Source organism: Thiohalocapsa halophila (genome assembly GCF_016583825.1).
GTDB lineage: Bacteria > Pseudomonadota > Gammaproteobacteria > Chromatiales > Chromatiaceae > Thiohalocapsa > Thiohalocapsa halophila.
Window position 1 is genome coordinate 1 of the sequence record NZ_NRRV01000062.1, and the last position, 57,671, is coordinate 57,671.

Genomic DNA, 57,671 nt, shown 5'->3' on the forward strand with positions numbered 1-57,671 from the left:
CCGCGTCGCCCATCGCGTAACGCTGGTTGTTGCCGCCCTTGCGCGCGTCCGGCAGCTCGTCCAGCGCTCGGCGGATCCTCGTCACCACCGTTGCCGCCGTGAACCGCTGCGTAGTGGGCTCGGGCTTGGACTCCGGCTTGGGCTCGGGCTTGGGCCTCAGGACCATCGGACTCTCCAGTAACTTGTGAAGAGTCCTTCATAACATCATGCTTTTAAATTTGGAACTGCTGGCGAGCCAGGCCAGCCGCGCCTGGTAGCGGCGCATCACCAGGAGATGTCCGACGGCCTGGGTGACGATGTAGACATACCAGGGCAGGGCGGGCGCATAGTCGTGAATCGCGGTCATGGTGTAGCGCCCATCCAGCAGGGTCTGGAACTCGAAGCGCGGGCGTCCGGGGGACTGGAGCTTGGCGAGCAGGCCGCCGCTGATGGCGTAGATCTGGCGCTCCGCGGTGCTGGCAGTGGGCTGGTGGCTGAGCACCAGCAGCTTGACGGGCAGGATGCGGGTCCAGACCTCGACGTTGTGCCGGGCGTCCACGCGGCTTCGCACCAGCGGCCAGCAGCATTCACCCAGCCAGCGGAAGTAGTTGCCCGCGACCCAGGCGGCATCCTGCCCGGGCGGCAGCAGCACGCGCTGGATGGAGCGCACCAGGGATTGCTCGCGCATGACGCTGGTGTCGGCCTCGCGGATGCGCGCACGGGGGTTGGGCTTGAGGCGCTTCGTGCACGGGTCGATGGAAGCGGCGAGCGCGTCGGCGAAGCCCATGGCCTCCGGCTGAATGACCTGCTGGAGCGGATTGTCGCGCATGACCGTGTCCTGGGGCAGGCTCTCGACGATGGCGCCCACCATCTGTGGCGGTGCCCCGCTCACCAGCCGCGCCGTGGCCGATGCGAGCGCGTTCGGCATAAAAGGCAGGCGCAGGAACGCCCGCTTGAGGCCCAGCACCCGGGCGGTGTCGCGCAGCATTTGCTCGTAGCTCAGGGCTTGCGCGCCACCGATGTCGAAAGGGCCGATGTAGCTCTCGGGGTGGTCCAGGCAGTGCAGGATGGCCCGCACCAGGTCCGCCAGCGCAATGGGCCGGGTCAGCGAGCGCGCGGAGGGGGGTAGCGCCAGGACCGGCAGCCGACGCACCAGGTCCAGTAGCAATCCCGGGCCGGTGCCGCCAGGACCGACCACCAGGCTCGCACGCAGCGCCGTCAGCGGTGTGCCGCGGGAGCCGAGCACCATCTCCACCTCGCGGCGGCTCCACAGCAGCGGCGAGAAGCGGAAGCTCCGCGGCATCACGCCGCTGACGAAGACGATCTGCTTCAGACCGTTGGCCGCCGCGGCTCGGGCGAAGTTGTCCGCGAGCACCAGATCCATGTCCCGCGGGCGGGCCTGGGTGAGCCTGGACGACGGCGCCAGCGAGTGCACCAAATAGACGGCGGCGTCGACGCCCGCCAGCGCCGCCTCGATGTCCGGTGACGAGAACAGATCACAGTGGCGCCAGCTGACCCCCGCCGTGGACGCTGGCGTCGCCGCCCGCGCCGGGGAGCGGGTGAGTGCTAGGACCGCCTGTTGCTCAGCGAGCCGCGGCAAGAGCGCCGTGCCGATGAAGCCGCTGGCGCCGGCGACGGCGACCCGCTGACGACGGCCGGCTTGCAGGGCGTCACTGTTCATCGGCGTCGGCACCATCGGGTGCACGAGATGCGACGGGCTTCGAAACGGGGCAAGGCTTCCGATGTCTCGCAGCGCCCACTGAGCCCGTCGCTTCGAGCAGGGACTCGGTCGCGAGCACGGCGTGTGACGCTGCTCGCTGGTGGCGCTGAGCGGTTTTTCGGGATAGACGCCGGGTTGAAAACCGTCATCATATCGTCAACCTGTAAGAGTTTGCCGGTGCACTGGCTATTTGCACGCGACGCCGGTCCAGCGGCCCGCACACCCCGCCGAAGTACCCAGCCCAGGAGCTGCCGCTATGATTTCCGACGCCATGCGTACGCGGATGAACGAACAGATCAACCGCGAGCTGTATTCTGCCTATCTCTACCTGGCGCTGTCCGCACATTCCGAGCGCGCCAACCTCAAAGGCACCGCTGCCTGGTTCATGGCCAAGCACTCCGAGGAGATGTCCCACGCCCTCAAGATGTACCGCTATTTGTTGGACCAGGATGCCAAGGTGGAGCTGGCGGCCGTATCCGCACCCCCAGTGGCGCCCGACGGTGTGCTCGCCATGTTCGAAGAGACCCTGGCGCACGAGCGCGAGGTTACCACCGCCATCAACGATCTGGTCGACCAGGCCCTATCCGAGAAGGACCATGCCACCAACATCTTCCTGCAGTGGTTCGTCACCGAGCAGATCGAAGAGGAGGCGACGGTGAGCGACATCATCGGTCGGCTTCAGCTGTTCGGCGACAAAGGGCAGGGCCTGCTCATGATCGACAACGAGCTTGGAGCCGCCGCTAAGACCATGGGTCAGGCGGACACCACCGACGCCGGCGCCTGAGCGCCACAGACAGTCAACGAACAGCGCCCGCAGGCCACACAATGGGCAAAAAGAAGGACAAGTGCTGCGAGAAGTACAAGAAAGACAAGCGTTGCAAAAGCTGTCCAAAGAAAAAGGGCCGCTGACCATCGCTCCATGCGAGGCAACAGCGCCGGGGCACCGCGAGGCTTCGCCCCAGCCAGTGCGACAAGGTCACCTGAGCACGCGCCTGTGTCGGCCCCGTGTCGTCCCTGTGTCGCCCTAACGACCAGTGGGCGCCGCCGTAGCCATCTTCGACTCCAAAACAGGGGGAGCCATGGTCCAGCGAGATGCATCCTCGTCCCTGCCGCCCGCGGCAGTATCCTTGTTGTGCCTGCTGCTGTTGAGTATTGCCCCGCAGGGCATCGCAGGCACCGACGACGACTGGCCCGATTGGGCCGAGCAGCCCGATCTGATGGAGCAGGTAGCCGCTGTCAGCGACGGCGAGCTGCGCTTTCTGCCCGCCGCCGACACGGACGGCGAGCACGCGCACCTGAATCGGATCTCGATCACGGAGGACAGCCTGGACGGCGGCTGGGTGGCACTGGAGCAATGCCACGAGAACATCGACGCGGTGCCGGCGGCACAGATCATGTTCCGCGCCGGCGGCATCCGTGACCTCACCATCGAGTCCAGCCGCAACATCGGCCGCGCCTGGGTCGAGGGCCACAGCGTGCAGCTGAAGGACGTGGGCCGCGATGCCGTGCTCTGCATTCGCGCTGAGAGCCAGGCGCTGCGCGACATGGGTGACGGCCGTTACCGGCTGCGCAACGGCCCCTACATGCGTCGCTTCCTGGATGGCTACTATCCGATGCGTGTGACCCTGGACATCCAGTATCCTGCCGAAGTCATCCAGGTGATGGGGCAGTCGCCGTCCATACAGCCCGGGTTCGACGTAACCGACGGCGGCTCCGATCTGAGTGTCGACGCCACCTTCGAGGGGCGTCTGGTCACCTGCTTCGACTTCTGTCGCCACAGCGGCGACTGCTCCGGGCCCTTGCCGGCCTGCGACGAGCGTTGATCCGTCCAGCGCCGGTGTGCCCCCGGCGCGGAATACGCCGGGGGGCGGAGCGCCACCCGCCACGAGAGCGCGTATGACAGCACCTGAAGTCATCGTCGCCGACATCACCGCCCTCGATGTCGACGCCATCGTCAATGCCGCCAACAGCTCGCTGCTCGGCGGAGGTGGCGTGGATGGGGCCATTCACCGCGCCGCCGGCCCCGAGCTGCTGGCGGCATGCCGTCAGCTCGACGGCTGTCCGACGGGGGAGGCCCGGATCACGCCCGGCTTCCAGCTGCCGGCGCGGTGGGTCATCCACGCGGTCGGGCCGGTCTGGCACGGCGGCGGCGCCGGTGAGCCGGAGCTGCTGCGCAATGCCTATCGGCAGAGCTTTGCGCTGGCGCGTGAGCACGGTGTTGCGAGCATCGCCTTCCCCGCCATCAGCACCGGCGTCTATGCCTTTCCGAAGGACGGCGCCGCCGCCATCGCCGTGGCGGAGATGCGCGCCCACGCAGACGCCTTCGAGCGGATCATCGCCTGCTGCTTCAGTGAGGCCGATGCCGAGCCCTACCGGCGCCTGCTCACGCCCGGCTGAGGCGCCCACCTCCGGCCATTCCCGTCAGGGTCGGTAGGCCGATCACGCCGAGCCGGCCTCGGCTGCCCCTCTCCAGGCCCGCCGGCAAGCCGTATACCTACCAACGCCTCGCGCTCGTCGTCGGGCCTCTGGCGTGTTGTCTTGGGCTATCCTTGGCAAAACAGAACGGCCGCATGTGCCTATGCCGGATTTGGGCGGGCGTTGCAGAGCTGTCGGCAGCGGGCTCGACGCATAACGGGGTGATGCATGTTCCACGGGTACCGAACCCGGGGGTTCACTTTGGTGGAGCTGATGATCGCCGTGGCGATCATCGGTGTTTTGGCCGCGATCAGCATTCCTGCTTACCAGACCTACGTTCGCCGCGCGGCGTCCGTTGACGGTTATCTGCAGTTCGCAGCGGTGAAGACCAAGATCGTGGATTTCTACGTCTCCAAGGGCGTGCTGCCGGCGAATTTCGAGGATATAGGCCTGCCGCCGCCGACGGGCGTCGCTCATGGCGGCGACTCGGGCAGCTACGCGCACGTGTTCGGCGTCGAGAGCAAGGTTTGGGGGAGTGTCGAGTACCAGCCGAAGCAGCCGAACGGCTATGTTTTCGTTCTGCGCGCCATCGAGGCGCCGGACATCGGTCTGCACTTCCAAATCAAAGCCGAGAACGGCGGCGTGCGCATTCGCTGCACCATCAATCAGGTGGCCGAGCGCGCCCCCTATGTGCCCGCCCAATGCCGCGACGGCAGCGTTGACGATTGGAGCTGGTAGCGTCGCCCTCGCCCGGCACGCATGCCAAGGCGTGCCGGCGCTTAGGACGCTCCGGGGCTGGTGCAGTCGGCCGCTTGACCCGCTGGGTCGCTTGACTCAAAACGGGGCCCGGCCGCTGCCTGACGAGCCGCGCCCGGACTTGCCGGTCACACCATCACACCGGGCGAGAAGCTGTAGCTGTCGATGATGTTGACGTAGTTGGCGCGCTCGAACTCCGCCGGGTTCGGGACGGCCAGCGCGCTGACGCGTCCGCGGACGTCCTCGACGGACTCGAAGCCCTGGTCCTCCATCCATTGCTCAATGCCCTTGAGGATGACATCCGTCTGGCCGGCGCCGTTCTTGAGCAGGGTGCTGCACAGGTGCACCACGTCGGCGCCGGCCAGCAGCAGCTTGACGGCGTCGTCGGCGGTGTGGATGCCGCCGGTGGCGCCGAGGGAGAGGTTGTCGATGCGCCCGTACAGGATCGCGATCCAGCGCATGGCGAGCAGCGCCTCGGCGGACGTGGACGGATGCAGGCTCGGCTGCAGGCGCAGGCTGTCGGTGTTGATGTCCGGCTGGTAGAAGCGGTTGAACAGCGCCACGCCGTCGGCGCCGGCGGCCGCCATGCGCTGCACCATGTTGCCGACGGAGCTGAAGCTCGGCGAGAGCTTCATGTTGATGGGGATGGAAATGCTGTTCTTCAGCGTGCGCAGGATCTCCAGGTAGCGCTCTTCCACCACGTTGCCCGGCTGGTCGATGTCGGCGGCTACATAGTAGACGTTGAGCTCCAGGGCGTCGGCGCCGGCTTCTTGCAGCTCACGGCCGTGCTCCACCCAGCCCGAGGGGCTGACACCGTTGAGGCTCGCGATGACGGGGATATCCAGGGCCTCTTTCAACGCCCGCAGGTTCTCCAGGTACGGCTCGGTGCCGGTGCTGAAGTCCTGCCAGTCCGGCAGGATGCTCTCGCCGATCTCCGCGAAGCCCGTGTCCTGGTGGTGCAGGAACCGGTTCATGGTCTCGGTATCGGCGGTGATGGCCTCCTCGAACAGCGAGTACATGATGATGGCCGCGGCGCCGGCATCCTCCAGCTGCTTGCTCTGGTCGACGCTCTTCGACAGTGGTGAGGCCGAGGGGACGATGGGGTTCTTGAGGTCGAGGCCGAGGTATTTGGTGGTCAGGTCCATGGGCGGCTCCGGGGTCGTGCAATGCGGGCGTTGATCGAAGGGCTTGCAGGGACTACGAAGTACGAAGTCCGCAGTACGGGGGGCGCCCACGTACTTCGTACTCCGTACGCCGTACTTCCGATCGGCTAGTCTGCCTTCTCCACCGGCTTCTCCGACTTCTGCCAAGCCAGGTGCGCGAGCTGCTCGTAGAGGGAGTACTTGCTCTCTACGTGCTTCTGCGCCAGCTTCAGGAAGCGCTCGGCGTCGTCCGGGTGGGTGCGGTTCAGCACGCTGAAGCGGGTCTCGCTGGCCAGATAGTCCCGGTAGGGGATGCTGGGCCGCTTGCTGTCGATGTGCAGCGGGTTGTCGCCGGCGTCGATCTTGCGCGGGTCATAGCGGAACAGCGGCCAGTGTCCGGAGTTGACGGCCATGTCCTGCTGGCGCAGGTTGTTCGACATGTCCACGCCGTGGGCGATGCAGGGAGAGTAGCAGATGAGCACGGACGGCCCCGGGTAGGACTCCGCCTCCAGGAAGGCGCGCACGGTCTGCACGTCCTTGGCGCCGAAGGCCACCTGGGCGACGTAGACGTTCTCGTAGGCCATGGCCATCATGGCCAGGTCCTTCTTGAACGTGGGCTTGCCGCCGGCGGCGAACTTGGCCACCGCGCCCATGGGGGTCGCCTTGGACTTCTGCCCGCCGGTATTGGAATAGACCTCGGTGTCCAGCACCAGCAGGTTCACGTCGCGCCCGGTGGACAGCACATGGTCGACACCGCCGTAGCCGATGTCGTAGGCCCAGCCGTCGCCGCCGACGATCCAGACGCTGCGCTTCACCAGGTGCTCGCAGACGCTGGCCAGGATGCCGGCCTCCGGCGCCTTGACGGACTTGAGCTTCTCCTTGAGTGCCGCGACCCGCTGGCGCTGCTCATGGATGCCCGCCTCGGTGGATTGGTCCGCATTGAGCAGGCCGTCGACCAGGTCGGTGCCGATCTTGTCCGCGAGCACGATCAGCATTTCTCGCGCCTGCTGATTCTGGGCGTCAACGGCGAGCCGCAGGCCCAGACCGAACTCGGCGGTATCCTCGAACAGGGAGTTGTTCCAGGTGGGGCCGCGGCCTTCGGGGTCCGTGGTGTAGGGGGTGGTGGGCAGGTTGCCGCCGTAGATGCTGGAGCAGCCGGTGGCATTGCCCATGAGCATGCGGTCGCCGAACAGCTGCGTGGCGAGCTTCACATAGGGCGTCTCGCCGCAGCCGACGCAGGCGCCCGAGAACTCGAACAGCGGCTGCATCATCATGGCGTGCTTGATCTTGTGGCCGTCGAGCTTGGTACGGTCGTACTCGGGCAGACCCAGGAAGAAGTCCCAGTTCGGCTGCTCGATGTCGTGGCGCTCCTCGGCGGGCAGCATGTTGAGCGCCTTGCGCTTGGGGTCCTTGCGGTCCCGGATAGGGCAGACCTCCACGCAGAGCCCGCAGCCGGTGCAGTCGTCCGGGGCGATCTGATACGTGACGCGATAGTCCTCCGGGAAATCCTTGCCCTTGACCTTGGCGTGGAGGAAGTCGCCGGGGGCGCTATCGGCCAGCTCGGCCGGGAACACCTTGGCGCGGATGGCCGCATGCGGGCACACCAGCGGGCACTTGCCGCACTGGGTGCAGAGATCCTCTTCCCACTTCGGCAGCTCCAGCGCGATATTGCGCTTCTCGTACTGCGTGGTGCCGGTGGGCCAGGTGCCGTCCGGCGGCATCAGGCTCACGGGCAGCTCGTTGCCGCGCCCGGCGATGAGGGTGGACGTCACGCGCTGCAAGAAGTCCGGGGCATCGGCGGGCACCACCGGCGGGCGCTCGAAGTCGCTGGTGGTCTGTCCGGGCACCTGCACCTGATGCAGGCCGGCGAGGGTCGCGTCGATGGCGGCAAAGTTACGGTCGAGGAGCTTCTGGCCCTTCTTCCCGTAGGTCTTCTCCACCGCTTTCTTGATCTGGGCGATGGCCTCGTCCTTGGGCAGGATGCCGGAGATGGCGAAGAAGCAGGTCTGCATGATGGTGTTGATGCGCCTGCCCATGCCGGTCTTCTCGGCGATGTCGTAGGCGTCGATGACGTAGACCTTGATGCCCTTGTCGAGGATCTGCTGCTGCATGGACTTGGGGAAGTCGTCCCAGACCTTCTCCGGCGGCGTCGGCGAGTTGAGCAGGAAGGTTGCTCCCTGCTTCGCCTTGTCCAGCATCTCGTAGCGGGTGAGGAAGGTCGGCTGATGGCAGGCGACGAAGCTCGCCTCGTTTTCGCCGATCAGATAGGTGCTGTTGATGGGCTCGGGGCCGAAGCGCAGGTGGGACACCGTCACGGCGCCGGCCTTCTTGGAGTCGTACTCGAAATAGCCCTGGCCGAAGTTCGGCGTCTCCTCGGCGATGATCTTGATGCTGTTCTTGTTGGCGGACACGGTGCCGTCGGAGCCCAGGCCGTAGAACACGCACTCGGTGACGCCCTTGGCGGCGGGCTTGAAGCTCGGGTCCCAGTCCAGGCTGGTGTGGCTCACGTCGTCGATGATGCCGACGGTGAACTTGTTCTTGGGCTTGTCCTTGGCGACCTCGTCGAGTACGGCCTTGACCATGGCCGGTGTGAACTCCTTGGACGAGAGCCCGTAGCGCCCGCCGATGACCCGCGGCATGGTCGCCATGTTGCCCTCGGTCACGGACTCGGAGAGGGCCGTGACCACGTCCAGATACATGGGCTCGCCGTTGGCGCCGGGCTCCTTGCAGCGGTCCAGCACGGCGATCTTCTGGGTTGTGACGGGCAGGGCGGCCAGCAGGTGCTGCGGGCTGAAGGGCCGGAACAGCCGGACCTTGATGAGACCCACCTTCTCGCCCTGGTCGGCGAGTTGCTGCACGGCCTCTTCGGCGGCGCCGATGCCGGAGCCCATGAGCATGACCACGCGCTCGGCGTCCGGGGCGCCGACGTACTCGAAGAGCTTGTACTGGCGGCCGGTGAGCTTCGCGAGCTTGTCCATCTGCGCCTGCAAAATGCCCGGCAGAGCGGCATAGAAGGGGTTGACCGTCTCGCGGCCCTGGAAGTAGACATCCGGGTTCTGCGAGGTGCCGCGGATGATGGGATGGTCCGGGTTCATGGCCCGCTCGCGATGGGCCGTGACCAGTGACTCGTCGATCATCGCGCGGATGGTGTCGACCGGCAGCTTGTCGATCTTGTTGACCTCGTGCGAGGAGCGGAAGCCGTCGAAGAAGTGCAGGAAGGGCACCCGGCTCTCCAGCGTCGCCGCCTGGGCGATGAGCGAGAAGTCCATGATCTCCTGGATGTTCGCGGAGCAGAACATGGCGTAGCCGGTGGCGCGGCAGGCCATGACGTCGGAGTGGTCGCCGAAGATGGACAGTGCCTGGGCCGCCAGCGAGCGCGCCGATACATGCAGCACCGTCGGCGTCAGCTCGCCGGCGACCTTGTACATGGTCGGGATCATCAGCAGCAGGCCCTGCGACGCCGTGAAGGTCGTCGACAGGGAGCCGCCCTGCAGCGCGCCGTGAAGAGAGGCGACGGCACCGGCCTCGCTTTGCATCTCGATGACGTCGGGCGAGGTGCCCCAGAGGTTCTTGATACCGAGCGACGACCACTCGTCCGACCACTCGCCCATGGGCGAGGCCGGCGTAATGGGGTAGATAGCGATGACCTCGTTGGTCATGTGCGCGACATAGGCGGCGGCTTCGTTGCCGTCGAGGGTGACCATTTGCTGCTGCGACATGGAGACTTCCCGCGATTGTGGGTGGCTGCAAAGGTTGCTGCGTCAGGGCGACGGGCTGGGTGCGACCAAGGACGATCGCGGCGGACGCGACGGCGGTGCTTGGCCGGGCCATTGGCTTCGACTATATCCGTAACGGCCGCAGCGGCCACTGATCCAAGTCCAAGGCGTGGCGATAATCGCGGCAGCGGCTGATCCGGGTCAGCCAAGCTCGAAATGGCTGCATGCTCAGCATTGACGCGCCGGCGTGGAGGGCGGGCGCGCGCTGGCCTAACCCCGCCCGGCACTGACGTGGGACGAGCCCCTCCGGGTGCGGCAGGCGGATCAGCCGGCTCTGGCCCTTTTGCTTTTCTTGCGCGAGATCGGTAAGACACCGGCATGGTCGCCGTGTCCACAGACATGTCCGTTGCGCTGCGCGCCATGCGCGATGAGGACCTTCCGGCCGTGCTGGCCTGCGAGCAGGCTGGCTATACCTCGCCGTGGTCGGAGGGGATCTTCCGCGACTGCCTGCGGGTGCGCTACTGCTGCCTGGTGGCGGAGACTCGGGAGATGGTGGTGGGCCACGCCGTCATGTCCGTCGCCGCCGGCGAGTGCCACTTGCTGAACCTGTGCATCCATCCGCTCTTTCAGCGCCTCGGCATCGGGCGGCGGCTGCTGCGGCGGCTGCTGGCCTTGGCGCGTCGCCAGCAGGCGGATTCAGCGTTCCTGGAGGTGCGGCTGTCGAACACCGGCGCCATCGCGCTCTATCGCGGCGAGGGCTTCGATGAGATCGGTGTACGCAAGGGCTATTATCCGAGCGCCGGCGGCGACTCGTCGCGGCGCGAGGATGCGCTGATGATGGCGCGCTCGCTATAGCTCAGGCATTTCTGCCGCGCCCTTTTTTGGCGGCTGTGGCGGGGGGAGCTGTATGCCCCGGCGGAGCTGTGTCAGGGGGCTCTGTGTCTTGAGTGCCGGCGTCCGCTGGCTGCTCGGTTTGTGCTTGTGGCGCAGCGTCAGCCTCGCCGCTGCGCAAACGGCGCTCCCACATGGCGATACGCTGCTGCCAGTCGGCTTCCTGGGCCGCGGTATCGCGTTGGTGCAGCGCGGTTCGCCGTTTTTCGGCGCGCCGGCGTCGGAAGAGGTGCGCTGCCAGACCCACTACGCCCGCCAGTGCCAGCACCGATGTCGCCGGTGCCGAGACGAAAGCCGGGGCGAGCCAGCGGTGGCCGCCTGCGGCGCGCTCCCCGGCATTGCTGCCCGCCTCGGCGGCGCTGGCCAGCGGCGTGCACAGGGCGAGCCAGAGCAGGAGGCAAGCCCACCGGACAGGGGCCGGCGCGTCGGCTGCGGGCACGTGCTGTAGACAGGGGGCATTGCGCATGACTTCGATCACCCTTGGTCTTGGTCAGCTGGACGACATCCTCGTAGGTCCATGCCGGTAGCCGGTCGCAGGCGGCGCAACGCCGGCCGAGGCCGCCTAATGGGCCACCTTCCACGATAGATGACCCACTGGCTGCATGGTAGCAGGGTGGCCCCATGGCTGATGCGGCTGCGCGTCAATGCGCTGAAAGGCGGTTCCGGCTCCAGCGTGCTATGTGCTGACAAGACACCGGGTCGTCGGCCTTGCCTTCCCAGCCATTCAATCGGTGTTTCCCTGACCCAGGGCGCCCACCGGCAAGGGCATCCTGCAACGAGATCAGCCATGCAAGCGAGCGGCTAGCGCCGAGCTGCGTGTCCCGCAATAGGCGCCGGCACTGCCGGGGCATGCCGGAATGCGCGGCAACGATTGCACAATGTGACCAAAGGCGCCTTTGACGCTTGTCATTGACGGCGCCTCGGCGCATGATCTTGCCCGCTGTGGCTCGCTGCACCGCGGAGGACGCACCCATGTCCAACCTCGCCGGCAAGGCTTACGGGATGAACGTCATCACACCGATGCACCCGTCCCGGACCTGGATCAATCGGCTCATCTTCATGGTCGCACAGCTGAAGCCGCGGGTGCTGTCGGGGCTGCTCGGACTCTCGCTCATCCACTTCGCACGCTGGTTCATGATCAAGCGCGACCAGTGGCCGGACTTGGGGCAAGGGCCGGAGCAACTGCGGCACGACTACATGCTCTTCTGTAGCAATTTCAACGGGACCTGGGACCAGTACATCGACGCCTTCGCCGATGGTATCCCGAGCGGCCTGGATCTGTTCTGGTATTCCAGCGTCAAGTATCCCCAGTCGATCCCGCTGACCCCTTTCAAGTCCTACATCGTCCACAACCAGCTGGACACCCAGTATTACTACAACGCCACACCCGGCAGCGCCCAACGCGACATCAAAGCGGCGCTGCGGGTGATGCCTGCGCTGCGTGAGCTCGCGGCTCAGCATCCGGACATGACGCCGACCGAGTTCGCGGCCGCCTACCGTGCGGCGCTCCGCAAGGTCCAGACCAGTCTCGGCGCCCCGGGGCTCGCCCCGGTGGCGAGCAATGCCACCTTCGAGGCCGAGCGCAATCTTGAGCCGCTGCTCCAGGCCCGCTGGGGCTGAGCCCGAAGACGGCCTACCCATCCACCGCCCGTAGGAGCGCTCTGCGATGCCCAACTTCGACGGCGGCCATTATTTCCTGTCCGTGTTGGTCCCCATTCGCACCGACGCGGAGCAGAACGCTGAGGGGGCTTGGCGCGCCCATGTCGACCTGTTGCGCGAGGAGTTGGCGCTGCTGCCCACGGCGCAGCAGAGCCGCGTGTCACGGAATGCCCCCCGACAGAGCCCCTTCGCCCGGAATACGCTCAACCACTTGGCGCGCTTCGTCGTCATCGACGATGTGGTCTTCAACGGACGTGTCGGCGGTAACGCCCTGTGGGAGCGTCTGCGCGGCCGCAATCCGCTGACGCCGCAGCCGGTGGACCGGCTCAAATGCGCTTACCTGTTTTTCGGTGCGGACATCGATGCGAGCGCCGGCGGCGACGCGGGGCTGCGCCCCTACACCGACGCCTTGTGGGACACCATGCGGGATGAGCTCAAGGCCGTCTTCCGGCATTGCCTGGGCTTCCAGGAGCGCGTTCGGGATGCCGAGGGCTTCTTCCGCTATATCCAGGACTGTCAAATCGAGACCACCATGCCCTTCAACGACTACTGGGCGGATGGCCTGCCGGCGGCGCAGGTGGACACCAATCTGCTGCCGGTCCTGGTGGTGCCCGCGCTGACCGCAGCCGTGGCCGTTCTCGGCTTCGTGCTGCATCTGTTCGGCCTCGGCGACGGCGGCTGGATCTGGACCAGTCTCATCGCACTGGCCCTCACCGGTGCCCTGGGTGTCGGCCTCTATCACTACATCGTGGCCAAGGCGCAGGCGCCGCTGCCAACGGCGCCGGACTCGGATCTGCCGTCGGTGCTGAAGGCGCTTTATCTCCAGCAGCGCTTTACGGATTTCGCCATCGCCCAGCAGGGTGCGGACGACGCGGCGTTGTACGCCGCTTTCAAGGAGTTCATGGACACCCACAAGCCGACCGACGTCAACGGCCCGACCCAGCCGCCGGGCGTCATTGCGACGGGTTGACGGAGACACCGCCGTGAGCACCACCCATTTGAATCTCGCCGACATCCAGGGCAACGTGGTCCGCGCCTACGGGCGCTTCGGCTTCCCCTGCGCGCGCTATTACTTCCTGCGTGTGGACCCGCAGCAGAGCGCCGACGGCCGTGCCTTGGTGGACCGAGTGCGTCGGCGCATCACCACCGCCGTGCGCTGGCGCGAGGGGCCGAACGAGACCGCCCCGGGCGCCGTCGAGCCGCCGGACAGCACGCTCAACATCGCCTTCACCTTCTACGGCCTGCTGGCGCTGGGGCTGCCCACCAGTGTGCTGGCACGCATGCCGCCGGAATTCATCGAAGGCATGCCCGGGCGGACCTACATCCTCGGCGACGAGGGCGACAACGCCCCCGAGCATTGGGACCCCATCTGGCGCACCAACGCGGAGAAGCGCATTGGCAGCGGCCAGACGGCCGCCGACGGCGAGCTCGGGCATGTGCACATCTGGCTGTCCATCAACGCCCGCAGCATGGAGCAGATGGAAGCCGCACACGAGACACTGATGGCGGACATCGCCGCCCATCCGGGCCTGCGCCTGCTGCCGGGCCATGGTGCCGACGGCGCCGACTACCAGGCGGCGTCGGCCATCTTCGCGCCGGGGCCCGACGACACCTTGGTGCCCACCGGCAAGGAGCATTTCGGCTTCACCGACGGCATCGGCGACCCGGTGTTCGACGGCCGCTACGAGCCGGACGTTCAGGCGCGCCGGGTCAAGGGCCGCGGGCGGCTCACGCCCGCAACGGAGCAGCAACCGGATCAGCAGTGGGTGCCGCTCGCCACCGGCGAATTTCTTCTCGGCCATGCCGACGAGTCCCAGGAGCTGCCGCCGACGGCGCCGCCGTGGGAATTCACCCGCAACGGCACCTTCATGGTGTTCCGCAAGCTGCACCAGAACGTCAAGACCTTCCACGACTACACGGCCGAGCAGGCCGCGCTGTTCGGGCGACTCTGGGGGCTCGAGGCCGAGGCGGCCCTGGCAACGCTCAAGGCCAAGCTCGTCGGCCGCTGGAGCGACGGCATTCCGCTCATCGCCGCGCCCACCTATGACGACTGGCGCCGCTTGCAGAGCCAGTGGCGGGACGTACCGGCCATTGGGCTCAAGCCGCGCACCGAGCGGACCCCCGCCGAGCAGGCGCGCAAGGACGCCTTTGATGATCTGCTCGCCAACTTCACCTTCGGCGACGACAAGGACGGCATCAAGTGCCCCTATGGTGCGCACCTAAGGCGCGTCAATACCCGCGATATGCTGGACCCGGAGCTGCACGGCGACAACCCGGAAGCGCGCACCGGCTCGTCGCTCAACAAGCGCCGCCGCATCCTCCGCCGCGGGCTGCCCTACGGCCACGCGGATCCGGACAATCCCTCAGACGACGGCGAGCATGGCGTCATCTTCATCGCCCTCTGTGCCAGCCTGAGCCGGCAGTTCGAGTTCCTTCAGCAGCAGTGGATCCAGTACGGGCTGGACTTCAACACCGGCAACGACACCTGCCCGCTGGTGGGCAATCATCGACTGGACGATCGGCGCCCTGCCACCAAGCACGTCATCGCAGCAGACCCGGCGGGCGACGCACCGCCCTTCATCGCCGCCAATCTGCCGAATTTCGTCACCACCCGCGGCGGGGATTATTTCTTTCTGCCCGGCATCAATGCGCTGCGCATGATCGCCCAAGGCAGCGTGGACCCGACCTGAGCGGGGCAGGGCGATGACCTTCCTGAGCAACCTGCTGCGGCTGCCGGTGCGCTGGCTCGCCATCCTCGGCGGCGGCATCGCGGATCTTGTGGCCCTGCTCAAGCTCCTGGCCCGGGCCTTCCCGGGCGACAAGGCCGGGCGGCAGCAACGCCTGCTCGGCGTGCTCGCCACCACCGCCGGGCAGCGCGCGCTGTTCGGCGTGCTGCGGGTGTTCTGGGCCAACTTGGTGCTCCGCCGCAAGCTGGTGGCCGCCTACGACAACACCGGCACCGCCATCGTCACCCGCGATGTGGACGTGCGCGAGGTGCTCGCGCGCGATGCGGACTTCCTGGTGGTCTACGAGCTGCGCATGCGCCGGATCACCGCCGGGGAGAACTTCTTTCTTGGCATGCAGGACTCGCCTGCCTACCAGCGCAACGTCTCTGCGATGCGGCTCGCGGCGCGCTGGGAGGACGTGAGCGCGATCATCCGCCCGACGGTGGACGAGCATGCCGGCACCATCGTGGCGGGCGCCGAGGGCAAGCTCGACGTCCCCGCGCAACTAACGCTGCCGGTGGTCGCCGACATGGTCGCGCGCTATTTCGGCACGCCCGTCGGTGGCGACGGGCAGCCGAGCCGGGACGACCTGATCGCCTGGACCAGCGTCATGTTCTGGTACCTGTTCATCGACCTGGGCGCGGACCCGGACGTGGACCGCGGGGCCACGGAGGCCGCCGCTGCCGCTCGGGACTGGCTGGACCAGTGCATCGCGGACCGCAAGGCGAATCCGACCGAGACCGACGACGTGCTGAGCCGCTGCCTGGGTCTCCAGCGCGCGGACATCCTCGGCTTCGACGACCTCGCCATCCGCAACAACCTGATCGGGCTCATCATCGGCGCCGTGCCGACGCTCTCCCGCGCCGCAGTACAGGCGCTGGACCAGCTTCTGGACCGCCCGGGGCCGCTCGCCGACGCCTGCGCCGCCGCCCGCGCCGACCACGATTCGAAGCTCGCGGCCATCGTCTTCGAAGCCCTGCGCTTCAACCCGGTGAACCCGTTCATCTACCGCCGCGCCCTGGCGGACACCACCATCGCCCAGGGCACGCTGCGCGCGCGGCGGATTCCGAAGGGCACGCTGGTGCTGGCCTCCAATCTGAGCGCCATGTTCGATCCCGCCCGGCTGGATGTGCCGGAGCGCTTCGACTCCACCCGTCCCCCGGACGACTACATCCTCTGGGGCTACGGCCTGCACACCTGCTTCGGCCGCCACATCAACAGCGCCGTGGTGCCGGCACTGCTGAAGCCCCTGCTCGCCGCCGGCACACCGCGCCGAGCCGCGGGCGATGCGGGCAAGCTCGACACCGCCGGCACGCCCTTCCCGGCGCATCTGGTGGTGGAGCTGATACCCGTGCGGGTCGATCCCGGCCATCGGGCCGGTATGGCGGCTGACAAACCGTAATCGCTGCGGCGAAGCAGCGACTTTGCGTTGGCTCGGCGACGGCAAGCAGAGCTTGCAAAGCGACGTCGCGAAGCGGAGCTTCGCGACGAGTGGCTGTCGGCACACCCCACGCTGACACCAGGGCGCCAGAGACGAGAGATGGGCGCCGTCAGCCGCCCTCCCGGAACCCGGGATACAGCGTCATCCCGCCGTCCACATACAGCGTCGTCCCGGTTATGTAGTCCGAGGCGTCCGACGCCAGCCAGACCGCGGCGCGGCCGATGTCCATGGGCTCGCCGATACGCCCGTACGGGATCAGCGTCAGCAGGTCCGCTTCCGCCTCGGCGCTCTCCCAGGCCGAGCGGTTGATGGGTGTGCGGATGGCCCCCGGCGAGATGCCGTTCACGCGAATGCGATGCTCGGCGACTTCCTGGGCCAGGCTCTTCAGGAACATCAGCACGCCGCCCTTGGAGGTGGCGTAGTTCACGTGTCCGGCCCAAGGCACGATGTCGTGCACCGAGGACATGCAGATGATCTTGCCGGCGGCGCAGGAGCGCTGCGGGTCGATACCCTGGCGCAGGAACGCCCGGACCGCCTCGCGCGCGCACAGGAACTGCCCGGTCAGGTTCACATCCAGCACCTTGTTCCACTGGTCCAAGGTCATGTCATGGAACGGGGCGTCGCGCTGCAGACCCGCGTTGGCCACCAGGATGTCGACGCCGCCCCAGGCGTCGACCATGTCCCGGAACATGCGCTGCACCTGGCCCTCGTCACTGACATCGGCCTCGAGCGCCATGGCCTCGCCGCCGTCGACGCGGATCTCTTGGACCAGCTGCTCGGCGGCCTCTGGATTCACAACATAGTTGATGACCACGCGCGCGCCGGCCTGCGCCAGTGCACGGGCGACGGCGGCACCGATACCGGAGTTTGCGCCGGTGACCAGGGCGCGCTGGCCACGAAGGGTATCGGGATGAATAGCGGGCATGGGCGGGCTCCTGCGTGGTGACGGCCGATCGGGACCCGGGCCTGGCACCGCTCTAGAGGCGGGTCGATTTGGCCTGGGCGCAAGCTCCCGGCACGACACGTCAGTCCCAAAGATTGCCGAGCTCGAGTACCAGTGCGTCGAAGGGTGGCACAGCGATGCTAGCGGTATCGGCTGCCTGCGCGAGCAGGCGCCAGTGTCCGTCCTCCCGGCCATAGGCCTCCAGGGTGTGGCGGTGAGGGTCGACGAGCCAGGTATAGGCCACGCCGTGGTACCCGTAGAGAGGGAGTTTGATTTCTCGGTCCTTGCTGGCGGTGGTGGGGGAGAGAATCTCGCAGACCCAGTCAGGGACAATCTCGAAGCGATGACCCTCGGGGACCTTGGGCATACGCTCCTTGCGCCAGCCGGCGAGATCGGGAACGGCGACCTCGCGATCGGTGACGAAGTGGATTTCCGGCTCAATGAGGATCCACCAGCCGCCGGGGCCGCCGCGGCCCCGGCCATAGGCGCCGCCGATGTCGATGCTGAGCTCGGTCTCTGCCCGTGCGTGCGGACCCGACGGACGCGGCTGGGTGTGGAGCTGGCCGTTGAGAATCTCCCCGGTCAGGCTCTCGGGCAGGGCTTCCAGCTGGTCGTAAAGCCCGGGCTTGTAGGCATGCTGCATGGCTTCGGCCCGCCGGCAATGGTGGCTTGGCTGAGTCTTGAGGATACCGCGAAGGATACGCGCGGTGGGATACGAGCGGTGGCGTCCTGCCCACGAGCGAGATGCCGATTACTCGGCGTTTCCCTGGCTTGAGCAGATCAGGGCAGCCCGGCGCCGGGCACCGCGACCTCCGCGGTCTCGATGCGCCCGCTCCTGAGCTGGGCGGCCTGTTGCGGGTCGCAGGTCTCGGCGGTGCAGACGTGCAGGGTGCGCCGCTGCGGGCCGCCGAGCATGCAGGCGTAGGGGGTGCCGGCGGTCACGCAGCGGCCCAGGATCTCACCGCCGCGGGCGACGCGCAGGGTCTCGTGCGTGCCGGGCGAGCTGATCCACAGCGCCCCGTCGGCGTCCAGGCAAATACCGTCCGGCGTGGCTTCGCCCAGCGCCGCCCAGATGCCGCGGTCCGTGCTGTGCCCGTCAGGGCCGAGCTGAAACCAGCTCACGCGGTTCGCGAAGGTCTCGCCGACCAGCAGGGTGCCGCCATCGCGTGTGATGGCAGAGCCGTTCGGAAAGACGAGGCCGTCGGCGAACGGCTCGATGCCGCCGTCCGTGTCCACCAGCAGGAGCTCCGTCGGCGTCCTGGGCGCACCGCCGTCCACGTCGTAGCCGAAGTTGCCGGCATAGATCCGGCCTGCCGCGTCCACCACCATATCGTTGCAGTGCCAAGGGGCATGCTGGGAGAGGTCGGCGTAGGGCAGCAGCGCGCCGTCGACGACACGGACGATGCGACGCGTGGTCATCAGCACGCAGAGCAGGTCGCCATTGGGCAGCCAGCCGAGCCCGCCGGGGCGGTCCTCGGTGGTGGCAATGGTCGTCAGGCTGCCGTCGGCCGCCATGGCCAGCACCTGGTGGGCGTGCTGGTCCGTGAGCCAGAAGCGTCCGTCGTGCCAGCGCGGGCCTTCCGGGAAGGCGAGGCCGTCGGCGACGACTCGGGCTTGGTAGGTCTGCATGCTGATGTCCTCAGGGGGCCGGGCGCGGTTCGGCGAAGCGTCCCAAGGAAGCCGGGCCGATGCAACGCCGATGCAACTAAGCCTCCATGCGACGGCGGCGGCACGTTTCAGGCATCGGGCGCGTGGTCTTGCGCTGCGAGTGCCTCGCGCACCAATGCCACCTGCCCCGATGTCGCCAGGCCGATGGGCACCTCGATGGCGTCATCCGGCACGCTCAGGGTCGCGATCTGGCTGTCCAGCAGCACCGGCGGCATGAAGTGGTCTCGGCGGGCGGCGAGCCGCTCGCGCAGCTCCGCCGGCGCGCCCACCAGCAGCACGTAGCGGATATCCCGCAGACCCGCCGTAAGCCGGGTGCGGTAGCTGTCTTTGAGCGCGGAGCAGGCCAGCACCGCGTCCTTGCCGGCGGCGTCCTGCTCGCGCAGCAGCGCATGCAGCCGGTCCAGCCAGGGCCCGCGGTCGGCGTCGTCAAGCGGCTCGCCGCGGCGCATCTTGGCGATGTTCTCCGGCGGGTGATGGTCGTCGGCGTCGACGAAGCCGCAGCCGAGCGCCGCCGCCAGCGCCTCTCCGAGGGTGCTCTTGCCGGCGCCGCTGACGCCCATGACGATGACGATCATCCGAACACGATGGTCTTGTTGCCGTGGACCAGCACCCGGTCCTCCAGATGGAAACGCAGGCCGCGGGCGAGCACCTGCTTCTCTACGTCTTTGCCCAGGCGAATCATGTCCTCCACGGTGTTGTGATGGCCCACGCGCACCACGTCCTGCTCGATGATAGGGCCGGCGTCCAGCTCCGTGGTCACATAGTGGCAGGTGGCGCCGATGAGCTTCACCCCGCGGTCGGCAGCCTGATGATAGGGCCGGGCGCCGACGAAGCTCGGCAGGAAGCTGTGGTGGATGTTGATAATGCGCGCCGGATACTGGGCGCAGATCTGCTCCGGCAAGATCTGCATATAGCGCGCCAGTACGATGACATCCGGCCGCGCCTCGGCCAGCGCCTGCTCCACCGCCGCGAAATGGATCGACTTGTCCGCCGCCTCCACCGGGAAGTGGCGATAGTCGAGCCCATGCCATTCCACGTAGCTGCGCAGCTCGTCGTGGTTGGAGATCACGCAGGGGATGTCGAAGGCCATCTCGCCGCTGCGCCAGCGATACAGCAGGTCCGACAGGCAATGCGCCTGCTTGCTGGCGAGCAGCACCACGCGCTTGTTGATGCCGGTGTCGTAGACGCACCACTGCATCCGAAAGCGCTCGGCCACCGGCGTGAAGTGGGATTTCAGTCCTTCCAGACCGAAGGGCAGGGACGACGCCCGCACCACGTAGCGCATGAAGAACCACTGGCTGTCCGGGTCCGTGTAGTGGTGGGCCTCGGTGATCCAGCCGCCGTGCACGGCGATGAAATCGCTGACGGCGGCGACGATGCCCACCCGGTCCGGGCAGGAGATGATGAGGCGGTAGGCGCGCTCCATGGGCTCGGCTCGCGGTGGCCAGTGCGGGGGTTGGCAGGCTTGCGTCAGCTGGCCCGCAGGTCAAAAGGGCAAGGTAACCCGATCCGGGAAGTCTGGCACCAGCGCGCTTCGCGCAAGCACCGCATGGTTGTTGTGGAAGGTCATGGCCCCTTCCGTGTCGCAGAGCCAGAACTCCTTGGCACCGCGGGCGAAGTAGAACTCCTTCTTCTCGTCCATCTCGGCGCGTGAGTTGGACTCCGACAGCACCTCGACGACGATCTCCGGCGACTCCGGGTAGGGGTTTGCAGCGCCGTGGCGGGCCAGAAACTCACGGCTCGCCCAGGCGACGTCCGCGACCTTGACGCCGGCGGTGGTCTCGATGCTGCATTCCGGGAAGGCGGTGCCACCGGGCGCGTGGCGGCGCAGCAGCGTCTGGATCTCGCCCTGCAACAGGGAGTGTCGATTGGACGCCGGACTCATCACGATATGCCCCCAGCGGTTGGTCTCCAGCTTGAAGGGGAGATCCTTGAGTGCCGGGTGCGCGCAGATCTCCTGCCAGTTCATTGCCTGTGCTCCGAAATCGTGCTGCCGATGTCACATCATAGCGAGCGCGGCGGCGCTCGGCATCCCGCGGTGGGCGCCCCCTGCGTGCCATGAGATCGCGCAACTGGGAGATCGCGTAACTGGCGTGCCTATGGCGGATAAGCGCAGCTCATCCGCTGCTCGGCGGGTCGTAACGCCTGAATCTGGCGCGACCCGCCGTGGAGTGATTGAGCCGCCCGTCTGTGGTAGCACTCCGAGGGCTGTCGCCAATCCCGACGCTGCGCTCAGCGAACGTTTTCTTTGAACGAGGGTATTCTGGCGTTGCGGGCCTTGGAGAAATTGGCGAAGGTGATGCTGGTCGACACCAGTGAGACGTCCGTGAAGTCCGCATCGGTCACGTCGGCGTGACGCAGCACGGCGCCCATCAGCTGGGCGCCCGCGAGGTTCGCCCCGGTCAGATTCGCGCCGTGGAGATTGACGTCCCGCAGTAATACACCGCGCAGATCCGCGCCGATCAGGGTCGCCTCGCGCATGTTGGCGAGGTTGAGCACGGACGGGATGCGGCTGCCGACACCGCCGATGCGGGCGCCGTCGAGGTTCGCCCTGAGCAGCTTGACGCCGTTCAGATGGGTGTTCTGGATGTCGGCGTCTGCCAGATTGCAGCCGCTCATCAACGCCTCGATCAGCAGGGAGTCCTTGATGCGGGCGCGCAACAATCGGCAATCCCGCAAACAGGCGTCCGAAAGGTCGCTGCGCTCGATGACGGCATCGGATAGGTCTGCGCCGTGAAAATCCACGTAGCGCAGATCGCATGCCAGCAGACGCGCACCGCGCAGATCGCTGTTGGTGAGGACCGCGCCGCTGCCGGGGGAGCCGTCGCTGAACTTCGCTTGCTCGAACAGTGCGCCGGAGAGATTGGCCCCATCGAGCTGGCTGCGAAACATGACGGCGCCCGTGAGTCTGGCGCCGGTCAGATCGGCCCCGACGAGGTCGGTCTCATGCAGCCAGGCCCCGCTGAGATCCGCATCCCGCAGGTCCGCGCCATCGAGGATATCCTCCCGCAGATCCGCGTCCACCAGGCTCTGCGCATCCACGGTTCGCAGGACCTCTCCCGTGTCCTTGTGTCTGATCTCGATCATGACTGTGCTGGAATCATGCTCAGCAGCACGAAGATATCCGCCGAGATCCAGATGCGCTTCAGCGTTTGCATGGTGCGCCTCCCAGGGTAATGATCCCAACCACAGTGTAGACCGACACACCCATTCGCAGCGGCAAACGCGGCCCTCTCTTGCTCGCGCCACCGCATGCCGCCGGCATCAACGGAACCGCGTCTTAGGGCAACGCCGATTGATCGGGGTTGCCCGTGCGGAGCAGGTGGCCCCGCGATGCTCATCGAGCTAAACCGCTGAAACTGAAGGCGTTCGCAAGCCGTGTCTTCGAGCGCCGTGCCGACTCTGGCCTAGGGCGACCAATAATCGGCTTCTCTTCAACAGCTGCGCGGAGCCCCTTCACGCCACCTGGTCCCCGGCGACCATGGCGCAGATCCAAGGTGGGTCTATGTAAAAAAGCAGTGCTCTCCCTATTGCACGATCAGCGTTTCCCCCGGCTCCCATGCATCCGTGCCCGTCGCCGGCGCCTGCTCGGCGAGCGCCGGGAGCAAGTCGCGCCAGCGCAGCAACAGCCGCTGCCAATTCAACCTATGGCTCACCCCCAGCGGCACACAGGCTCAGCCTTTGAGTCACCGGCCGCGCTAGACTCTCGGCCCGTCGCAGGATCAGACATCGACCAGACCCCACGTGTACGCTGCATGCTGACCGTCATCCGCTCCAATCGCGTCGAGCAACTGCTGGCCGAGCTGGCCCGGCGGCTGGTGACAGCGCCGCCCGCATCCGTGCTCACGCCGGCCACCGTGGTGGCCGCGAGCCCCGCCATGGCGCGCTGGGTCAACCTGAGGCTCGCCGAGGTCTGCGGCGTGGCCGCGAATCTGGACTACCCGCTGCCGGCCACCTTCGTCTGGCGCCTGGCGCGCGGGCTGCTGGACGATCTGCCTGACGCGGACCCGCTGTCGCTGGACGCCATGGCCTGGCAGGTCTTCGCCGAGCTGCCGGCGCTGCTGGCGGAGCCGGCCTTCGCACCGCTGCAGCGCTACCTGCGCGACGACGCCGACGGGCGCAAGCGCTGGCAGCTCGCCACCCGCATCGCCGATGTCTTCGACCGCTGCCAGCTCTACCGCCCGGCGCTGATCCGCGCCTGGACCGACGGCCTGGAGGTCGATGACCTCGAGGCAGCGGCCGCCGAGCCCTGGCAGGGTCCGCTCTGGCGGCGGCTGGTGGCCGGCCGGGAGCAGCAGCACCGCGTCGCCGTGCTGGACCGGCTGCTGGCGGCGCTCGGGCAGCCGGCGGCGGGCGCCTTGCCCGAGCCTGTCGCGGTGTTCGCCGTCTCCAGCCTGCCGCCGGTGTTGGTGGAGGTGCTCCAGGCCCTGTCGCGCCACATCGACGTGGCTCTCTACCTGCACACACCCACGGCGGAGTTTTGGTCCGACCTGGTCTCCCAGAAGACCCTCGCCCGCAAGCGGCTGGCGCAGCCGGACGACGCCGACCTCTGGGAGACCGGCAATCCGCTGCTCGGCTCCTGGGGCCGGCAGGGCCAGGCCTTGCAGGACCTGCTGCTGCATGGGGAAACCCCGTTGGCGGAGGAGGACGCCTATGCCGCGGACTGGCCGAAGACCCTGCTGGGGCGGCTGCAACAGGACCTGTTCGCGCTGACCCCGGTGCCGGCGCCGGACGAGCGCATCCCGATGCCCGCCGACGACTCGGTGCAGGTCCACCTCTGCCACAGCCCGGCGCGGGAATGCCAGGTGCTGCACGACAGCCTGCTGGCCCTGTTCGAGGCCGAGCCGGACCTGCGCCCGGAAGACGTGCTGGTGTTGGTGCCGGACATCGCAGCCTATGCCGCGGACATCGCCGCCGTCTTCGACCGCCACCGGCCGGACCCGACAGGGCCGGCGGCGGCCGAGCGGCGCTCGGGCGCACCCTTCATTCCCTGGAATCTCTCGGACATCGCCGTCGCCGACGAGCATCCGCTGGTGCGCGTCTTCCTGCGCCTGCTGGCGCTGCCCGAGAGCCGCTTCACCCAGTCCGAGGTGCTGTCCTACCTGGACGTGCCGGAGCTGGCGGAGCATTTCGGCCTGGATGCCGACGCCGTGACCCGGGTCCGGGACTGGCTGGCGGCCGCCAACCTGCGCTGGGGCCTGGACGGCGCCCACAAGGCCGGCCTTGCGCTGCCGGCGACGGAGCAGAACACCTGGGCGCAGGCCGGGGCGCGGCTCTTCGCCGGCTATGCGCTCGGTGGGGCGCCGGGCGGCGATGCGGGCTTCGCCGGCATCGCACCGGTGGCCGGTGTCGAAGGCGCCGGCGCCGCGGCCTTGGGCCGATTCTGGCGGCTCTTCGACCGGCTGCGGGACACGGCTCGCCGCCTCGCCGAGCCGCGCACCGCCGCGGACTGGCAGCGGGCCCTGGGCCGGCTCATCGCGGACTTCTTCGGCGAGCGCGACGACCCGGACGGCCACCTCCAGCGCATCCGCGACGCCGTCGCGGAGCTGGCCGAGCAGGCCGCCGCCGTCGACGAGCCCCTGAGCCCGGCCCTGGTGCGCACCTGGCTCGAAGCGCGCGTCGGCGGCACCGGCACCGGCACCGAGCGCCGCGGCGGCCGATGGTTCAGCGGCGGCGTGACCTTCTGCGGCATGCGGCCCCTGCGCAGCCTGCCGTTCCAGGTCATCTGCGTGCTCGGCCTGGACGACGACGCCTTCCCGCGCCGCGACCGGCCCGTGGAATTCGACCCCATGCGCCGCAGCTGGCGCCCCGGCGACCCGCGCAAGGCGGACGAGGACCGCTACCTCTTCCTGGAGACCCTGCTCGGCGCCCGCCGCCGGCTCTATCTGAGCTGCGTCGGCCGCGACATCCGCAGCAACGAACCGCGCCAGCCCTCGGTGCTGCTGCGGGAGCTGCTGGATCACATGGACCAGTATTTCGTCGCCGCCGAGGGCGGCGGGCCGCTGAGCAAGGCCGTCACCCGCGTCCACGCCCTCCAGCCCTTCAGCCCGGCCCGGTTCGACCCGCAAGACCCGAGCTTCGATCAGGACTGGTGCCGCGTCGCCGGGCAGGTGCAGGCCGCCGCGGGGGGGCAGGCGACGGCCGCACCCGTGGACTGGCCCACCGATCCGCTGCCGGAGCCCCCCGAGCCCATGCGGGACGTCACGCTCACGCAGCTGGAGCGCTTCCTGGTGCACCCGGTGCGCTGTTTCGCCCAGATCCGCCTCGGCGTCTACCTGCTCGAGCGCGAGCCGGAGGCGGACGACGAGCCCTTCGCGCTGGACGGCCTCGCCGGCTGGCAGCTCAAGACCCGGCTCATGGCAGACCGGCTCGCCGGCCGGCCCGCCACGGCTGATCGACTGGCTGCCGAGGGCGTCCTGCCCCATGGCGCCTTCGGCGGACTGACGCTGGAGCGCGAGGCGCAGGGCCTGGCCGGGCTGGCGCAAGACCTGGCGCCCTACTGCGGGCAGAGCCGCGCCCGGCTGGATCTGGACCTGACCTGCGCCGACCACCCCGGCAGTCCCTGGCGGCTCACGGGACAGGTGGATGGGCTCTATCCTGGGCTCGGCCTGCTGCGCTGGCGGGCCGGCAAGCTGCGGGGCGAGGATCGCCTGCGGCTCTGGCTCGCGCACCTGGCGCGCTGGGCGGTGGCGGATGCGGATCTGGTGACGGCGCCGGAGCCCTCCCGGCTCTTCGGCGAGGAAGACAGCTTCGTGCTCGCCGAGCCCGTGGCGCAGGCCGAGGCCCGCGTCCGGCTCTGCGAGCTGGTGTCCCTGTATTGGCAGGGCGTACAGCGCCCGCTGCCCATCTTCCGCAGGGCCAGCTTCGCCTTGGCCGAGCGCTGGGACGACGGCGACGACGTCTCGCAGGAGCGCGCCCGCAACGCCGCCGCGCGGGCGTGGGACGGCAACGCCTTCAACCAGATCTCGGGCGACGCGGACGACGACTACGTTCGCCTGGTGCTGCGGGACGTCACCGGCGACCCCCTGGCCCATCCGGACTTCGAGCGCCTGGCGCTTTTGCTCTACGGCCCGCTGCTGGCGGCGGGGGCGGACGCATGAGCGCCAAGACCCTGGACAACGCGGCCATGCTGAGCTTCCCGCTGGAGGGTGCGCACCTCATCGAGGCCAGCGCCGGCACCGGCAAGACCTACAGCATCGCCAACCTCTACCTGCGCCAGATCCTGAACGGCCGCGACGTGGGCGAGGTACTGGTGGTCACCTTCACCAACGCCGCCACCGACGAGCTGCGCGGGCGCCTGCGGGCACGGCTGTTCGAGGCATTGTCGCTGCTGGAGCAGGGCCGGGCGAGCGACGACGAATTCCTGCAGATGCTGGCCGCGCAGCTGCGCACCGGCCCCCAGCTTGAGACCGCCCGGGACACCGCCATCCGCCGGCTGCGCCTCGCCGTGCGCGCCATGGACGAGGCCGCCGTGCTCAGCATCCACGGCTTCTGCCAGCGGGCCCTGGCGGAGTTCGCCTTCAACAGCGGCCAGGGCTTCGGGCTGGAGGTGCTCACCGACGACAGCCCCCTGTGGCGCGCCGCGGTGCAGGACTGGTGGCGGCGCACGGCCTATCCGCTGGATGCCGCCACGGCCGAGCTGCTCGCGGCTGCGGTGGGGGACCTGGACGACTTTCGCCGGCGTTTGCGCCCGCTGCTGGGCAACCCGCAGCCCGAGCTGCTGCCGGCGGCGACCGACCTGGCCGAGGTGCTGGCGCGCTTCGATGCGCTGCTGCCGACCTTGGCCGGGATCGCCAAAGACTGGCGGCAGGCGCGCGAGCGCCTCGCGGCGGCACTCATCGACAGCAAGGCCCTGAAGCGCGCCCAGACAACGCCCTTCCATCCGGACGTGCTGGCGGCGAGCCTCACGGAGCTGGATGACTACCTGGCCGATGACCCGACGGGACCGCCACCGGCCTGCTTCGAGGCCCTCGACGCCGCGGTGATCCAGCATCAGCTCAAGAAGGGCAAGACCGACCCGGCCCTGGACGACCCCTTGTTTACCCGCTGCGGTGCTGTCCGCGCCGAGCTGGAGCGCATCCGGCGCGACCTGCGCGCCGCGGCCCTCGCCGATGCCGCGGCCTCCGCTCGGCAACAGGTCCGGCAGGCCAAGGCGGACGGCGGCCTGCTCGCCTACGACGACATGCTGACCCACCTGCGCGATGCGCTCGCAGGCGCGGGCGGCGAGGCGCTGGCGGCAGCCGTCACCGGGCGCTTTCCGGTGGCCATGATCGACGAGTTCCAGGACACCGACCCCTTGCAGTGGGCCATCTTCCGGCGGCTCTACCTGGACGGGCCGGGCCGCGGCCTGCTGCTCATCGGCGACCCCAAGCAGGCCATCTACAGTTTCCGCGGCGGGGACATCTTCACCTACATGGCCGCCCAGCAGCGCCTGGACCACGAGGCCCGCTGGACCCTGCGCAGGAACTGGCGCTCCACGCCGGCGGTGGTGCAGGCGGTAAACGCCGTCTTCTCGCGGCGGTCGCGGGACGCCTTCGTCTTCGGCGACACCATCAGCTTCGCGCCCAGCGCGGCCGCGGACAAGCCCCATCGCTACCTGGTGGACGGCGGCAAGAACCGGCCGGCGCTGACCCTCTGGACCCTGCCGCCGGTGCCGGACAGCAAGGGCGAGCCCAAGCCGCCCAACAAGGACGATGCCACGGCCATGGCCCACGCCGCCGTCGCCGGGGAGATCGTCCGGCTGCTGGCGGGGGCGCGTGCCGGAACGGTCCGCCTGGCCAAGCGTAATGCCGACGGCACGGTGGCCGAGGAGCGCCCCCTGGCCCCCAAGGACATCGCCGTGCTGGTGCGCACCCGCCGCGACGGCACGGCGCTGCGCCAAGCGCTGCTGGCCCGCGGCATCAACGCCGTCTCCGTGGCCCGCGACAGCGTCTACCTCAGCGACGAGGCCGCGGCGCTGGAGCCGCTGCTCGCGGCGGCCCTGGACCCGCGGGACCGCCGGCTCGCCCGCCTGGCCCTGGCCTCGCCGCTGCTGGGGCTCGGCTATGCGCAGATCGCGCGCATCGCCGGCGACGACGCCGCCTGGGCGGACTGGGTGGACCGGCTCCAGGCCCTGCACCATGCCTGGCAGCAGCGGGGCTTCATGGCCATGTTCCAGCAGCTCCTGTGGCACACGGGCACCGGCCAGGGCGATGACGCCGCCGCCGGGATCATCCCGGTGGCCGAGCGCCTGGCCGCCGGCGACGACGCCGAGCGCCGGCTCACCAACCTGCTGCACCTCGGCGAGCTGTTGCAGCAGGCGGCCCGCGCCGAGGCCGGCATGGACGCGCTGCTCGGCTGGTTTCGCAACCAGCGCCGGGAGCAGCAGACGGAGGAGGCCGGCGACGAGCTGCAGCTGCGCCTGGAGAGCGATGCCGACCTGGTGCAGATCGTCACCATGCACGCCGCCAAGGGCCTGCAATACCCGGTGGTCTTCCTGCCGGACCTCTGGAACTGCAAGGTCACGCCGAAGGACGGGCCGCTGCGCTTCCATCGCGACGACCACAAGCTCTGCCTCGACATCGGCTCCGACGAGCACGACGCGCATCTGCACCTCGCCGAGCGCGAGCGCCTGGCCGAAGACGTGCGCCTGGCCTATGTGGCGCTGACGCGGGCGGAGTCGGCCGTCTACGTGGTCTGGGGGGTTGCCGGCAGCGCCAAGCACGGCGCCGACGCCGGCCGTGCCGCGCTCGGCTGGCTCCTGCATCCGCATCAAGACGTCGCCGCCCTCACCGAGGGGCCGCCGGACGCCTTCGCCGGCATTGATGCGCTGGAGCCTGACCTGGCGGCGCTGGCCGCGGTGGCCGAGGGTGCCGTTACCGTGACGGAGCTGCCGCAGGGGCAGCTCACCGGCAAGCTCCCGGCGGCCGGCGCCGCCGCCGTGCCCACCGCCCGCAGCTTCAGCGGGCGCATCGACACCAGCTGGCGCATCACCAGCTTCTCCGCCCTGACCCGCGACCTGCACGCGGTGCCGCCCGCCCTCGGCGAGCGCATCGACGACGAGTCTGCGGCGGCCCCGGGCCTGCCGGGGGTGGAAGCCGACGCGCCTGCCCCGGCACCGCCCGACGACGACCCGGCGCTGCGCTTCCCCGCCGGCAGCGATGTGGGCACCTTCCTGCATCTGCTGCTGGAGCACCTGGACTTCACCGGAGACATCGCCGCCGGGGCCGAGCGGCTGAGCGCCCGCTACGCCGCCCGCTTCGGGCTGGACCACCGCCGCCACGGGGCGGATACGGTGCTCTTGATGCAGCGGGCGGTGGCGACCCCGCTGGATGCGGCCGGCTTCCGCCTCGCGGACCTGCCGGCGGCGCGTCGGCTCAACGAGCTTGCCTTCGACCTGGCCACCACGCGGGCGGATCTCGGGGCGCTGAATCGGCTGCTGGCGGCGCACGCGGGGCGGCCGGTCCCGGCGCTCACGGCGGCGGACTTCGCCGGCATGGTCACCGGCGTCATCGACCTGGTGTTCGAGCATGAGGGGCGCTTCTTCGTGGCGGACTACAAGAGCAATCTGCTGGGCCGGCGCTTTGACGACTACGCCCCGCAGGCGCTGGGCGAGGCCATGCTGACGCGCCGCTACGACCTCCAATACCTGCTCTACACCCTGGCACTGCACCGCTACCTGGCCACCCGGCTGCCGGGCTACGACCCGCAGCACCACCTGGGCGGCGTCTACTATCTGTTCCTGCGCGGCATGCGCCCGGAGACGGGACCGACGCGCGGCGTCTTCTTCGCGCGGCCGGCGCGGGAAATCATCACGGCCCTGGACGAGCAGGTGCTGCCCTGGGGCGACGCCGCCTGGCTCGCGGGCGCCGACGCGGATACCGCGGCGGGGGAGGGCGCGTCATGAGCCCGTCCCTGCATGCGCTGATGGAGGCGGGCCGGCTGCCGCCGCTGGCCTATTACTTCGCGGACTTCGTGGCCCGCGGCTGCGGGCAGGCGCCGGATGGTGTGTTCGCCTTGAGCGCGGCCCTGGTGAGCGCGCGCAACCTGGAGGGCGATGTCTGCATCGACCTCGCCGCACATGCCGGACGGGTGCTGTTCGCCGATGACTCGGCCGCCGACGGCGGCGACAACGCGGATGGGCCCGTGGCGCCGGCGCTGAGCGACTGGCTGGCGGCGCTGCGGGACTGCCCCTGGGTGGGCGCACCGGGCGAGCAGGCGCCGCTGATCCTGGACTGCGGCGGCCCGAGCGCCGCCGACGGGGGCTCGGCGGATGCCCCGGCGGGCAGCAGCTGTCGGCTCTACCTCGGCAAGTACTGGCACTTCGAGGCCGCCGTCGCCGCGGCGCTGCTGGGGCGCATGCAGCCGGCGGCGGACCTGGACCCGGAGCGGCTCGCCGACGGGCTGGCGCGGCTCTTCCCGGCTGCGGTGTCCGCGGGCGCCCCCGCCGAGCCGGATTGGCAGCGCATCGCCGCCGCCATCGCCGTCACCCGCCGCTTCGCGGTGATCTCCGGGGGCCCCGGCACCGGCAAGACCACCACGGTGGTCAAGGTGCTGGCGCTGCTGCTGGAGCAGGCGCCGGACCTGCGCATCGCGCTGGCGGCGCCCACGGGCAAGGCCGCGGCGCGGCTCACCGAGTCCATCGGCGGCGGCAAGCGGCGCATCGCGGCCGACGGCGGCACCGCCGAGTCCGTGCTGAGCCGCATTCCGGAGCAGGCCCGGACCATCCACCGGCTCCTGGGCTTCGGGCGCCGGGGCGCCGGGGAGGACCTGTTCCAGCATGATGCCGATGATCCGCTGTCCGTGGACTGCCTGGTGGTGGACGAGGCATCCATGATCGATCTGCCGTTGATGGCCCGGTTGCTCGCGGCCTTGCCGGCATCGGCCCGGCTGGTGCTGCTGGGCGACCGGGACCAGCTGGCCTCGGTGGAGGCGGGCAATGTGCTCGGCGACATCACCGGCCGCGGGCAGCCCGTCCGATACGGCCCGGCCCAGCGCGCGCTGCTGGCCCGGGTCGGCGCAGCGCCCGCGGCGCTGCCGGCAGCGGCGGCCTCGTCCGATGACGACGGCGCCCCGGCAGCCTCGACCCCGACGCCCGCCGCCGCCGTCGCCCTGCTGCGCCGCAGCTGGCGCTTCGGCGCCGACAGCGGCATCGGCGCCCTGGCCCGAGCCGTCAACGCCGGCGACGGCGCGACGGCGCTGGCGCTGCTGGACGACGACGCCCACGCCGATGTCACCCGCCTCGTCCCGCCCGCGGACGACCTGCACCCCGCCTGCATCGACTGGGCCGTGGCCCGCTTCGCCCCGGTGCTGGACGCCGAAGGCCCGGAGGCGGCCCTCGCCGTGCTGGAGCGCGCCCGAGTGCTCGCCGCCCTGCACCGCGGCCCCTACGGCGTCGAGGCCCTGAACGCACGCATCGCCGAGCGGCTCTTCGCCGAATACCGGGCCGCACGCGGGGCCGCCCCGAGCGCCGGCGACAGGGATGGCCTGCACCACGGCATGCCGGTGATGATCACGGCCAACGACTACGAGGTCGGCCTGTACAACGGCGACGTGGGCGTGCTCTGGGCCGAGGCTGCAGGCCTCCGCGAGCCCCAAGCCCCAAGCGCTGACCCGGTGCTCCGTGGGAGCGGCATCCCTGCCCCGGACGCCGCCGCAGCGTCCGGCACAGGCCGGCTTCGCGCCCATTTCCGCGCCGCCGACGGCAGCCTGCGCACCCTCTCCGTGCGCCAGCTCCCGCCCCATGTCTGCGCCTATGCGCTGACGGTGCACAAGAGCCAGGGCTCGGAATTCGACGAGGTCCTGCTGGTGCTGCCGCCGGAGCCGCACCCGCTGGCCACCCGCGAGCTGCTCTACACCGGCGTCACCCGCGCCCGCAAGCAGGTCACCGTGCACACGGGCGCCGACGCCCTGCGCCAAGCCTCCACCACCCGCGTCCAGCGCGCCTCAGCGCTGGCCGAGCGGCTCGGCTGGCCGGTGAAACCGTCCAATACGGGGACGGTATACTTATTTGATTGAATTGCAGTTGAGGCCGTTGCCGAAGGCTTGCCCCGACATGAGCTCTCTACGGCCGGGGAAATAAGGTTACTGTCCCGAATGGCGCTAACTTAAGCCAGTCCGCGATATGAATCAGACACTTACGTTGAGTACGATACGACGATCCAAGCTCTCCTGCGGCACAAGCGGGCGGTCTTCGCATGTCGGACGGCCTGGAGCTGTTCGGGTTGCAGGCCAAGCGCTTCGCTAAGTGACTGTTTTTATGAAGACGCCGCTTAAGTTAGTGCCATTCGTTACTGTCCCAATATCCTGGCTGGTGACTCTATGGTGACTCAAAAAAAAGGCTTAGGTGAAAATCACCTAAGCCCTTGCTTTTATGGCGCGCCCGGAAGGATTCGAACCTCCGACCCCCTGGTTCGTAGCCAATAGATTCAAGAATATAATATTTAAAAACAGGCAGTTATATTCCGCTTCTCGGCTCAGCGTGACTCACTTTGTCACGAACGGCACCGCTGTGACAGCTGTGAGTCACGATTTGGTCACGCGCGGCATGCGTCCACGCCGTATCCACTCGGCCATCGGATTCGTGTACCTTCGCGCTGATCGGTGTACGATGGACGCCCGGTGAGTCGACCGAAGGACAGCAGCGACCATGACCGACTCAGAGCACGAGCTGACCCGCGAGATCGGTCAGCGGCTGCGCGCCGCGCGCCACGAGCGGGGCTTGAGCCTCGCGCAGCTTGCGGCGCTCACCGATGGGCTCTACAGCAAGTCGCGCATCAGCAACTACGAGCAGGGTCTCCGCCGGCCGAGCATCGAGGCGGCGCGGACGTTGGCCGACGCCCTCGTCATTGTCAGCGCCGCCCAGCTGCTGGGCCTCGACGGCGGCGAGGACGACGCCTTGTCCAACGATGAGAAGCGCCTCGTCGACGCCTTCCGCCGGGCCGACGCCGACTGGCGCCGCCGCCTGCTCGACATCGCCGAAGCGGTGCAGCTGGACTCCCCGGCCGGGCAGGGCCGGCGCCGGCGGAAAACCGGCGGCAGCGCTGGGGGCGGATGAGGGTGACTGGCCGCGCGCTGAACCGGGCGATCGGTGATCGGGTCCGAGCGGCCCGGCTGGCGCGCGGCCTAAGTCTGGCCGATTTGTCCGCGCGCACCGGCGACAGCCTCAGCGTCTCGCGCATCAGCCACTACGAGCTGGGCCAGCGCCGGCTCAGCATCGAGGCGGCGCGGACCCTGGCCACGGCGCTCGGGGACGTGTCCGCCGCGCACTTGCTCGGCGTGGACGCGGACGACGCTCCCGGCGCCGATTCTGCCGAGGCGCGGCTCCTCGCCGCGTTCCGGGCTACGGATGCCGAGGGCCGGCACCGGTTGCTCACGGTGGCGGTGTCGGGGGCAGATTGCGGCGCGCCCGGGTCGGGCAGCGAGTGAGGGGCGACGAGCGGTCGCTTGACGGGTGGGAGAGACCTGCTGGCTTGATAGGGTAGGGGCGGCCTGGCGAAAAGAGGGTAGGAGGTGCGCGATGACGATCGACGCTGCGACACAAGACGAGATCGACCGCCTGAACGCGGCGGTCGACGAGTTTGCCGGCGAGATGAAGGCGCGGCTGCGCGAGCAGGCGCTGAAGGGCTACCGCGGCTGGGATGATCCGGCGCAGTATGAGCGCATCCTGGAGATGCTGGTTACGCGGGCGCCGGCGGCTGAAGGGGAGGAGGTCGATACCGCGAACCTGGCGATGATCCTGTGGAGTTTGCGGCGGCGGGGCTTGGGGTAGCGGTGCCAACTGCTGTGGGGCGGGGACTTCCTTCCGGGGCCTCTGTGGCGTACGGCAGGTATGAGTCCTGCAGCGGACGTTCGCGATGCGTCCCCTCCGGGTCAGGAACCGGCCAATTGCCGCCGCTGGTGGTGTGTGAGAAAAAATCAGCAGTGTGGTGCATAGCCGACATTGTCGGCGTTCGCGGTTATATACACTGCCCGCGGAGCTTTGTAGCAGTCACCTTCCACGCACAGTATGTGTGGTGCGGCGGGTTTCTTGAAACTGCGTCAGATCAGTCTGTTGGACTCAGGTCTTTAGTGGTTTGTAGCCTGCTTTAGGATGATTTTCTTTGCGGTCGAGCCACTCGAGCAGTCGCCGCCATACGCCCCCGGCGTGCTGCCGGCCCGTCGCGCTCGGTGAGGGCCCGATCAAAGCCAATGAGCTAATTCAGTGATAAAGAACATATTGGCGGGTAACGTTTTCCCTGCTTGGCGGAGTGTCACTGCAAAGCCTTCTGCGAGCGTCTGGGCGCAAGAGGTAAACTGGGATGACGAATCGTTTCTCGGCCGTCTCCTCGAGTTGCTCGAGGACGAACTCGAAGCGCGCTGGCGGCACCCGCCGGACGAAGTTACCGCATTCGGCGTAGCCGTGCTGAAGGATCTGGTCGACCATGCGCCATTCATTATCGTCCCCGAACACTACGCTCAACTGAGTTTCCTCCGCTTTTTTCTCGCGGGCAGACTCGCCGAGCACTGCCAGATGTACGGACAGCCGAGCCTCACGTGCGACTGGCTCTTGTGTGCGTTGTCTGACCGGCCTTGGGCACTGGTCGAGCCTGGGCATCCGCTGGAGGTAGACTATTACCCGGGCCGACTGCGCCAGTTCGTAATCAGCGCAGTCCCAGTCATCCGTGGCTCCGCCCAGTGGGCCGTAACGTCCTTCATCCACTCCCTCTACTATTACAGCTGGAAGTCTGGCGGGCTTCGAGAACTTGCGGAGATGGTTCTCGAGGACGCCCAGTCGCTCGTGTGCAGCGCGATGAAGAGCAGCGACGCCCCAATTGCGACAAGGGGCGTCGAAGCGGCCTCGGCACTTGCAACGTGGTGGCTGCAAAGCGAGCGCCCGAAGGTGCCGGACGTTGTCCGGGGCATGGCGGAACTACACGGCCGGTCCGGTGCGCCTGAGGAGGCGCGCAAGATCGTCGCAATGACCCTCGCCACGTCGGTCGGCGATCGAGCAGGTCAGCCACGCGTCGAGTGGGCACGGCGGGCACTGACCGAGCACGGAGCGCTGCTCACCCAGCACGAGCGATTGCAGATGCTGGTTGCGTCGTGCACCACGCCGGATGAGATGGCGGAGAAGTACGACGAGGTGATGGCCGCGGTCGAGCAATACACGAGCGACTGTGACGATTGCCTCTCGGGCGATCGGGTAGATATTGCGTTTCGACGCATTCAATTGTTCGACGCGTTTGCTCCGTTCGTCGTGGGACTCGTACGCGGCGGCCACTGCTCAGAAGCCGTCACCGCGACGGCGGCATGGTTCAGCGTCCCAGTCGAGCGCCGTCGAAAGTCTTCGGTGTTAGCCGTGCTCGCCGGCCTTGAAGAGGGCGTTATGTACGCGGTGGACGGAAACACTGTAGCGATTCCTCATGACTCGGGCGCAGCGATCAGAAGACTGGTCGACGCGGTGAACCATGCCTACGACACAAACATCGTGGTGCGGGACGACCACGCCTTTCCGTCAAGAGCGAAGACGGGTCGTCCCGGAGAGCGCGTGAGGTGTACGGACGAATTGGCCGAGGCCACGGCCGCATACTACGAACTCGATCGCGCTGCCGAGGAAATCACAAGAACCCAGGCGCTAGCCATCTTCCAGCCCCACACCGTCCAAGCTCCGCTCGTACCGCTCGCGCGCAGTCGTCTCGGCGTTGCCTGGCCGACCATTACAAGCTTCGAGGAGCCCGAAGCTGACCGCGCTATCCGGAGAGCACTGATCTGGTCGTACGGCCCGTACCTTAGCGGGCACGAAGCCCGCGCGGTCGCAGAGATTCTTAAAAAAGCGGGTGTGGAATGCGAGGTTATGACAGACAAGGAATTGACACCAGACGAGTTCCTCCGCTTCTACACCGACAGATCGTTTGACTTGGTTTGGGTTTCGGCGCACGGCATGTTCGACCCGCGGGAGCCGCACCGGGCACACATTCAAATATCGAGTGACCAGTCGAGGCCGATGCACCTTACAGAACTCATCCGGCACCCCGTTCGCGGACCGGGAAGGCGGCTGCTTTTTCTCAACGTTTGTCTCGGTGCTTCTGTGCTCGTGACCGAGGCTCCGCCGAAACTCGGACTCGCGGCGATGCTCGCCTCTGCAGAACAGGCGGTAGTGAGCCACATCGTCGAAGTGTCGGGTTTTATTGCACCACTCTTTGGGGTTGGCGCTGCAATCCCACTCGCGCGCGGCGATAGCTTCTTTGCGGCCTTCAGTCACGCACTCGACGCCGTGCGCTTGGAACGACCTGCCGCAGTGGAGCGTGTCAGACACGCTGCCCCACAGTGCGCGGAGTTTCTTGACTGGCTTCAGAACGGCACTTACGTGGTCGACCCGAATAACATTCGGACCTGGGGCACAGGAGCGTTCTACGAATGACAAGCGGCACCTTGCCTCTTTCTTATCGTCCAGGTGCGATCAAGATGGCCGTCCGAGCTTAACGGTCAGGGGGAATTCGCTCGACGGAAGCGGCATCGGTGCCGAAGGCGATGATGCGTATGTCCGCTATCGGCGGTACTCTTGCCACTCGCCATTCCGACGTCTCTTCTGGGTCGAGTCCGGTCAATCACGCCTCAACTCCTGAGGGGTCGCCGAGGAACGGGAAGCAGCCCTCCTGGGGCAGGCACCAACCGGCGGCGCGGATACCGTCGAGCGGGTTGGTCGGCTCTTACGCACGGCGCCACGCCCGGTGGGCGGGCATCAGGCGACACACGCCCGCGGTGGGTGGTTGAGGCTGCCGTCTCGGGGGGGCAGGGTGCGATTCGCGCCGCTCGGGCGGTGACTGCGGAACAACAGCATTACGTCGCGCTCAGTGCAGCCCAGGCGCGGCCCCCTGTCCGCCGTCCTTCACCGGCAGCAGCCCCACGAACCGCCCCTGCATCTCATCACCCAGGACAAGCTTCGGTGTGCCGAAGGTCCGGCGCTTCTTGGAGACGCCCTTGAGCTTGAATGGCAGCTGCGCGCTCCAGTGGTTGTGGCGGGTCTGGCGGCCTGTGAAGCAACATGAGAAATTGAGCCACGGCGGTGAGGGCTCGGCGGAGGCGTCAGTGGTCCACGCTCGGCGCATGTCCCGAAGTCCAAGCGCAGGTCGTGTCCGGCGCGATTGCTATGTCCACGAGAACAGCGAGGCATGTACGACGTCAATTTCCCGCCCATTGCGCGTTTCCGGTTCACCGTGGCGGCACGCGGGCTGATCGAACTACCGCCCTACACCGGCTCCACCTGGCGCGGCCTGCTCGCCACGGCCCTGCGCCGCAGCGTCTGCGTCCCGGGTCTTGAGACATGCGATACCTGCCTCCTGACCGACTTCTGCGCCTTCTACCGCTTCTTCGAGCAAGGCGCGCGGGCGGACGTGCAAACGCTGCGCTACCCCAACGCGAGCCCGCCGTTCGTGCTGGACCTGCTCGGTGCCGGTGGCCGCACGCTTGCGCCTGGTGAGCAGCTCGCGGTCGGGCTGACAATCATCGGCGACAGCATCTACTTCTTGCCGTACTGGGTCTATGCGTTCCAGCGCGCCGGCGACCTCGGCATCGGACGCGGCCGCGGGCGCTTCGCGCTGACCGAGGTCGCCCAGGAGAGCGCCCTCGGCGCCGATACCTGGGTACCGCTCTGGCAGACCGGCGCGTCCTCGGCGGCGCCGCTCGAGCCCGCCGCCGTCGCCTTCCCCGCGCCGCCCGATGGGATTTGGATCGAGTTGCTCACACCGCTGCGTATCAAGCGTCGCGGCGAGTGGGTGACCGCAGCCGATTTCACGGCCGCCGAGTTTCTGTTTCACCTCTGTCAGCGGCTCGACCGGCTGGAATCCCAGTTCGGCACTGGCGAGCCCGGCGGCTTCTGGGATGCCCATCGGGCACAGCTGCAGGCCCTGCCACCGGCGCCGAGTGAGCTGCGCTGGCATGATTGGACCCGCTATTCCTCGCGTCAACAACAGCACATGAAGCTCGGCGGCCTGCTCGGGCGCTTTCGAGTGCCCGCCGACGCCCTGCCGGATCTCTGGCCATTGATCTGGCTCGGCCAGTACGCGCACGTCGGCAAGAACACTAGTTTTGGGCTTGGTGCATACCGTGCCCTTGCGGGGTAACCTAACGCGTAGCCCGTCCCGGCGTAACTTTCGGGGCGACCAGGCAAAGCGCCGCGAGCGCGCCTTACCCCGGATAGGGATCAGGACATGGGGCACATCCTGTTGCTGGCGTCGGACCGAACCTGGGACATGCTTCCAGGACTGCTGCGCGCCCATCTCGCGAACCCCGACAAGCCGAGCGCCGACCAGGCTCTGCCGCCGGGCGCCGTCCTGTCGCCGAACACCGCCCTTGACCTCGCCCGCAAGCACTCCGGCGCGCGCATCCTGATTGCGGACCTGCGCTGCTCGGCTGCTCTTGCCCGGCTGCATGAGGCGGGCTATGTCGCCGAGCGCGCCGGCAACCGAATTTACGGCGGCGATGCGACACCGCACGAGGTCAGCGCACTCGCGGGCGACACGATCGTGGAGCGGTTACTCGCCTGGAGCGCCACCGAGGCGGAGGCACAGCAACTGTTGCCGACACGCAGGGCACAGCGCTGGGAACGTGACGGTTGGGCGGGACTCACCGCCGCGGGTATCCCGTGGCGGGAGGCGCAGGCGCTCTCGCCGGTGAAGGAGCACTGGCCGGGGAGGGGCCGTGCCGAGCCACTGCTGGTCCGCCGAGAGCTGGACGACCTTACCCTCGCGATCATCGATACGAATTCGCCGCATGCGTCAGAGGCAGCCGACGTTGCCGAGCTGCTCCGCCTCCTCAAGGGGCGTGCTGATGTCGGCAAAGCGGACTGCGCGAGGCATCGGGTCCAAGCGTGCCCTGCAAATGCAGATTCGCATGATTACGAGCAGGTCCGCTGCCGCAACGAGCCTTTGCAGCTGCGGCCCGTGCTGCTGCTGCATCAGCAGGCCGGCAAACAAGGCTCCGTGCATACGGGCGCCATCGAATACCTCGGCGCACGCGCGCATCTGCCCTGGCTCGCCCGCCTCCTGGCCGACCCGGCGCTCACTGCCTCTTTCGACCTGCGCCTCACGATCGGCCGCTACCGCGCGCGGTTGTGGGCGCAGCCGCGCGCCGGCGCCGACGCGGCGCAGGTGGACGCCTTGATCTCGCGGCTGCTGGAGGTGGTGCTGGTCACCGGCCGCCCGCTGCGGGAATACAGCTGCACCTTCTACCTGCCGCTCGATCTGTATCTCGACGAGGAGTTGCTGAGCCCCGACAAGGCCAAGCCAGCGACCCTGGCACCGCCAGCCCCGGTTGAGCCACACCGCGTGGCAGGCGCCGCGGAAGCGGCGCAGCAGTTGCAGGCCGTCATCAACAGCGCGGATCAGGAAAAGAACCTCGCATGCCGGCTGTCCCGCGCGCAGTTCGGCCCGGACGATGATGTCCTCCGGGATGGCGCGGTGACGGGCGAGCAGCTCACCGAGGCCCAGGCCATTCTCTACTTTCTGCCGGAGCTTCAGGCGCGCCTCTTCGATGCGGACCCGATCAAAGCGGATGGCGTTCGGCATTGGCGTCTGCCGCGGGTAGAGCTAACAGGCGCCAAGCTGATCGTAACGCTGGACCCCGACCCGCGCGCGGAGCCCCACCGGCAAACACACGAGATCGCCGCTGCCGTGCAGGACATCTCCCTGTTCGGCTACACCAACAACCTCTTCGCCCTCGCCATCCGGGTCGGCTTCACGGACAGCGAAGCCCGTCAGGCCCGGTGCTTTTCGGGCACGCAAGACAACTGGTGGCATGCCCTGTTCGGCTGGCCGTCAAGCCCAGGCCGCGGCTGGGGGGTAGGCGACTCTGACGAAGGCGCCTGCCAAGCGCCCGACCCGCATGCGCTCCAGATCGAGCGCTGGCTCGCCTTCACCAAGGGCGCGCGGCTGCTGCGATCGGCTTTCGCTCAACAGAGCGTCGAGAAGAAAATCCAGGACGTCAAGCTGGTGCTCGGCGATGCCGACGCGGTCTTCCACCGTGAGGCTTTTTCGCCCGTGGTGGAGGCACTGCTGATCAAGCTCACCGGCTGGCGCTTCGCGGACCCGACCGACCGGCGCCGCCTGCAGCAGCTCCGCGACGACCGCATGGTGGTGAACCTGGCGTATGCACTCGCCGGGCCGCCGCCGTCCGCGGACCCGGCGGCCCGCGACGCCATGCAGCGGCTCTTCAGCCTGGCGCTCTTCGTGGATCGCGGCGCAGACGGCGCCGCGTCTCAGGGTGGCTACGCCTACGACCGCGATTTTGTCCTGGGGCAGCTTGGCGAGTGCGTCAACCGTCGCTGGGCAGGGCTCGGCAGCCTGTATGGCTCCACCAATTACTCGCAGGTGGCGCTCGGCTTCGGCGACTATTTCGCCGGACCGGTGGCCCGCATGCACGTCCCCGAGATCCACGGCCGGCTCCTGCTGCTGGTGCTCTTACACGACCTGACGCTCACCTGGTTCGACCGCTGCATCACCCGGATCACGCACGACCTCGCAAACCTCGACGCCACGGCGACGGCGGATAGCAAACCCCTGCAGCGGGCGGGCGCGCATATCGCTGCCTTCCAACAGCGCTTCATCCGCTTCACCAACGACCACTGGTTCCGCACTGTCACAACCCAGACCCAGGGCCTGGAGACCCACCGGCTCATGACCCGGGCCTTCGGACTCGATGACAAATACCAGCTCGTGAAGGACAAGATCGAGCGCTTCCACGACACCATCGGCCAGCTTCGCGACCGCGCCATGGCGGAGGCGTCCCACCGCCAGGCACAGCTCGGCACGGCGCTCGGCCGTTGGGGGCCGCCACTTGCCCTGGCGGCGCTGCTGCTCGGCGTGCTGGCCATCCCCGCGCACACTGAGAGCACCCCGAACGCGCTGGAGACCTATGATCTGGTCCGCCACAAGCTACGCACCCTGGAGCTCGGCGCCTTCCTGCGCGCCAACTGGAACTTCGTCACCGCCGCCGGCGTGCTCGCCGTCGCCGTTGCAGTGTGGCTAGTGAAGCGCCCCCGTCGCTGACGAGACCCGCGATGACAGAGCATCTCCTGCGCATCGAAGCGGTCAACCTGGACCAAGTCCTCGCCGACACGGACCAGCTCAGCGTCATTCGCGGCGGTGGGCTGCTCGCCTTGGCCGCTGTGCGGCGGCTCGATCCGGAAGGCCGCGAGCCACTAGAGATCCGCATCGACGACGGCGCCGGCGCGCACCGGGTGGAGCTGGAGCTCGTCTCTGGCGGTGCATCCGTCGGCCTGTATCGTTACCGATTGCCGGACGCCCAGGCAACATTCGCGAACCGCGTCGTCGAATGCGTCAGTGAGCAGCTCGCCGCCGCTTACCCTCACCACAACTTCGTCGTCGACAGCGAGCCCTTGCTCGACGGACCCGACGCCTTCCACAAGGCCCGCGAGCGGCTCATCGCCCGGAACCGCCTGCGCCAGCTCCGCCAGCCGACGCCGGTGCTGACGCAGGCCGGCGATGCCGGCCCGCGCCCCTGCGAGTGGGACGACCTGCGCCCGGCGGCCGTCCCGCAACAGCTCAAACCGGGTGCCGACGGCAAGCCTCGTTCCGCGTGGCTCAGTGCCTCCGTGCACGCTCGCTACCAGGCCGGTCGGGAGCAGAAACAGCGCTTCCTCGACGACACTACCGGGCTCGACCTCGCATACACCGAGGACTTCGAGACCCTTGCCGGCGCCTTCCCGCGGGACCGACGGCTCCAGAATAAGCTCGCGGTGCTCTATTTCGACGGCAATCACTTCGGCAAGCTGCAGGCGGGTTGCGCCAGCCCAGCGTCGCTCCAGGCCTTCGACCACCAGCTTCGCACACGCCGCATCCTGCTGCTGCGCCGCCTCCTCAATCACCTCGCGGGCAGTGACGACGCCTTCTATACGCCGGACGAGGCGGGCGCGGAGCCGCGCCTGCGCTTCGAGCTGCTGCTCTGGGGCGGCGACGAGCTGCTGTTCGTGGTCCCCGCCTGGCTCGGACTGGACGCGCTTTGCTGCGCCTACCGCGCCATGGCCGATTGGACCTGGCAGGACCCCGAGGCGCGCGTCGGCACCGCCGAGCGCGAGGCGCCAACGCCCCTCACCCATGCTGGCGCGCTCATCTTCTGCGATCGCAAAACCCCCATCGACCGCATGACCCAGCTTGCGCGGGACCTCGCCGAGCATGCCGTCAAGGACGCGCCCGGCGGCGGGCGCGACCGCAACCTGTTCGAGTATCTGATCCTGGAGTCCATCGACTTCCCCGCCGAGGCGCCGACGGATTATCTCTGCCGCCGCTACCCAGCGCTGAGCCACCGCCGCCCCCTGTCCCCGGTGCCGGACGCCGCCGCTAGCATCCAGGCGCTGGCCGGGCTGCGCGACGCCGGCCGTATTCCGCACGGCCCGTTGCACGAAGGGGCTTTGCGCATCGCCCGTGGCGGGGACTGCGGCCAGTCGGCAGCCGCGGCAGAGGCCTTGGTCGCAGACCTCGAAGCCCGCGCCGCCGCCGCCGGCGAAGCGGCGGAGCGCGACCTCGCCCAGCTCGTGGACACACTCGCCCGGCTCTTCGCGCCGGACGAGCAGACGGCCGCCTGGCGCTGGGTACATCTGGCGGAGCTCTGGGACTACCTTGGCCCGCGCCGGGCTGTGCCGGCAGGACGTGGCGCATGAACCGCCATCGCTTCGATGTGACCCTCGACGTCCAAGGCCCGGTGCTGAGCCGGGCCGTCGCCACCGGCGCGCTCGGCATCGACGCCCTGGCCCTCAAGGATCGCGAGGGCAACCCCGTCCTGCCGGGTACACTCCTGCGCGGCATGCTGCGCCAGGCTTGGGGCGACATCGGCGTGGCGCCAAGCCTGGTCCACGAATACCTGGGCGGCGACGCCGAGCAAGCGCGAAAACCGGACAAGGACGTCGACGCCTATCGCCTGCAGCGCGCCCCGCTGCGCTTCGCGGAGTACTTCAGCGCCCACCCGGGCGACAGCCGCGAGGGCTTCCGCCACCGCATACGCGTGGAGCCCGACACCGGCGCCGTTACCGGCGGCGGGCTGGTGGTCATCGAAAGCCTGTTCGCCCCCGGTCAGCGCGCGTGCTTCTCGGGCTGGGTGGAACTGCGCTTGCCCACCGATGCTGTCGACGGGCCATGCACCCAGGACGAACGGGAACCGGACGCCGACACGCTTGCCATGCTCCGCCGGCTGCTGGAAAAGGGCTTCGCCTGGCTGCCGGCGGTTGGCGCCCAGAAGGGCGTTGGCTTCGGCCGGGTGCTCGGGGTGCGGGTGGCGCCTGCCAAGCCCTATGTGCCGCCTCGGGCGACACCCGCCGTGCTGCCCGCCGCGCTTCGCACCGCGCCGGCTGCCGCCGCTCCCGCATCGCTCGCCATCGGCCTCAAGCTGCTGCCGGATGCGCCCTTCTGCTTTCCGCTGCCGGGGCCGAAGGGCAGCCTCGGCAACCGGTTCCGCAGCGGCGAGGCCATCCCCGGCGCTGCACTCAAGGCCGCGCTGGCGGCGGTGTGGCCGGGCGATGAGAAGGCGGATGAGCTGCGCCGGTGCTACTTCGAAGACCTGCGTATCACTCAGGCCCTGCCCGCGCGGGGTGAGTCCCGCCCGCTGGCCATTCCGGCGAGCCTCGCCGCGGTGGGGCAGGGCATCGACACGGCTATGGCGGACTTCGCGCTGCATCCCGAGCGTGCCCTGCGGCAGGACCCGGCGCCGCGCTTCGCCGTCGACTGGAAAGCGCCGGAGCGGCGGCGGGCGCGCCAGCACTGCGGCTGGCCCGCCGACCCGCCCGAGCGCGCGCTGGTGGTGCGCAACGCCATCGACCCAGAGCGCGGCACGGTGCGCTTCGACCCCGCAACCGACGGCGGGCTGCTGTTCTCCATGGAGACGTTGGTGCCGGACGGCTACCTCTGGCTCGCCAACCTGAGTATCCCCGATGTCGCCGCCGTGGACCGCGAGCCGCTACTGGACTTGCTGGAGACGCTGCTCGCACCGGGTCTCGGCCCCCTCGGCAAGACCAAGGTCTTCGCCGCCGTGGTGACGGCGGGCGAGCCCTGGCGCTTCCACGGCACCGGCGCCCGGGACCGGCTGCTGCTGGACGAGGGCCGCTGCGTGCTCTGCCTGCAATCCCGCGCGCTGCTGCTGCCGCGGGGGCTGACCATTCCATCCGTCAACGGTGGGCAGTCCCTCGCCGAAGCCTATGCCGAGGCCTTTCATGACCTCTCCGGCGGCAGCCTGTCACTTCGCGACCACTTTGCGACCCAGTCCTTGGGCGGCGGCAACTACTGGTGGCACGGCTTTCGCCACTGCGCCGAGCCGTATCAGCCGGTGCTCCTCACCGAGCCCGGCAGCGTTTTCGTGCTCGAGGTCGCCGAGGGCCGCGACGTCGATGCCCAAGGCTGCCTTGCAGACTGGCTCGCCCGCGGCATGCCAACCCGCGGGTTGCCGCTGCTCGGCGCAGCGCGGCAACTGCCCGTGTGGCGGCAGAACCCCTGGCTGCGCGAGAACGGCTATGGCGAGGTCACCGTGAACAGCACACTCCACCTGGGCGACCCGCCGCCCGCCACGGGTAGCTTCGCGGAGGAGGAGTAGTCATGACCGACGCAGTCACTTCCCCAGCCGAACGGTCTAGCGCGCCCAGCACCGACGCCGAGAACTACCCCCGCGTGCGCATCCGCGGGCGCCTCGTCTGCACCAGCGCGCTACACATTGGCGATGGGGGTGAGCCTCAATCCTGGCAGGCGCGTGTCGCGGCGGGGCTGCCTACGCACCGCGAGCCGCCGGCGCTGAAGCAGCCGAAGGCCGCCGGCGACGACGCCGCCGAGTCCCGCCCCTCCACCTACCACGGCGTCGCGCGTGGCTACCTGGGTTCACAGCCGGGCAACGAGGCGGCGTCCGGCACGGGCCCAGTACACCCGCCAGAAGGCGCTGATGACACGGCCGAAGAGCCGGCGGGCAGCGGCGGTGATGATAACGACGAGGCTGCCGTCGGCACCGATCCCGACATCGACGACGGGACTGGCACGGTCGATGCCGAGCTACCTTACATCCCCGGCAGCACCCTGCGCGGCGCCCTGCGCCGGCTGCTGGACCTGCCCGACCTGGACCAGCCGGACGCGCGGCCACTGGACCCGCTGGTGCGGTGCCTGTTCGGCTATGTCGAGGCCGCTCCCGAGTCCGGCGCGGGCAGCACGGGTGCCGACCCGGATGTGGGCGGCTTCGCCGGCAGGCTGCGCTGCTACGACGCCCCCCTCTGCACCCTACCGGCGGCGTCCACTGGGGCGGAGCTACCGCCCTTCTGGTGCGCGGTCCGCCACACCGCCGCCGTCCACGGCGTCGCCATCGACGCCCGCACCGGCACCGCGAGCCACCGCTTGCTCTACAGCCACGAGGTCGTGCCCGCCGGCAGCGCCTTCCGCGTGGAGCTGGAAGCGGACAGCCTCACCCGCGAGCAGCTGCAAAAACTGCTCGGCCTGCTGCGACGCCTGGACGGCAGCCTCGCCGCCGCCATCGGCGGCAAGGCCGGCAAGGGCTGGGGGCGGCTGCGCTGGTGCGAGGACGCCGAGGACGTGCAGGTGGTCACCCGCGAGCGCCTGGCCCGCTGGCTCGATGAGGATGGCGCGGACCTACCGTTCGAGTCCCTGGCGGACCTCGATCCCGACGCCGTCGAGCCCCGCGAGCCCGGCACCGACCCGCGCCCGCTGCGCCTACCGCTACTGCTCCTCGCCGACGGCCCCGTGCTGGTGAACGAGCCCGGCTACCGGCGCCGGCCCGAGCGGCAGACCAGTGCGCAACAGCCGGCTGCCGCGGCGGAGTCCGGGGCCGAGGCCGCCGCCAAGTCCGCCGCCGCCGAGGACGAGGACAAGGAGCATCCGCCGCAGCTGGAGCACAGCCGCCGCCCGGACGGCACGGCCATCATCCCCGGCAAGAGCCTGGTGGGCGCCCTGCGCGCCCGCGCTGAGCGCATCCTTGCCACCATGGCGCACCGGCACTTCGACGCCGCACCGCGTCCTGCGCGGCAGGCGGCACAGCGCCTCGCGCAACGCCTGTTCGGCAGCGAGAGCCGTCGCGGCGCCCTCTGGCTGGCGGACGCCGTGGACAACGGTGACACCGCCGAGCACGACCAGCGTTTTATCGCCATCGACCGCTTCAGCGGTGCCGTCAAGGGTAGTCACGGCGAGGGCGCGCTGTTCCGCGCCAAGGCCCGCAGCGACGGCAGCTACAGCACCGAGGTGCTGCTGGAGACGCACCGGCTGCGCCACCTGGAAGGCCCGCCGCCCGCCGGCGACTGGTGGAAGGGCCTGCTCTGGTTGCTGGCCCAGGACGCCGCCGACGGCGAGCTGCGCGTCGGCTGGGGCAAGGCCAAGGGCTATGGCGCGCTGCGGTTGGCGCAGTCCCCGGCAGCCCTGTGGGTCGCGGCCGGCGCAGCGCCTGCGGACGCGACAGACTGGCTCGCCGCCCTCTGCCGGGCGCTGCACGAGACGCTGGACGCCCTGCCGCCGGAGGCGGCACTAGACACGGCCGCTGCCGCGCAGACCGAAGCGGCGCCCGCACCGCTGGCACCGGCGCCAGCGATAGCCGACACCGAGACAGCGCCGGGGACAGGCGCAGGCCCGGCAGCCGCAGCACCAGACCCCGAGCCGGTCACCCCCGCGTCGCCCCCGGTCGCCGAAACCCCCCCACGGGGCAAGTTCTTCCACCCGCCCTACGTCTTCCTGCCCGCGACGGGCCTGGTGAACGGCGCACCCGTACGGACCCTGGCCTGGGACGCCGCGCGCAGCCAAGACACCGACGGCGGCGCGCCCGTGCCCACCCGGCACGACCTCTGGCTCGCGGGCCACCACAGCGGCCACATCGATTGCCGGATTGAGCTGAAGACGCCGGCCTTCGTCGGTGCCCGCCAGCACGGCGGCAAGAACGAGTCCAAGCGCGCCGAGCCCTACATGCGCGGCTGCGAGCGCGCCATCCCCGGCAACAGTCTGCGCGGCATGATCGCCAGCATCGCCGAGGCCATCAGCCAGTCCGCGCTGCGGGTGCTGGAGGACAGGTATTACTCGGTGCGCAAGGACTACGACGAGGTTCAAGCTCAATCCAAGGGCGATAATCCAAAGTGGCACAAGGGCAAGCTGTCCGGGGCCGGCGATGACTGGCTGGTCATGCCGGACCCAGGCAACGGCCCCGTCCTCCCGGTTCAGCTCGCCGCCATGCAGCGCCTCTCGCGCCTGTGGGTGGAGCGCGTGCGCAAGAAGGAGGTCCACACGAAGAGCGCGCCGGGGAAGGTGTGCAAGCACGCAAAGAAGCACGCGGACCACACCAAGCCGAATGCTTGGCGGCCGCCATCGCCCGGAAACGACGGCTGGAGCATCTGGTTCGCCACCACCGCCGACGGCGCGGAGGTCACCGAGCTCAGCTTCTCCAAGGTCTGGCGGCAGGAGGTGCCCGGCACGGTGTTCGACTTCGTCACCGACCCGCCCGACATCGACGCCGGCGCGGGCAGCGCGGGCCGGGACCTGCTGCCCTGGGGCAGCCCCAATGCCGAGCGCACCGGCCTCACACCCGCAGAAGCCCTCTTCGGCGTCGTCGAAGCGGAAAAGCAGGGCGAGCAGGCCGCGGCCCTGGCCTCCCGCGTGCGCTTCTATGACGCCCTGGCCCCCGCGCCCGGCGCCGTGCCCTGTTATCAGGAGGATCACGTCCTGCGCATCCTCTCCACGCCGAAGCCGCCGAGCCCCATGCTCTACTTTCACCGCCGGGGCAGGCCCAGCGAGCCGGTGGCCAAGCGCGAGCTCCATCCGGAGCAGCACCGCATCAACGGCCGCAAGCGCTATGTGCCGCACCCCGAGGCGCAGACCCATGCCGAGTTCTGGCGCTCCCGCGACGCCGAGAACCAGAATACCGCCAAGCAGAAGCTCATCTGTCGACCGATGCAGGCGGGCGCTGAGCTCTGGTTCCGCGTGGAATTCGACAACCTGCGCGACGACGAGCTGACGCTGCTGTGCACCGCGCTGGCGCCGGCGCAGGGCTTCCGCCATGGCCTGGGGCTCGGCAAGCCCCTCGGGCTCGGCGCCGCCGCGGTGGACATCGCCGCCGTCATGCTCACCGACCATGCCGAGCGCTATGGCACTGATGCCCGCCGCGACGGCCGCCGCTGGTACTGCGCCGACCCGGCGCAGCCGCCAAAGCTGCCGCCGCGGCTGCATCCCGGGCTCACCGCGCCGCCGGCGGACAGCTGGCGGCCCTTGGCAGAGATCCTGCCGGCAGACCCGCTCGCGGACCACCACGGCCGGCTCATCGATGCCGACACCCTCGCCCAGCTCCGCCACGCCGGTAACCCGGAGGCCCTGCTGCCCGACACCTGGGTGCTCTACCCGCTGCTGGCGCAACAAATGCCCGCCTATGACGTGTCCGCCTCCAAGGACGCGAACGACCGGACCCTCATGCGCTCCGAGCACGACACCTATGCCTGGTTCGTTGACAACGACCAGTGCACCACGCCGGCTGCCCTCGGACCTGTGGTCCCCGGCCAACCCCTGCCGACGCTGCGGGCACCGGTGCGGCTGCGGGTCAACCTGCCCCAAGGGGCCGATGCCAAGGAGGTCAGGACATTCCTCGAGGACTTCGAGCCCCTTTATCCGCCGGACAGCAAACTCAAGGTGCTGCTTCATGACGATCAGGCCGAGGCGCTTAGCCGGGACCATAAAAGGTCAGACAGCGACACAGTCCGCAAGGTAGAGTTTGAGCCCGAACTGTTGCCCTGGGAGCGTGAGCTGCGCAAGAGTGGCTCCGGAGTCGGCAGGGGCGGCAACGGACAAAGCAAGCGCCGGACAACCACAAATCGACGCCGTACACCTGGCCCCAAAGGTCGAGACAAGCGGTGACACGCGGCAAGCGCGCACCAAGGCGTTGCCCGGCACCGACCGTACCTCGTCGGCATGGCCTCACCTCTTGCCTGCGCACTGTTGATACGTACAGCGCCTGCGCACTGTTGATACGTACAGCAAAAGTGGACTACCTGCAAACTAAGTCTGTGCTACGAAAACGGTGTCACAAATGAGACACTCCAAGCCATTGATCGGAATGAATAATCCCGACGCGCCAGGGTCCGAATGACGCCCCGCTAATGAGGGGGTTACGACTGCTACGTTTTTTGCATCAAACATCTGTTTGACAGCCGAATGACGCCCCGCTAATGAGGGGGTTACGACGCACGTATAGAAACCGGGAGATGGGTTAGTGGTTGTCCGAATGACGCCCCGCTAATGAGGGGGTTACGACGAGTGCCACATGGACAGATATACGCCGTCGCCCCGTCCGAATGACGCCCCGCTAATGAGGGGGTTACGACGTCTCCCTCGACCTCACCGGCGATTGAGAGTCATGTCCGAATGACGCCCCGCTAATGAGGGGGTTGCGACCCTCACCAAAGGACTGGACGAACACGTCGTCCAGGGTCCGAATTACGCCCCGCTAATGAGGGGGTTACGACTGAGCAATTTGACTATCGAACGCCGCCAATTGCGTCCGAATGACGCCCCGCTAATGAGGGGGTTACGACTTGACCGTGAAGGTCATCGTAGCAGTTGTCAGTTGTCCGAATGACGCCCCGCTAATGAGGGGGTTACGACCATCTGGAATCGGCTTGCCATACAAGCGAATGCGTCCGAATGACGCCCCGCTAATGAGGGGGTTACGACTCACGACTGCGACCGAGGCGAGCATGCCGGGGAGTCCGAATGACGCCCCGCTAATGAGGGGGTTACGACGCTCGTCTTGACGGTACAAAGCCGGGGCATTCAAACCCGAATGCAGCCCCGCTGCTGAGGGCGTTACGACGAGTCAGCTCGGCTTGATGGCACAAAGCCGGGCTGTCTGAATGAGCACCTGCCGCTGAGGGGGTTGAGACGCCATTTTCGGTGGCCAAAGAAGCTTCCGGCATCGACCGAATGACACTCCGCCAAACAGGCGGTTACGAAGGGAGTGTGCAGTACTTCGGATAGACCGGATGAAACACCCCTCTGGTGAAGGAGATCGTCGGAGACCTAGGGTGAGACCTAAGGGGAGCTGAAAAGGGAGCGGCGGAATGCCGAACGGCGCCGGAGACGGCGCCGGTGCACTTGTTGTGATGCTCGCGCTTCCTAGTGGGCGTGGTAATGGCGGGGGTGAGCGGAAAGCGATGGGGGCTTTGAGTGGCAGGGCCTGGCCATTGGGCCGTCGGCCTGGGGGGATGCGCGGGTACGCCTCCGCGCCGGTATTGCGGCGTGGCGGGCGCACATGATGGCGCGTTGTTCTAACGAGGAGTTTGGGATTTAGGGCGGTGTAGGCGCGCTGTCGACCGCCATAGCCATTTTTCTGTCCGGATGCATGCTGTCCTTCTGGCCTTGCCATAGCTGTTTGCGGCCATACGGGTGCGATCCGGTGGGGCGGCGCAGGCGAGGCCGACTGGAGGGCGAGACGGTCGAGCAGGATCACCGCAGCCCGCCAGCGCTGTGACAGGTGCGAATCAACATGGCTGGAGTCGGCGGCGCGTCCGACGCCGACCACTGGATATGGGACTCGCTTGATCTGCGCCTAAAGTGACGACTGCGACGATGCAGCTTGCCGTGTGCCAGGGCACGGATGTAGGTTGGTGCCAGAGCCGGGCGCTATTTGTCAGCCCGCCCGAAACTCCTCAAACCGCGCCGCCAGCAGCTCCCGATCCGGCCGATCCTCCGCATGCCGCGGCGGGTGAATCCGCCGTCCGTGATACTCCTTGATCGCCGCCTCCAACGTCGGGCCGTCGTGCTCGGCCAGCACGGACTCGGCGATGTGGATCTGCCCGTCGGGGTCGATGCCGAGCAGGTTGCGGTCGTAGGCCGTGTGGTGGAGCGTCGAGAGGCAGAGGCCGTTGGTGACCTCCGGGCGCCCGCGCTCGTCGCGGTCCGGGATGATGTGCGCGGCCTGGAGGAGCTGCGGCACCGGCAGGTTGGAGATCGCGCAGCGGCGGTCGTAGGCACCGAGCACCAGCTCCCGGAACTCGGCCTGGTGGATGCGCTGCTTGGCCTCGACGGTGGTGTAGCGGCGGTCGATGGGCTCGCGGGGCTGGGCGGTATTGGTTGCCGCGAGGTCCAGGGCCGAGCCTACCCCGACCGTGCAGCGCAGCGCCTGCGGGTCCCAGTCCATGACAAAGCAGGGGAAGAGGATCTGGTAGACGCCTGGCACCAGGCCGTAGAAGTAGATCAGCGGCGACTGGTCCTCGAAGGCCTCCCGCAGGGCGGTGTTGTCGCGGCTACGCGGGTCGCTGCCCTGGAAGGCGTAGGAGAAGTAGCCGTCATCGCTGATGGCGTCGTCGTAGCGGGCGGTGCGGCCCTGGCGCGGCTTGGTGGTCTTGATGCTCAGCACGCCACGGTGCATCTGCTGCGGGCGGTGGATGCCGCGCGGCGTGCTCCCGAGGTGGATCCGCTCGCCGTTCAGCTCGAAGCCTGGCTGGATGGCACTCCAGGGCACGGCACCGCCATAGTCGCGCAGCAGGCGGCGGCAGTGGGCGAAGGCGGCCGCGCGGAGGGTGTCGTCGTGGCTGGTCACGAGCGGGTGCTAGCCCGGGTCGCTGCCCGGACACGCCGTCTGCCGGTAGGTCACTGCGCCGCCGGCGTCCACGCATTCGTTCAAGCCGGCGAGGGTGGGACAGGCGAGGGCGAGCGCGGCGGCGGCCGCGAGGAGGAGGGCTGTGCGCATGGTGTTTCCCTGTCCGTTCGAGCGCTCTGCGACCCGTCATTGACTTGGCGCACGACCAGGGTTTTCCTGACAGCGCGCTGTGCGCTACGTTTGACGCACACACGCAGTATAGACAAAGGGTCCGACCCCGATGCCAGCCACCAAGACCGAAACCTTGACCTGCCGCATCACTCCCGAGGCCAAGGCGGCGCTCGCTGTGCTGCGGACTCGCGGGATGAGTCAGCGGGTGAGTCACGCTCCAGGCTAGGGTCATCACCTGGGATCGGCAACGGCCCGTCTACACTCTGATACCGGAGCAGTTGTTGAGCAACGGAGTTGGCTGATAGACGCGCTGAAGGATGGTTGCGAGGAACAGGATCTTATGGAGATTCCCGAGGCTGGGGCATTCGGCAAGCTCGAAAGAAGCGCCGACGGGCGGCTAACGCGATGGCATCCGCTGGTTGCCCATCTGATTGATGTCTCAGCCTGTTTCTTGCGTCTCTGCCGTTGCCGCGGTATTCGCAGGGCGCTCGAACACGCGGCCGGTCGGGCACTGACGAATCGGGATACTGCTCGGCTTGCCGTGCTGGTTTTCCTGCATGACCTCGGGAAAGCGAACTGCGGCTTTCAGGCCAAACGCTTCCTCCGAGGCGAGGCACCTCGGCATTGGCCGATGCCCTGTGGACACGGGCCGGAGGCGATCGATCTGCTGACGGATCTCGATTTAGTCGCCCACCGAGCGCTCTTGGCGCATCTCCCCCTTGCGGCGATGATTGGCTGGGGCGACGCGGTTGAAGCGCTGCTCTTTGCCAGTTTCAGCCACCACGGCTGGCCCCTGGGCGACCGATCCCAGCAGAACGTCGCCGTCTGGCGCGCGGTGAAGGATGCCAACGGCTGTGTCATTTACGATCCCGATCCGATCCTGGCCGAGATCGCCCGGTCACTGGCCAACTTCCTGCCGGAGGCCTTCGCGCAAGGCGGTCCCGACCTGCCCGATGCTCCGAGGTTTGTTCACACCTTCGCGGGGCTGGTGCAGTTCGCCGACTGGCTGGGTTCGGATACGCGTTTCTTCGCATTCGCCGAACCGGGCGAGGACCGAACACGCACAGCTTACCGGTGCGCCGATGACGCCGTCTTGGCGCTGGGTTTGGATGCGGAGGCCAACACGCTGCGCGCGCGCACGACGCACGCGGGGCTGGCGGCAATCATCGGCGAAGGTAACACCCCGTATCCAATTCAAACCGCGCTTGCAGACCCTGCGCTGGCGTCCCTGGTCATCCTCGAATCCGAAACCGGCAGCGGAAAGACCGAGGCCGCGCTCTGGCGCTATGTCCAGCTCTTTCAAGCTGGCGAGGTGGATTCGCTCTATTTCGCCTTGCCCACTCGTGTCGCCGCAACCCAGCTCTGCAAACGTGTGGAACGGGTCGCGAAGCGGCTTTGGCCGAACGACACGCCGGTTGTGGTCCGCGCGCTGCCAGGCTATGTCAGTGCGGAGGGCCAAGAACCGCAATCCCTACCGCATTTTCGCGTGCTCTGGCCGGACGATCCGAGTGACGCACAGGCGCACCGGCGCTGGGCCGCCGAAGCGCCAAAGCGTTTCCTGGCCGCGCCGATAGCCGTCGGTACTATCGACCAAGCGCTGCTTGGCGGACTCCAGGTGCGCCATGCGCATATGCGTCACGCGTTGCTGAGTCGAGCCTTGCTGGTGGTGGACGAGGTGCATGCCTCCGACGCCTACATGCAGACCCTGCTCGAAGGCCTGCTGGACGGGCATCTGGCCTGCGGCGGGCATGTCCTGCTGTTGTCGGCCACCCTGGGTGCCCGGGCTCGCGCCAGCTACCTTTGCATCGGCAGCTCCGCGCCCGTGTCGACACCGAGCTTCGACGATGCGTGCGGTGCGCCGTATCCCGCTGTCTCGGATGTCCACCGGCACCGACCCGTCGCGGCTACCGGGCGGACAAAGCAGGTTGCCTGGGAAGCGATCGACATGATCGACGACGCGGCCACGGTGGCTCGCCTGGCTCTGGATGCCGCGGCGGGTGACTGCAAGGTGCTGGTCATCCGCAACCTCGTGCGCACGGCCATCGAGACGCAGGAAGCCCTAGAGGCGCAGTGCGGCGAGCCCGCCTGGCTGTTCGACCTCAATGGCGCGCCGACCCTCCATCACAGCCGGTTCAGCCGCCAGGACAGGCCGGCCCTCGACGACCGGGTGGAGGCGCTGTTGGGCAAGAAGAGTCCCGCCGGCCCGCGTGTTCTTGTCGGCACTCAAACGCTGGAGCAAAGCCTCGACATCGATGCGGATCTGTTGATCACCGATCTCTGCCCGATGGATGTCTTGCTGCAGCGTATCGGTCGTCTGCACCGCCACGACCGCCCGGACAGGCCGTCGGCGCACAGAACGGCGCGCGTCATCGTACTGATCCCGAAGGACGGCGACCTCGCGCCCTTGCTGTCGCGCATGCAACACGGTTTGGGGCCGATCAAGGACGGTGACGGCATCTACCCGGATCTGCGCATCATCGCCTGCACGCTGGAGCAGATTTGCAGCCGACCGCAGATCGCCATTCCCGCGGACAATCGGTCCCTCGTGGAGGCGGCGACCCATCCGGAACGCCTCGGCGCCTTCGACAAGCTCGGCGATTCATGGCAAGCGCACGCCCGCGGCATGATCGGCAACGCCGGCGCGAAGCGCGCACACGGCCACCTGCAGCGGCTGCATTTCGATCAGTCGTTCCGTAACCAGCAGTTCGATCCGAACGTTGAGTCGTCCACCCGCTTGGGTCTGCGCGACCGGCTGGTGCTGTTTGAGCCCGCGCCCGCCGGCCCGTTCGGAGCGCCCCTGCGAGCATTGGCCATTCCGTCTTGGCTCACCGACAAGGATCTGAATCCAGACGCGGCACCCGAGGTGATCTGTGCGGACGCGCAGTCGGTGCAGTTCCGCCTCGGCACCCGTTGTTACCGCTATGACCGTTTCGGCCTGCGGGTGATCGACCCGGACTGACGGAGATCTTCTTGATGACCCTGCTTCACTCCCTGCTCGACGATCCGCTCATCCGCGTGCGCCAGCGCGCCGACGGCGCGCACGGTCAACTCACCCTGCCGGAGTTGTTCGTTGCGTTTGCTGCGGATGAGGTGCGGGACTTTCCGGCGCTGCGACCGCACCAGCGCCACCCGTGGCACGCCTTCCTGGTGCAGCTCGCAGCCATCGCGCTGCATCACCAGGGCGTGGATCAACCCATGGTCAGCGCGGCGCAATGGCGCGACGCGCTGTTAGACCTCACCCCGCAGCAACCGGACGGTGCCGCTTGGTGTCTGATCTCGCCCATCGACCAGCCGGCGTTTCTGCAGCCGCCGGTCCCGGAGGGGAGTCTCGCAGGATGGAAATCGGACCAGGCCACACCGGATGCGATGGACCTATTGGTGACATCCAAGAATCACGAGCTCAAACAGGAGCGAATGGCAGTGGCCGCCCCGGATGATTGGATATTCTCGCTGGTCAGCTTGCAGACTGCCGGTCCCTATCCGGGGAGCGGCAACCATGGGGTCGCCCGGATGAACGGCGGGTCATCCAGTCGACCGGGCGTTGGCGTCTCGCCACCAGGTGGGGTCGGCGCCCGCTGGGCACGGGATTTGACGATCGCCCTCGCCAGTAGGGACGCGATTGCGAAGACGCACGGCTACCGGGTCGATGGCGGTGTCGGACTACTTTGGTTGTTGGCCTGGGATGGCAAATCGGAGCTGTCGCTCGGCAATCTCGATCCACTGTTCATCGAGGTGTGCCGGCGTATTCGGCTGCGGGAGCAAAACGGCCAGTTGCTCCTACTGCGGACCTCCAGCGAGAAACAGCGCATTGCGAAGGCCGAGACCGGCAAGAAGCATGGCAACACTGGCGACCTCTGGACCCCCGTCTCCAAGGTGGGCGCCAAGTCGCTCGGCGTCTCGGCAACGGGCTTCAATTACAAACGGATGTGCGAGCTCGCATTCCCGACGGCATGGCAAGCGCCGCCTGCACAGCAGCTCCAGCCAAGCGATGATCGCGAGGGGCTTCGCCTGGTGGCGCGGGCAATCGCTGGCGGCAACAGCAAGACGGACGGCTACCACGAGCGCCAAGTCCCGTTGCGTTCCAACATGCGCCGCCTGCTGGTGCGTGGGGACATCGGTCTGCTCGAGCGCGTCGCCTCGGAGCGCGTGGACGCCGTTGGCCGTATCCATCAGCAGTTGCATTCCGCCCTGGAGGTACTCCTGGACAACGGGAAAGAACGGCCCAGAAAAGATCTGCCCGACTCGCTCAGAAACAAGGCTAGAACCTTTGCAAAGGAGTTCGAGCGAGCGGAAGACCTCATCTTCTTCGACGCCCTAAGCGAGGAAATCGAAGCTGCGCCGGAAGCACGAGAGGCCATTCGACTGCGTTGGCTGCTGGATATGGCCGATCGCGCCCGCCGAGTGCTTGAGCAGGCATTTTCCGCCGGGCCGCGCAGTGCCGAACCGCGCTACAGAGCTCGGGCCGCCGCCCGGAGCCGCCTCGAGGGCGGTTTGCGCAGCACCAAAATCCTGCCCGCACTTGCCGAACATTACCGCCAAGAACGACTCAGCAAGGAGAACAACGATGACGGCAACCGAGACCGCGCCGAGCCCTGAGCAGGCCAAGCCCGAGCGTGATCGCATCGGGCGGCTGGCGCACATCATCGCGCAAGCGGCTCGTTTCGAGGGTGACCCTGTAGGCCTCGGGGAAGGCGAACGGGCGGCCATCGCGCGCCTGGACCCAGATGCCGAACTGCGCCCGCAGCAGGTTGCCGCGCTGACCCGCGCGCTGGTGCAGGCAGACCTGGAGCCCGAGCATTGGCGTCCAGAGACCTGGCGCCGCTGGGCCTTGATTGCCCACGGCATGGCCCTGGCGGGGCATGACCCAAAGCAGCGGCTTGGCAAACAGTTGTTTCGTGCAGCCGTCAATGAGTCCCGCGTGACCAAGCTGCTGACGGCAAGGGGCGACGCCTTCCGCCAGCTGCTGCCGCGTGTGCTGCGACTGATGGCATCGCACGAGGACGGCATCAAGCCGAATTGGGATGAACTCGGCAGGCTCATCCTCGCGCAGGACCGCAAAGATTCAACCAGCCAAGTAAAGGCGGAGGAGTTGCGTCTTCGCATCGCGTCCGCCTACTACAGCGCCGAACGACAAGACGCCAGGCAATCCGACGCAACCCCTTCGACGGAGTCAAGGTAATGACGACAGAGCCCCGCTTCATTCAGATCCACACCCTCCACGGCTACACTGCCGCGCTACTGAACCGCGACGACGCTGGTCTCGCTAAGCGACTGCCCTTCGGTGGCGTGATCCGCACGCGCGTCTCGTCCCAGTGTCTGAAGCGGCATTGGCGGGTTACCACCGACAAAGAGTTCGCGCTCTCGACCCTCAAGGTACCGATGGCGATCCGTTCGCGTGAGACGCTCGGGGAGATTCGCAGGCTGCTTTCGGAAGACGATAGGGTTAGTCCCGAGCTGGCGCAGATCGCGGTGGAGGCCCTACGCGAGGGTGGTCTGCTCGATAAGGCCGGGAGCAAGCGTCGCGGCGACGAAGCCCTGCACACCGGGCAGGCCGTACTGCTGGGAACGGCGGAAATCAACTACCTGGTCGAGCGCTGCGCTGCCCTGGCTAAAGAGCATCCCGATGAAGACGGGTTGCGGCAGGCCATCGCGGAATGGCTCAAGACAGAGAAGAAGTCGAAGAATCTCGCGGCCCTTCAACACGGCAGCGGTCTCGAATCCGCGCTGTTCGGGCGCATGGTGACCTCGGATGTGCTCACCAGCCGCGATGCATCCGTTTACGTTTCTCACGCGTTCACGGTCCATGAGGCACAGGTCGAGAACGACTACTTCACGGTTGTCGATGACCTCACCAGCGAGGCGGGCGAACTCGGCTCCGCCGGCATCTTCGACACCGAGCTGGCCTCTGGCCTCTACTACGGCTA

38 protein-coding genes and 1 CRISPR repeat array (1 of these 39 running past the window's edge) are annotated in these 57,671 nt (G+C 68.2%); of the genes, 25 read left to right on the top strand and 13 right to left on the bottom strand.

Annotated elements, in window-relative coordinates:
* Positions 1-196 precede the first annotated feature (196 nt).
* Entirely contained in the window at positions 197-1,660 is a 1,464-nt protein-coding gene (locus CKO31_RS19965; RefSeq protein WP_200240802.1) for an NAD(P)H-binding protein, read from the bottom strand.
* Positions 1,661-1,955: 295 nt separating this feature from the next.
* Here CKO31_RS19965 and CKO31_RS19970 point away from each other — a divergent pair, with 295 nt between their 5' ends.
* From CKO31_RS19970 to CKO31_RS27300, 4 genes are all read left to right on the top strand, one after another.
* The gene (locus CKO31_RS19970) at positions 1,956-2,483 is read left to right on the top strand and encodes a ferritin (protein WP_200240804.1); all 528 of its coding nucleotides are present in this window, start codon (positions 1,956-1,958) and stop codon (positions 2,481-2,483) included.
* 295 nt (positions 2,484-2,778) lie between these two features.
* Positions 2,779-3,522, top strand: a complete 744-nt coding sequence (locus tag CKO31_RS19975; RefSeq protein ID WP_200240805.1) for an alpha/beta hydrolase — start codon at positions 2,779-2,781, stop codon at positions 3,520-3,522.
* 73 nt (positions 3,523-3,595) lie between these two features.
* Positions 3,596-4,096 carry an O-acetyl-ADP-ribose deacetylase gene (locus tag CKO31_RS19980; RefSeq protein WP_200240806.1) on the top strand — a complete coding sequence of 167 codons (501 nt, stop codon included), beginning with the start codon at positions 3,596-3,598 and terminating at the stop codon, positions 4,094-4,096.
* Positions 4,097-4,387: 291 nt separating this feature from the next.
* Entirely contained in the window at positions 4,388-4,852 is a 465-nt protein-coding gene (locus CKO31_RS27300) for a pilin (protein WP_438874026.1), read from the top strand.
* Between the two features lie 146 nt (positions 4,853-4,998).
* Here CKO31_RS27300 and CKO31_RS19990 read toward each other — a convergent pair whose 3' ends face one another.
* Positions 4,999-6,015, bottom strand: coding sequence for a dihydroorotate dehydrogenase-like protein (locus CKO31_RS19990; RefSeq protein WP_200240808.1), 1,017 nt, complete (start codon positions 6,013-6,015; stop codon positions 4,999-5,001).
* 125 nt (positions 6,016-6,140) lie between these two features.
* Positions 6,141-9,731 (bottom strand): pyruvate:ferredoxin (flavodoxin) oxidoreductase, encoded by a 3,591-nt coding sequence (gene nifJ / locus CKO31_RS19995; protein ID WP_200240809.1) that lies wholly within the window; start codon positions 9,729-9,731, stop codon positions 6,141-6,143.
* 375 nt (positions 9,732-10,106) lie between these two features.
* Between nifJ and rimI the strand changes: the two genes are divergently transcribed.
* The 5 genes from rimI to CKO31_RS20020 all read left to right on the top strand — a co-directional run bounded on the left by rimI (position 10,107) and on the right by CKO31_RS20020 (position 16,406).
* Complete coding sequence (gene rimI / locus CKO31_RS20000) at positions 10,107-10,583, top strand: ribosomal protein S18-alanine N-acetyltransferase (RefSeq protein WP_200240810.1); 477 nt, start codon at positions 10,107-10,109, stop codon at positions 10,581-10,583.
* A gap of 1,008 nt (positions 10,584-11,591) precedes the next feature.
* Positions 11,592-12,239 (top strand): hypothetical protein, encoded by a 648-nt coding sequence (locus CKO31_RS20005; RefSeq protein WP_200240811.1) that lies wholly within the window; start codon positions 11,592-11,594, stop codon positions 12,237-12,239.
* 46 nt (positions 12,240-12,285) lie between these two features.
* A complete protein-coding gene (locus CKO31_RS20010; RefSeq protein WP_200240812.1) occupies positions 12,286-13,248 on the top strand; it encodes a hypothetical protein in 963 nt (320 codons plus the stop codon).
* Positions 13,249-13,261: 13 nt separating this feature from the next.
* Positions 13,262-14,968, top strand: a complete 1,707-nt coding sequence (locus CKO31_RS27425; RefSeq protein ID WP_200240814.1) for a Dyp-type peroxidase — start codon at positions 13,262-13,264, stop codon at positions 14,966-14,968.
* A 13-nt stretch (positions 14,969-14,981) separates the two neighbouring features.
* On the top strand, positions 14,982-16,406 hold the full coding sequence (locus CKO31_RS20020; protein ID WP_200240816.1) for a cytochrome P450: 1,425 nt from the start codon (positions 14,982-14,984) through the stop codon (positions 16,404-16,406).
* 148 nt (positions 16,407-16,554) lie between these two features.
* Here CKO31_RS20020 and CKO31_RS20025 read toward each other — a convergent pair whose 3' ends face one another.
* The 7 genes from CKO31_RS20025 to CKO31_RS20055 form a co-directional block, all read right to left on the bottom strand.
* Entirely contained in the window at positions 16,555-17,370 is an 816-nt protein-coding gene (locus tag CKO31_RS20025) for an SDR family oxidoreductase (protein WP_200240817.1), read from the bottom strand.
* A gap of 100 nt (positions 17,371-17,470) precedes the next feature.
* On the bottom strand, positions 17,471-18,031 hold the full coding sequence (locus tag CKO31_RS20030) for a Uma2 family endonuclease (RefSeq protein ID WP_200240819.1): 561 nt from the start codon (positions 18,029-18,031) through the stop codon (positions 17,471-17,473).
* 137 nt (positions 18,032-18,168) lie between these two features.
* A complete protein-coding gene (locus CKO31_RS20035; RefSeq protein WP_200240821.1) occupies positions 18,169-19,017 on the bottom strand; it encodes an SMP-30/gluconolactonase/LRE family protein in 849 nt (282 codons plus the stop codon).
* A gap of 107 nt (positions 19,018-19,124) precedes the next feature.
* Positions 19,125-19,631 carry a gluconokinase gene (locus tag CKO31_RS20040; protein ID WP_200240823.1) on the bottom strand — a complete coding sequence of 169 codons (507 nt, stop codon included), beginning with the start codon at positions 19,629-19,631 and terminating at the stop codon, positions 19,125-19,127.
* The gene (gene purU, locus CKO31_RS20045; RefSeq protein ID WP_200240824.1) at positions 19,628-20,482 is read right to left on the bottom strand and encodes a formyltetrahydrofolate deformylase; all 855 of its coding nucleotides are present in this window, start codon (positions 20,480-20,482) and stop codon (positions 19,628-19,630) included. The genes CKO31_RS20040 and purU overlap by 4 nt, the downstream gene beginning before the upstream one ends.
* A 60-nt stretch (positions 20,483-20,542) precedes the next feature.
* Positions 20,543-21,025 (bottom strand): Uma2 family endonuclease, encoded by a 483-nt coding sequence (locus tag CKO31_RS20050; RefSeq protein ID WP_200240826.1) that lies wholly within the window; start codon positions 21,023-21,025, stop codon positions 20,543-20,545.
* Positions 21,026-21,288: 263 nt separating this feature from the next.
* Positions 21,289-22,143 carry a pentapeptide repeat-containing protein gene (locus CKO31_RS20055; RefSeq protein ID WP_200240828.1) on the bottom strand — a complete coding sequence of 285 codons (855 nt, stop codon included), beginning with the start codon at positions 22,141-22,143 and terminating at the stop codon, positions 21,289-21,291.
* Between the two features lie 668 nt (positions 22,144-22,811).
* Here CKO31_RS20055 and recC point away from each other — a divergent pair.
* The 7 genes from recC (at position 22,812) to CKO31_RS27535 (ending at position 36,436) form a co-directional block, all read left to right on the top strand.
* Positions 22,812-26,156: an exodeoxyribonuclease V subunit gamma gene (gene recC / locus CKO31_RS20060; RefSeq protein ID WP_200240829.1), complete on the top strand. Its 3,345-nt coding sequence runs from the start codon at positions 22,812-22,814 to the stop codon at positions 26,154-26,156.
* A complete protein-coding gene (gene recB / locus CKO31_RS20065) occupies positions 26,153-29,941 on the top strand; it encodes an exodeoxyribonuclease V subunit beta (protein ID WP_200240830.1) in 3,789 nt (1,262 codons plus the stop codon). The genes recC and recB overlap by 4 nt, the downstream gene beginning before the upstream one ends.
* Entirely contained in the window at positions 29,938-32,052 is a 2,115-nt protein-coding gene (gene recD, locus CKO31_RS20070) for an exodeoxyribonuclease V subunit alpha (RefSeq protein WP_200240831.1), read from the top strand. Before recB ends, recD begins: the two co-directional genes overlap by 4 nt.
* Positions 32,053-32,683: 631 nt before the next feature.
* Entirely contained in the window at positions 32,684-33,091 is a 408-nt protein-coding gene (locus CKO31_RS20075) for a helix-turn-helix domain-containing protein (RefSeq protein WP_200240832.1), read from the top strand.
* A gap of 2 nt (positions 33,092-33,093) precedes the next feature.
* Complete coding sequence (locus CKO31_RS20080; protein ID WP_322789189.1) at positions 33,094-33,462, top strand: helix-turn-helix domain-containing protein; 369 nt, start codon at positions 33,094-33,096, stop codon at positions 33,460-33,462.
* A 91-nt stretch (positions 33,463-33,553) separates the two neighbouring features.
* Positions 33,554-33,805: a hypothetical protein gene (locus CKO31_RS20085; RefSeq protein WP_200240834.1), complete on the top strand. Its 252-nt coding sequence runs from the start codon at positions 33,554-33,556 to the stop codon at positions 33,803-33,805.
* A 432-nt stretch (positions 33,806-34,237) separates the two neighbouring features.
* Positions 34,238-36,436: a CHAT domain-containing protein gene (locus tag CKO31_RS27535; RefSeq protein WP_200240835.1), complete on the top strand. Its 2,199-nt coding sequence runs from the start codon at positions 34,238-34,240 to the stop codon at positions 36,434-36,436.
* A 430-nt stretch (positions 36,437-36,866) separates the two neighbouring features.
* Here CKO31_RS27535 and CKO31_RS20095 read toward each other — a convergent pair whose 3' ends face one another.
* Positions 36,867-37,124: a hypothetical protein gene (locus tag CKO31_RS20095; RefSeq protein ID WP_200240837.1), complete on the bottom strand. Its 258-nt coding sequence runs from the start codon at positions 37,122-37,124 to the stop codon at positions 36,867-36,869.
* Between the two features lie 63 nt (positions 37,125-37,187).
* Here CKO31_RS20095 and cas6 point away from each other — a divergent pair, with 63 nt between their 5' ends.
* The 5 genes from cas6 to CKO31_RS20120 all read left to right on the top strand — a co-directional run bounded on the left by cas6 (position 37,188) and on the right by CKO31_RS20120 (position 48,893).
* Positions 37,188-38,138 (top strand): CRISPR system precrRNA processing endoribonuclease RAMP protein Cas6, encoded by a 951-nt coding sequence (gene cas6, locus CKO31_RS20100; protein ID WP_200240839.1) that lies wholly within the window; start codon positions 37,188-37,190, stop codon positions 38,136-38,138.
* A gap of 87 nt (positions 38,139-38,225) precedes the next feature.
* A complete protein-coding gene (locus tag CKO31_RS20105; RefSeq protein WP_200240841.1) occupies positions 38,226-41,060 on the top strand; it encodes a hypothetical protein in 2,835 nt (944 codons plus the stop codon).
* A gap of 11 nt (positions 41,061-41,071) precedes the next feature.
* On the top strand, positions 41,072-42,691 hold the full coding sequence (locus CKO31_RS20110; RefSeq protein WP_200240843.1) for a hypothetical protein: 1,620 nt from the start codon (positions 41,072-41,074) through the stop codon (positions 42,689-42,691).
* Entirely contained in the window at positions 42,688-44,610 is a 1,923-nt protein-coding gene (locus tag CKO31_RS20115; RefSeq protein ID WP_200240845.1) for a hypothetical protein, read from the top strand. The genes CKO31_RS20110 and CKO31_RS20115 overlap by 4 nt, the downstream gene beginning before the upstream one ends.
* A gap of 2 nt (positions 44,611-44,612) precedes the next feature.
* Positions 44,613-48,893: an RAMP superfamily CRISPR-associated protein gene (locus tag CKO31_RS20120; RefSeq protein ID WP_200240846.1), complete on the top strand. Its 4,281-nt coding sequence runs from the start codon at positions 44,613-44,615 to the stop codon at positions 48,891-48,893.
* A 222-nt stretch (positions 48,894-49,115) separates the two neighbouring features.
* Positions 49,116-49,848: direct repeats of the CRISPR family, unit length 36 nt; unit sequence GTCCGAATGACGCCCCGCTAATGAGGGGGTTACGAC.
* An 816-nt stretch (positions 49,849-50,664) separates the two neighbouring features.
* Here CKO31_RS20120 and CKO31_RS20125 read toward each other — a convergent pair.
* Both CKO31_RS20125 and CKO31_RS20130 read right to left on the bottom strand, forming a co-directional pair.
* Positions 50,665-51,576: an HNH endonuclease gene (locus CKO31_RS20125; RefSeq protein ID WP_200240848.1), complete on the bottom strand. Its 912-nt coding sequence runs from the start codon at positions 51,574-51,576 to the stop codon at positions 50,665-50,667.
* Positions 51,577-51,585: 9 nt separating this feature from the next.
* The gene (locus CKO31_RS20130; protein WP_200240849.1) at positions 51,586-51,726 is read right to left on the bottom strand and encodes a hypothetical protein; all 141 of its coding nucleotides are present in this window, start codon (positions 51,724-51,726) and stop codon (positions 51,586-51,588) included.
* Positions 51,727-52,087: 361 nt separating this feature from the next.
* Between CKO31_RS20130 and cas3 the strand changes: the two genes are divergently transcribed.
* The 4 genes in view from cas3 to cas7e are tightly spaced (at most 14 nt apart) and all read left to right on the top strand, a layout consistent with a single transcriptional unit that may run on beyond the window.
* Entirely contained in the window at positions 52,088-54,706 is a 2,619-nt protein-coding gene (gene cas3, locus CKO31_RS20135; RefSeq protein WP_200240851.1) for a CRISPR-associated helicase Cas3', read from the top strand.
* Positions 54,707-54,720: 14 nt separating this feature from the next.
* A complete protein-coding gene (locus CKO31_RS20140; RefSeq protein ID WP_200240853.1) occupies positions 54,721-56,343 on the top strand; it encodes a type I-E CRISPR-associated protein Cse1/CasA in 1,623 nt (540 codons plus the stop codon).
* Entirely contained in the window at positions 56,312-56,926 is a 615-nt protein-coding gene (casB, locus tag CKO31_RS20145) for a type I-E CRISPR-associated protein Cse2/CasB (RefSeq protein ID WP_200240855.1), read from the top strand. Before CKO31_RS20140 ends, casB begins: the two co-directional genes overlap by 32 nt.
* Positions 56,926-57,671: the 5' portion of a type I-E CRISPR-associated protein Cas7/Cse4/CasC gene (cas7e, locus tag CKO31_RS20150; protein WP_200240857.1), read on the top strand. It continues 463 nt past the right edge of the window; only the first 746 of its 1,209 coding nucleotides appear in the window; the start codon lies at positions 56,926-56,928; its stop codon lies off the right edge, out of view. The genes casB and cas7e overlap by 1 nt, the downstream gene beginning before the upstream one ends.

Bases quoted from the DNA above. Each gene is read 5' to 3' on its own strand.
- rimI (WP_200240810.1), top strand. From the start codon at position 10,107: ATGGTCGCCGTGTCCACAGACATGTCCGTTGCGCTGCGCGCCATGCGC.
- CKO31_RS20095 (WP_200240837.1), bottom strand. From the start codon at position 37,124: ATGCGCCGAGCGTGGACCACTGACGCCTCCGCCGAGCCCTCACCGCCG.
- recC (WP_200240829.1), top strand. From the start codon at position 22,812: ATGCTGACCGTCATCCGCTCCAATCGCGTCGAGCAACTGCTGGCCGAG.
- CKO31_RS27300 (WP_438874026.1), top strand. From the start codon at position 4,388: ATGATCGCCGTGGCGATCATCGGTGTTTTGGCCGCGATCAGCATTCCT.
- casB (WP_200240855.1), top strand. From the start codon at position 56,312: ATGACGGCAACCGAGACCGCGCCGAGCCCTGAGCAGGCCAAGCCCGAG.
- nifJ (WP_200240809.1), bottom strand. From the start codon at position 9,731: ATGTCGCAGCAGCAAATGGTCACCCTCGACGGCAACGAAGCCGCCGCC.
- purU (WP_200240824.1), bottom strand. From the start codon at position 20,482: ATGGAGCGCGCCTACCGCCTCATCATCTCCTGCCCGGACCGGGTGGGC.
- CKO31_RS20105 (WP_200240841.1), top strand. From the start codon at position 38,226: ATGGGGCACATCCTGTTGCTGGCGTCGGACCGAACCTGGGACATGCTT.
- CKO31_RS20035 (WP_200240821.1), bottom strand. From the start codon at position 19,017: ATGCAGACCTACCAAGCCCGAGTCGTCGCCGACGGCCTCGCCTTCCCG.
- CKO31_RS20075 (WP_200240832.1), top strand. From the start codon at position 32,684: ATGACCGACTCAGAGCACGAGCTGACCCGCGAGATCGGTCAGCGGCTG.
- CKO31_RS20030 (WP_200240819.1), bottom strand. From the start codon at position 18,031: ATGCAGCATGCCTACAAGCCCGGGCTTTACGACCAGCTGGAAGCCCTG.
- CKO31_RS20115 (WP_200240845.1), top strand. From the start codon at position 42,688: ATGAACCGCCATCGCTTCGATGTGACCCTCGACGTCCAAGGCCCGGTG.
- CKO31_RS20050 (WP_200240826.1), bottom strand. From the start codon at position 21,025: ATGAACTGGCAGGAGATCTGCGCGCACCCGGCACTCAAGGATCTCCCC.
- CKO31_RS19970 (WP_200240804.1), top strand. From the start codon at position 1,956: ATGATTTCCGACGCCATGCGTACGCGGATGAACGAACAGATCAACCGC.
- CKO31_RS20085 (WP_200240834.1), top strand. From the start codon at position 33,554: ATGACGATCGACGCTGCGACACAAGACGAGATCGACCGCCTGAACGCG.
- CKO31_RS20025 (WP_200240817.1), bottom strand. From the start codon at position 17,370: ATGCCCGCTATTCATCCCGATACCCTTCGTGGCCAGCGCGCCCTGGTC.
- recD (WP_200240831.1), top strand. From the start codon at position 29,938: ATGAGCCCGTCCCTGCATGCGCTGATGGAGGCGGGCCGGCTGCCGCCG.
- cas3 (WP_200240851.1), top strand. From the start codon at position 52,088: ATGGAGATTCCCGAGGCTGGGGCATTCGGCAAGCTCGAAAGAAGCGCC.
- CKO31_RS20040 (WP_200240823.1), bottom strand. From the start codon at position 19,631: ATGATCGTCATCGTCATGGGCGTCAGCGGCGCCGGCAAGAGCACCCTC.
- cas6 (WP_200240839.1), top strand. From the start codon at position 37,188: ATGTACGACGTCAATTTCCCGCCCATTGCGCGTTTCCGGTTCACCGTG.
- CKO31_RS19980 (WP_200240806.1), top strand. From the start codon at position 3,596: ATGACAGCACCTGAAGTCATCGTCGCCGACATCACCGCCCTCGATGTC.
- CKO31_RS20055 (WP_200240828.1), bottom strand. From the start codon at position 22,143: ATGATCGAGATCAGACACAAGGACACGGGAGAGGTCCTGCGAACCGTG.
- CKO31_RS20140 (WP_200240853.1), top strand. From the start codon at position 54,721: ATGACCCTGCTTCACTCCCTGCTCGACGATCCGCTCATCCGCGTGCGC.
- CKO31_RS20110 (WP_200240843.1), top strand. From the start codon at position 41,072: ATGACAGAGCATCTCCTGCGCATCGAAGCGGTCAACCTGGACCAAGTC.
- recB (WP_200240830.1), top strand. From the start codon at position 26,153: ATGAGCGCCAAGACCCTGGACAACGCGGCCATGCTGAGCTTCCCGCTG.
- CKO31_RS19990 (WP_200240808.1), bottom strand. From the start codon at position 6,015: ATGGACCTGACCACCAAATACCTCGGCCTCGACCTCAAGAACCCCATC.
- CKO31_RS20020 (WP_200240816.1), top strand. From the start codon at position 14,982: ATGACCTTCCTGAGCAACCTGCTGCGGCTGCCGGTGCGCTGGCTCGCC.
- CKO31_RS20130 (WP_200240849.1), bottom strand. From the start codon at position 51,726: ATGCGCACAGCCCTCCTCCTCGCGGCCGCCGCCGCGCTCGCCCTCGCC.
- CKO31_RS20005 (WP_200240811.1), top strand. From the start codon at position 11,592: ATGTCCAACCTCGCCGGCAAGGCTTACGGGATGAACGTCATCACACCG.
- CKO31_RS20120 (WP_200240846.1), top strand. From the start codon at position 44,613: ATGACCGACGCAGTCACTTCCCCAGCCGAACGGTCTAGCGCGCCCAGC.
- CKO31_RS19965 (WP_200240802.1), bottom strand. From the start codon at position 1,660: ATGAACAGTGACGCCCTGCAAGCCGGCCGTCGTCAGCGGGTCGCCGTC.
- CKO31_RS20010 (WP_200240812.1), top strand. From the start codon at position 12,286: ATGCCCAACTTCGACGGCGGCCATTATTTCCTGTCCGTGTTGGTCCCC.
- CKO31_RS19975 (WP_200240805.1), top strand. From the start codon at position 2,779: ATGGTCCAGCGAGATGCATCCTCGTCCCTGCCGCCCGCGGCAGTATCC.